The following is a 57,671-nucleotide window of genomic DNA, read 5'->3' as shown; positions in this document are numbered from 1 at the left end:
ATGCTCGCGTGGAGCCCGCAGAACTCGACGGGGAACCAGTTCTCCACGCCGGCGCCCGGTGGCTACCGCTACGACGCCACGAAGATCCGCGGCTTCAGCCTGACCCACCTCAACGGCGTGGGCTGCTCCGGCGCGAACGGCGACATCCCGATCATGCCGTACGTCGGCGACGTCGACTCCTCGCCGAGCGCGGACACCAAGGACGCCACCTACGCGAGCACCTTCAGCCACGCGAACGAGACCGCGTCGCCCGGCTACTACAAGGTCGGCCTGGACAGCGGCGCGAGCGCCGAGCTGACCAGCACCGCCCGTACCGGCACGGGGGAGTTCGGCTTCCCGGCGGACAAGCCCGCGAGCATGCTGCTGCGCACCTCCAACTCCGAGAGCGGCAGCAGCGCGGCCGACGTCCACGTGGACGCCGCGACCCGGATCGTCACCGGCTCGGTGAGCGCGGGCAACTTCTGCGGCCCGCAGAGCGCGAACAACCGGCACGACCTCTACACCCTGTACTTCACCGCGCACTTCGACCAGCCGTTCGCGAAGGTCGGCACCTGGACCGACGACACGCTGAAGCCCGGCTCCACCTCGGCCTCCGGCGGCACCGGCTACAACTCCAGCGGCAACGCGACCGCGGGCAAGGGCTCCGGCGCCTACGTCACCTTCGCCCAGGGCACCAAGAACGTGCAGGCCAAGGTCGCGATCTCGTACGTCAGCGCCGCGAACGCCGAGGCGAACCTGCGCGCGGAGAACCCGCCGGGCAAGTCCTTCGCCGCGGTCCACGCCCAGGCGGTCGCCGCGTGGAACACCGCACTGCGCAAGGTCCAGGTCTCCGGCGGCAGTTCCGACCAGACCAGCACCTTCTACACCGCGCTCTACCACTCGATGCTGGAGCCGACGCTCACCAACGACGCCAACGGGCAGTACCTCGGCGGCGACCGCAAGGTCCACCGGCTCTCCCGCGGCCAGCACGCGCAGTACGGCACCTTCTCCGGCTGGGACCAGTACCGTGCCCAGGTGCAGCTGCTGACGCTGCTCCAGCCCAAGGTCGGCAGCGACTACGCCCAGTCGCTGTTCAACTACGCGAACCAGCGCGGCGGTGAATGGGACCGCTGGCTGCTGGAGAACGGCAAGACCAGCGTCATGTCCGGCGACCCCTCCGACGCGGCGCTCGCCGGGATCTACGCCTTCGGCGGCACCGACTTCGACGCCAAGGGCGCCCTCGCCTCGCTCGTCAAGGCCGCCACCGTGCCGACCGCGAACGACTCCGACAGCTCCGGCTGCAACGTCGAGTGTGTCGGCCAACGCCCCGCGCTGGACCAGTACAAGGCGCTCGGCTACGTGCCCGCCGACAACTGCCACTGCTGGGGCGGCGCCGCCGAGACGTTGGAGGACGCCGCGGCCGACTTCGGCATCTCGCAGCTGGCCGGCCAGCTCGGCGACCGCTCCGACGCGCAGAAGTTCGCGCAGCGCAGCGGCAGTTGGAGCAACGTCTTCGACCCGAACGCCACCACGCAGGGCGGTTGGATGCGCAACCGCAACTCCGACGGCTCCTGGGCCGGCACCAACTTCAGCCCCGCCACCGGCGACGGCTTCGTGGAGGGCACCAGCTCGCAGTACAGCTGGATGGTCTACTCCGACATCGCCGGCCTCGCCCAGGCGATGGGCGGGAACAAGGCGGCCATCGAGCGCCTCGACGCCTTCTTCCACGACGCCGACGGCAGCTTCGACTTCACCGCCGACGACCCGACGAAGAACGACCCGACCAACGAGCCCGACATCAACGCGGCCTACCTGTACGACTACTTCGGCGCGCCCTACAAGACGCAGGAGACCACCCGCGCCGAGACCGACACGCTGTGGACGAACACCCCCGGCGGCATCCCCGGCAACGACGACGCGGGCACCATGTCGTCCTGGTACGTCTTCTCCGCGCTCGGCCTGTACCCGCAGGTGCCCAGCCGCGCCGACCTGGTGCTCACCGCGCCGGTCTTCCCGCACGCGGTGATCCACACCGGCCTGGGCCGGACCATCACGGTCAACGCGCCGCAGACCTCGGCGAAGAACGTCTACATCCAGAGCCTGCGCACCAACGGCAGGAGCTCCGACCAGCCCTGGGTCCCCGCCTCCTTCGTCACCCACGGCGGCACCCTCGACTACACCCTGGGCAGCACCCCGAACACCAAGTGGGGCAGTGCCGCCAAGGACGCGCCGCCGTCCTACCGCGACGGTGAGGCGCCGTTCTTCGCCAGCACCGCGCCCGGCGCGGTCAAGGCCGAGCCCGGCACGTCGGCGGACAGCACGCTGAGCGTCTCGACGATCCGCGACAGCCGCCAGGACGTGCGCTGGTCGGCGGCCGCGCCCGACGGGATCACGCTGAGCCCGGCCGGCGGCCGGATCAGCCTGCCCGCCAACGGCACCGCCACCGCGAAGCTGTCGGTCTCGGTCGCCGCGGGCACCAAGTCGGGCGTCTACGCCGTCCCGATCACCCTGACCTCCTCGGCCGCCGGCTCCGGCAGCACCCCCGCCCCCAAGGCGTGGCTGTCGGTGACGGTCGGGGTCAAGGGCAGCATCAGCTGGTACGTCAACAACCGCGGCATATCGGCCGATGACGACAACCCGGCCGCCAACTTCGACGGCGGCGGCTGGAGTTACTCGGCGAAGGCGCTGGCCGCGGCCGGCGTCACCCCGGGCAGCACCGTCTCGGCGGGCGGCTTCGACTTCACCTGGCCGCAGGTGACGCCGGGCGCCCCCGACAACATCCAGGTCGGCGGCGGTGACCAGGTGCTCGACGTCTCCAAGACCGCGGCGGGCGCCACCCGGCTCAGCCTGCTGGGCAGCGCCGACGACGGCCCCACCAGCGGCACGGCCACCCTCACCTACACCGACGGCACCACCCAGCAGGCCGACATCGGCTTCAGCGACTGGACCCTCGGCGGCGGCGGTGACCAGCCCTCCTTCGGCAACGTCACGGCGGTGCACACCACGTACCGCGACGTCATGGGCAGCAGCACCGACCCGGTGGGCACCGATGTCTTCGCGACCGCGGCCATCACCCTCCAGGCGGGCAAGCAGCTCGCCTCGGTGACGCTGCCGGCCACCACCACGGGAGGCGACATGCACGTCTTCGCGGTGGCGACGGCGTGACCGACGGCGCGGGCGGCCGTCCCCGGACCGAGCACGCGGGTCCGGGGGCGGCCGCCCGCGCCCGCTCAGCCGGCCGGGCGGACGGACACCGTGCGGGTCCCGGCGGTCAGCCCGTCGAGCAGCACGCAGCCGTCCTGGGCCCGGGCGGCGTACGCCTTGGCCTTCTTTCCGTTCCACGCGAGCTTGCCGTCGACGTGCACCGTGACGTGGTGTCCGTCGGTGGGCAGGGCGACGCTGCCCCGGGTGCCGCGCGGCACCCGGACGGTCAGGGCGAACGTGCCCCGGCCGGGATGGTGCCAGTCCACCCCGAGCGGGCCGCGCGGGGTGGGCACCTGGCCGCGCGCCCAGGCGACCGAGCCGGGGCGGGGGCGCACCGACCAGGTGGTGAAGCCCGGCGCGGTCGGCCGGACGCCGAGCAACTCGTTGGTGAGCGCCGGTACCACGCCGGTCGACCAGCCGTGCGCCATGCTGGTGTACGAGCCTTCGTACAGCGAGCCGTCGGGGCCGATCCCCTCCCAGCTGGTGATGCCCGGGTCGTGGGTGTCCATCCAGCCGTAGGTGCGGCGGATCTGGTCCAGCGCGGAGTCCTCCCGGCCGCTGCGGAAGCGGGCGACCAGCTCCGGGTAGGAGGTGAAGGCGTAGACCCGCTGCGAGGCGCCGTCGAAGATGGTGTCGTTGTCCATGAAGGCGTTGCCGTACGGCAGTACCGTCGTGGCGTCCAGGTGGGCGAGGGCGGACGCGGCCCGGGTGGCGTCGGCCACGCCGGCGGTGATCGCGATCGCGTTGCCGTCCTGGGCGTGCCGGGCCGGGCCGCTGGAGGAGTCCAGGTAGGCGCCGGCGGCCGCGTCCCACAGGTGGGCGTTGACGGCGGCGGCGACGGTGGTCGCCCGGTCCGTCCAGCGGCCGGCGTCGGCGGAGTTGCCCAGGTACGTCGCGATCGAGGCGGCGTCGGTGAGGGCCTGCACGTAGTTGGCGTTGTAGTAGGTGATCTGGCCGGTGCGGCCGAGGAAGGCGTAGTCGCCGTACCCCGACGTGCCGTTGAGCCCCTTGCTGAGCAGGCCGTCCCCGTCGGTCACCGACGGGTACCAGGAGTCGAGCACCTTCGTCAGGTGCGGGTAGTAGCCGGTGGCGTAGGCGCGGTCGCCGGTGTGCAGGACGTAGTCCCAGCTGCAGGTCACCCACCACAGCGGATAGTCGAAGAGCGGCAGGGTGTAGCCGTTGATCGACGCCGGCGGTATCCAGCCGTCGGAGCGCTGGTGGTCGGCGAGGTCGGCGAGCACGTTGCGGGCGGCCGCGGCCGCGTCGTCGTGGGTGAGGTACAGGGTGCGGGCGGACACCGCCAGATCGCCGACGTACGGGTCCCGGTCGCGCTTGGCGCCGTCCTGGAGGACCAGCTTGCCGTCCAGGGAGGGGCTGTCGGCGCCGCGGGGGTCGATGTCGTCGGACCGGAAGGTGTCGGTGACCAGCTCGTTGGTGTACGCGGCGCCGTACCAGTAGCGGTTGAGGTCGTCGTCGGCGCTGAGGAACCAGCCGGTGTAGGAGTCCGGGGTGCCGAGGTAGGCGGTGAACTCCAGCCATACCGCGTCGATCGACACCTCGCCCCAGGGCTGGGCGGCCGGCGCGTCGGAGGCGAGCGCGTCCAGGCTGATCTGCAGGTAGCGGAAGCCGTGCAGGCCGTCGGCGTAGACCTGGGTGCCGCTCTGGTAGCCCTTGGTGTCCTTCCAGTCGGCGCCGCCGGCCGGCACCGCGAACTGGTCGGTGCCCTGGGAGGGCACCCCGGACTGGTCGGCCCGGGTGAAGTCGCTGCGGTCGGTGAGGAACTGGACGGTCTCGGAGAACGCCAGCCGCACGCCGGGGGAGTTGCCCGAGGCGGAGGTGAAGGTGACGTGCGGGTAGCCCACCACGACCTTGCCGAAGTCGACCACCACCCGAGGGATGTCGTCGTCGGCCAGCAGCCCCGGGTACACCTCGTTGATCCGGGTGAACTCGCCCTGGGGCGTGCTCTGGTCGGCGGTGACGTTGATCCGCACCTGCGTGGTGGAGACCGTCGCGGCGAAGGGCACGGCCCGCCGCACGGACGTGTTGCCGGTGACGGTGGCGGCGGTCCGCCAGGCCGCGCCGTCCCAGGTCTCGACGGTGAAGTCGGCCGGCACGCCGTCGGAGTTGGACAGCAGCGTGATGCCCGGCAGGGACAGCGGCGCGGCCGTGGTGACGGTCAGGGTGTCCGGGTAGGCCGCGATCGTGTCGTCGTTCCAGAAGGTGCCGGGGTCGCCGTCGATCGCGTTGCCGGCGTCGTAGGTGCGCGGCTGCCCGTCGTCGCCGCCGTTGGGCGCGTGCGAGGACGAGGCGGTCGCCGTGGTGCCGTCCGGCCAGCGCGGCGGCTGCGCCGGCTGCGGGCGGCTCAGCACGGTGACGCCGCCGCCCGGTGCCAGCAGCGCCTGCGGGTCGGTGACCGCGCCGCTGCTGCGCAGCACGCTCACCGGCCGTACGGTCCGGCTGGACGGGCCCTGGACGTACTTCTGCCAGTCGCCGGTGTCGTGCGGGGCCGGGGCACCGGCCCCGCCGCGGTGGGCGCTGTCCGCGGCGGCGGTGCCGGCGGAGCCGAAGGTGAGCCCGGCGGCGGCCAGCGCGGCGCCGCCGAGCCCGGCCTTCATGACGGTGCGGCGCTGCGGTCCGGGCGGGCGGGGACCTTCTCCCGCAGGGGTGTTGGGCATGGGGGCGGCTCCAGACGGGACGACGGTGTGAAACGTTTCAATGGTGGAGTGCGGCTTGAGGCTACAAGCACATCCGAGCTCCGTCCAGGTGTCGCGCCGGGCGAGCCTTCGCGGCCCGCCGGGGGTGCGCCGAGGCTTGAATCGATACGGACGCGGCGGCGCCGGACGGCTTCTGATCATCCGTCAGGCGCCGAACGCTTGACGCCGGGGCCCTTCGTCGTCAGGATTCCTGTCATTCTTGGCATGTCCCACGCCCCGGATTCCACCAGGCCCGGCCTGCATGGAGAGCTGACAACGTTGTCAACGAAGTGGAGTACACGATGACCCGACGGACGCGGCTGCGAAGAGCGGCCACCGCGGCAGTGGTCGCGCTCGCCGCGGCCTGCGCGGCGGCACTGCCGGCGCAGACCGCCTCGGCCGGCACGGCGAGCGCGGGCGGGGACCTGACCCACCTGGTGAACCCGTTCATCGGGACCCAGGACGACGGCAACACCTACCCCGGCGCCGCCGTGCCCTTCGGCATGGTCCAACTCTCCCCGGACACCGGCCACAACACCGGCTACGACTACAACCAGGACCACATCCTCGGCTTCAGCTCGGTGCACCTGTCCGGCGTCGGCTGCGGCCTCGGCGGCGACCTGCCGGTGCTGCCCACCACCGGCGACATCACCAGCACCGACGACGCGCAGTACGCGGCGCCGTACAGCCACGACGACGAGAGCGCGTCGCCCGGGTCGTACCAGGTGAAGCTCGGCACCGGCATCACCGCCGAGCTGACCGCGACCGCGCGCACCGGCTGGCAGCGCTACACCTTCCCCGCGACCGACAAGGCCAACGTCCTGCTCGACAGCGGCCAGGCGCTGCACAAGGTGACCAGCAGCACCGTGACCGTCGTGGACGACCGCACCGTGCTCACCGCGATCACCGGCAGCGGCTTCTGCCAGGACACCAAGCCGTACACGCTCTACACCGAGACCCGCTTCGACCGGCCGTTCGCCTCCTACGGCACCTGGAACGGCGGCACCGTCACCGCGGGCAGCGCCACGTCCACCTCCACCGGACGCGGCGGCGCCTACGTGCGGTTCGACACCACCAAGGACCGCGCCGTCACCGCCGTGACCTCGCTGTCGTGGACCGGCCCGGCCGGCGCCGCGAAGAACCTCGCCGCGGAGGGGCGCGGCAGCTTCGACCGGACCCGCGCCGCCGCCAAGCAGGCGTGGCAGGACCGGCTCGCGCAGATACGGGTGACCGGCGGCACCGACGAGCAGCAGCGCACCTTCTACTCGTCGCTGTACCGGTCCTTCCTCGCCCCGAACGTCGGCGACGACGTGGACGGCCGGTACACCGGCTGGGACGGCAAGGTGCACCCCGCGGACGGCATCACGTACTACCAGAACTGGTCGCTGTGGGACACCTACCGCACCCAGCAGCAACTGCTGTCGCTGCTGGCGCCGCGCGAGTCCCGGGACATGGCGCTGTCGCTGCTGCGGGTGGCCGACGAGAGCGGGCAACTGCCGCGCTGGGGCTACGGCACCGTCGAGACCAACATCATGACCGGCGACCCGGTGACCCCGTTCCTGGTCGACGCCTACCGGCAGGGCCTGCTGAAGGGCCACGAGGAGGAGGCGTACCGGGTGCTGAAGCAGCACGTCGACCACGCGGCGCCCGCCTCCTCGCCGTCCGCCGACCGCCAGGCCGACCCGGAGTACCTGGCCAACGGCTACGTGCCCTACGACCCGACCCGGCCGCAGACCAAGCCCGGTGACGACGACTACCAGCACGGGCCGTCCGCGACGCTGGAGTACGCGCTGGCCGACGCGGCGCTGGGCGGGATGGCGCGCGACCTGGGCCACAAGGCCGACGCCGCCACGTACCTGACCCGCGGCCAGAACTACCGCAGCATCCTCAACCCGGCCACCGGCTTCTTCCAGGCCCGCGACACCGACGGCGCGTTCGTCGGCCCGACCGACCCCGCCTCCAGCGTCGGCTTCCACGAGGGCACGTCCTGGCAGTACATGTGGCTGGTGCCGCAGGACCTGCCCGGCCTGCTCGACCAGATCGGCGGCACCTCCGCCGGGAACGATCGGCTGGACTCCTTCTTCGCCTACGACCAGTTGCTCAAGGACCCGGCCGGCACCGCCCGCAATGTGTGGGTCAACGGCCCCTACTCGTACTACAACCAGGACAAGTACAACCCGCAGAACGAGCCCGACCTCAGCGCCCCGTACACGTACCTGTCCACCGGGCAGCCGTGGAAGACCACCGACGTGGTGCACGCCGCGCTGACGCTGTTCACCGACGCGCCCAACGGGGTCACCGGCAACGACGACCTCGGCACGATGTCGGCCTGGCAGGTGCTGTCCGCGATCGGGATCTACCCGATGGCGCCCGGCACCGACGAATGGGGCGTGTCCACGCCGCTGTTCAGCCGGGTCGACCTCAGCCTGGACCGGAAGTACTACCCGAGCGGCCGGCTGACCGTCACCGCGCCGGGCAGCAGCGACAGCGACCGCTACATCCAGTCCGCGCGCCTGGGCGGCAAGGCGCTCACCGACACCTACTTCACCACCGCCGACATCAAGGCGGGCAAGAACCTCGCGCTGACCCTCGGCACCTCGCCCTCGACCTGGGGCACCGCCAAGTCGGCCGCGCCGCCCGCCCTCGACCACGTGCCCGACAACCGTCGGCACACCGCCGCGGCCGCGAGCCCGGCCGCGCCCGGCATCCTCGCCGGGGCCAAGGCCACCGAGGTGGACGTGTCCGCGGTGCTCTCCGGGCCCGGCACGGTGTCCGGTTCGGTGGCGGTCTCCTCCGCCGGACCGCTGAGCGTCGACCCGGCGCGGACCTCCTTCACCGTCGAGTCCAAGTCCCTGCCCGCCACCCACGTGGTGCCGCTGCACGTCTCCGCCCCGGCGGGCACGCCCGACGGCACCTACCCGGTGACCGTCACGGTGAAGCAGGCCGGCGGGCCGACCGCGACCAGGACCGTACCGGTGTCGGTGACGACCGCGGGCTGCCAGGGCAGCAGCGGCTACTGCCCGCAGGACCTGTCCGGTCAGTACGACGTGGACGGGGTGAGCGCGGCGGGCGGCCCCGGCGCGGACTTCGACGGCACCGGCACCAGTTACCCCGCCGAGCAGATGCCGACGCCCGGCACCGGGGTGCTGGCCGGCCGCGCCTACGACTTCCCGGACACCGCGGGCACCGCGAAGAACTTCGTCACCGCCCACGGCCAGACCGTCTCCCTGGTGCCGCGCGCCTACTCGGGGCTCGACGTGCTGCTCTCCGCGCACGGCGGGGACGTCACCTCGACCGCGACGGTGCACTACGCCGACGGCAGCAGCGCGCAGGTCGCGCTGAACGCCACGGACTGGGCGGCCGGTTCCCCGCGGCTCGGCGAGGACATCGCCGTGCACGCCGACAGCCGCTACAACAGCAGCGGCGCGCCGGACGGCGTCGCGGTCAACCTCTGGCACCTCTCCGTCCCGCTGGACAGCGGCAAGACCGCGCAGTCCGTCACCCTTCCCGACAACACGAACCTGGCGCTGTACGCGATCAGCGGGCACAACGCCTGACCGCGGCCGATCGTCCCTGACCGCCGCCTGACCGCCCGTCCGACCGCCGCATACCTGCCGGTGCCCCGCCCGCCCGCGACCCCCGTGCAAGCGGGCGGGGCACCGGTCAGTACCTGGAGCCGTAACCAGAAAGGCAGCACCTCCATGAGAAGTGGCCGATCCCGCCGCACCCTCGCCAGATCACTACTGGCAGCCGCGGTGTCCATGGCCCTGACCGTGCCCGCCGCCGGCCTCGCGCACGCCGCGGGCAGCGGCTCGCACGGTGCGGGCGACACCCCCGCGCCGGCCTTCACCACGTCCTTCGAGTCCGGGCAGCCGCAGCCGACCTGGACCAGCACCTCGGAGACCGACGCCAAGGGCAAGGCGTGGGTCTCCGGCGTGACCGCCGGCAACGTGCCGGTGCTGGCCGGCAGCATCAAGGACAAGATCGCCAAGGTCACGGCGAGTTCGGACAACCCGCCCGACGAGACGGCCGGCAAGGCCGCCGACGAGGACCCCAACACCAAGTGGCTGACCTTCGCCACCACCGGCTGGCTGCAGTACGAGCTGTCCGGCGACGTGACCGTCAAGAAGTACGCGCTCACCTCGGCCAACGACAGCCCGGACCGCGACCCGAAGGACTTCGAGCTGCAGGGCTCGGCCGACGGCTCCACCTGGACCACCGTGGACACCGAGAGCGGCCAGAAGTTCGCCAACCGCTTCTCGTCGGACATCTTCGACGTGGCCCACCCCGGCGCCTACCGCTACTACCGGCTCAACGTCACGGCCAACAGCGGCAACACCGGCTCCACCCAGCTCGCCGACCTCATCCTCTCCGACGGCTCCGCCGCCCCGACCCCGGTGGCCGGCATGACCACCGACGTGGGCAGCGGCCCGTCCTCGGGTCCCGACGTCAAGCCCAACGTCGGCTTCACCGGCGCCAAGGCGCTGGAGTACGCCGGCACCCACACCGCGTCCGGCGCGGTGCACGCCTGGAACAAGCTCTACGACGTGCACATCCCGGTCGCGCGTGACACCCAGCTGTCGTACGACATCTTCCCGGAGCTGACCGGCGGGGACCTGAAGTACCCCAGCACGTACGCCTCGATCGACCTGCACTTCACCGACGGCACGTACCTGAGCCAGCTGCGCAGCAGCGCGCAGGACGTGAACGGCGTCGCGCTCACCCCGCGGGCGCAGGGCGACTCGAAGATCCTCTACGCCTCGCAGTGGAACGCGGTCGCCGCGTCCGTCGGCAAGGTCGCCGCGGGCAAGACGATCGACCGCATCCTGCTCGGCTACGACGACCCGGCCGGCAGCGCGGCACAGGGCGCCGCCACCCAGTTCAAGGGCTGGATCGACGACCTGACGATCGGCGCGGCCCCGGCGGCGAACACCTCCAGGAGCTACGTCGACCACGTGGACACCCGGCGCGGCACCAACTCCTCCGGGTCCTTCTCCCGCGGCAACAACCTGCCGCTGACCGCGGTGCCGAACGGCTTCAACTTCTACACCCCGGTCACCGACGCGGGTTCGGACAGCTGGGAGTACAGCTACGCGGCGCAGAACAACGCCGACAACCTGCCCGAGCTCCAGGCGCTCGGCATCAGCCACGAGCCCAGCCCGTGGATGGGTGACCGCGACCTGTTCCAGGTGATGCCCTCCACGGCCACCGGTACCCCGGACCTGGACCGCACCAAGCGGGCGCTGCCCTTCAAGCACTCCGACGAGGTGGCGCAGCCCGACTACTACGGCGTGACGTTCACCAACGGCCTGAAGGCCGAGATCGCGCCCGCCGACCACTCGGCGATCATGCGCTTCACCTTCCCCGGCAACACCGGTGACCTGCTCTTCGACAACATCGACAACAACGGCGGTCTGACCTTCGACGCCGCCAAGGGCACCCTCGACGGCTACGCCGACCACAAGAGCGGGCTGTCCACCGGCGCCAGCCGGATGTACGTGCACGCCGAGTTCGACCGGACGCCCGGCACGGCCACCAAGACCACCGGAGCGGGCCGCGACAACGTCACCGGCTACGCGCAGTTCGACACCTCCGGCAACAAGGTGGTGACCATGCGCATCGCCACCTCGTTCATCAGCGCCGACCAGGCGAAGAAGAACCTGGACCAGGAGATCCCGCAGGGCACCTCCTTCACCTCCGTGAAGGACCGCGCCGCGCAGGCGTGGAACGCCAAGCTCGGCAAGGTCGAGGTGCAGGGCGCCAGCGACGACCAGCTGACCACGCTCTACTCCGACCTGTACCGGATGAACCTCTACCCGAACTCCGCCTCGGAGAACACCGGGACGAACGCGCACCCGGTGTGGAGCTACGCCAGCTCGTTCTCGCCGCAGGGCCCCAGCTCCCCGACGCAGACCGGCGCCAAGGTCGTCCCCGGCCAGGTCTACGTCAACAACGGCTTCTGGGACACCTACCGCACCGAGTGGCCGGCCTACTCGCTGCTGGAGTCCGACACCGCGGGCAAGCTCGCCAACGGCTTCGTGCAGCAGTACAAGGACGGCGGCTGGACCGCCCGCTGGTCCTCGCCCGGCTACGCCGACCTGATGACCGGCACCAGCTCCGACGTCGCCTTCGCCGACGCCTACGCCAAGGGCGTGACCGGCTTCGACGCCAAGGCCGCGTACGAAGCGGCGGTGAAGAACGCCACCACCGTCTCGCCGAACTCCGGCACCGGCCGCAAGGGCATCGACACCTCCGAGTTCACCGGCTACACCAACACCTCGGTGGACGGCAGCGTCTCCTGGTCGCTGGACGGCTACGTCAACGACTACGGCATCGGCACCATGGCGGCGAAGCTCGCCAAGGCCCCCGGCACCTCCAAGGCCGACCGCGAGCGCTACCAGGAGGAGTCCGCGTACTTCCTGGCCCGCGCGCAGAACTACACCACGATCTTCAACAAGAACGTGGGCTTCTTCGAGGGCCGCAAGGCCGACGGTTCCTGGCGGGTGGCGGACTCGGACTACGACCCCAAGACCTGGGGCTACGAGTACACCGAGTCCAACGGCTGGAACTACGCCTTCACCGTGCCGCAGGACCCGGCCGGCCTGACCTCGCTGTACGGCGGCCAGAAGAGCATGGAGAAGAAGCTCGACACGTTCTTCGGCACGCAGGAGACCGCCCAGGGCGACACCGGGTCGTACGGCGGCACCATCCACGAGATGATCGAGGCCCGCGACGTCCGCATGGGCGAGCTGGGCATGAGCAACCAGCCCTCCTACGGCATCCCGTACATGTACGACTACGCGGGCGCGCCGGCCAAGACCCAGGCGGCGGTCCGGGAGATCGAGCAGCGGCTGTTCACCGGCAGCTCGATCGGCCAGGGCTACCCCGGTGACGAGGACAACGGCGCCACCTCCACCTGGCAGATCTTCAGCGCGCTGGGCTTCTACCCGCTGCAGACCGGCAGCGGCAACTACGAGATCGGCTCGCCGCTGTTCACCAAGGCGACGATCCACCTCGACAACGGCAAGACCATCACCGTCAACGCGCCGAAGAACAGCCGCAGCAACGTCTACGTGCAGTCGCTGAAGGTCAACGGCAAGCCGTACAACAAGGTCTACCTGACCCAGGACCAGCTCTCCAAGGGCGCCGTGCTGGACTTCACCATGGGCGCCAAGCCGTCCACGTGGGGCACCGGCAGCTCCGCCGTCCAGACCTCGCTGACCCCGGCCGGCGGCACCCCGAAGCCGCTCGCGGACACCACCGGGGCGGGCCTGGGCACCGGTTCGGCGGCCGACGGCACCGACGTGTCCGGCCTGTTCGACAACACCTCCAAGACCGCGGTGACCTTCCCGTCCGCGACGCCGCAGATCACCTACGCCTACCAGGGCAGCGGCAAGTCGGCCGAGCAGAAGGCCACCTTCTACACCCTCACCTCCGGCAGCACCGCCGCCCAGGACCCGAAGAGCTGGCAGCTCCAGGGCTCCGACGACGGCGGGAAGCACTGGAAGACCGTCGACACCCGCAGCGGCCAGACCTTCGACGACCGCCTGCAGACCCGTCCCTTCGAGATCGCCCACCCCGGCGCCTACTCGTCCTACCGCCTGGTGGTGACCGCGAACAACGGCGGCACGTCCACCACGCTGTCCGAGGTGGAACTGCTCGCCACATCCGGCGCGAGCACCCACCACTGATCCGCACCCGCCCGAGGCGACGCCCCCGTCACACCCGTGCCGGGGGCGTCGCCGCGTTCCGCTGTCCGGGCGAGCCGCCCGTGCGCCTGAGCGAGGCGGCCGCGCCGCCGGGGTTGACTGGTGTGCACGGCCGGACCAGGGCGTACGACACGGGTGCAGACAGGGAGGCCGGGTGGTCGCGGTGGCTGGCGGCGAGGGCGCCGAGCTGGACTACGCGGCGCTGTTCGCGGCGATGCCGGCGGCCTGCATCGTGCTCGACCGGCAGCTGACGATCGTCGCGGTCAACGAGGCGTACGTCGCGGCCACCGGCAGGGCGGCGGAGGAACTGCTCGGCTCCGGCTTCTTCGACGCCTACCCGCCCGACCCCGGCGACCCGGCCTCGCACGGCGCCGAGGTCCAGCGCAGGTCGCTGGAGGTCGCGCTCACCTCGGGCCGCACCAACATGCTGCTGATGCACCGCTTCACAGTGGCGCGGCCGGACCGGGCCGGCCGGTTCGACCCCCGCTGGTGGAACGTGGTGAACCGGCCGGTGAAGGGCACCGACGGCCAGGTGGAGCTGATCATCCACCAGGTCGACGACGTCACCGAGTACGTCCGCTCCGAGCGGGGGGACGAGGGCGCGGTGGACGACGGCGGGGCGGACGACACCGCCGACGTCGAGGCGCCGCGCGCGGAACTGTTCACCAGGGCAAAGGAGTTGCGGCAGGCCAACGCCCGCCTCCAGGAGTCCGCGCTGCGCACCCGCGATGTCGCGCTGGCCCTGCAGCGGGCCATGCTCGCCACCCCCGACCTTGCCGCGCACCCCGAGATCGCGGTGCGCTACCTGCCGGCGCTGAAGGGCATGAACGCCTGCGGGGACTGGTACGACGTCGTGGACCTGCCCGACGGGCGGCTGGCGCTGTCCGTCGGCGACGTGGTGGGCCACGGCGTGGACGCCGCCAGCGTCATGGGGATGCTGCGCAGCGCGCTGAGCGCCGCGATCCGCGTCGCCGACGGCCCCAACGGCGCCCTGGAGACGCTGGGCCTGTACGCGCGCTCCCACGAAGGCGCGATGGCCACCACCACGTTCACCTGCCAGCTCTTCCCGCACAGCCGGCTGGTGATGTACAGCAACGCCGGCCACCCGCCGCCGGTGCTCATGCACGCCGACGGCAGCCACGACCTACTGGACCAGGCCACCGACCCGCCGCTGGGGGCGCGCCTGGAGCACGTGCCGCGGCCGCAGGCCACCGCGGAGTACCGGGCGGGCGACACCCTGGTGCTCTACACCGACGGCCTGATCGAGCGGCGCGGCGAGGACATCTACACGGGTGTGGGCCGCCTGATCGACGCCATCCGCGAGCTGCGCGCGCTCTCCCCGGACGACCTGGCCGACGGCCTGCTCCCGGCCATGACCGACCCCTCCGGCCAGCAGGACGACATCTCCCTGCTCGTCATCCGGCTTTGACGGGTCCTGTTCGCCCGGTGAGGTTTTTACCCGGGCGGTGGCACCGGGGATGTTTGATTGTGTTTCTTTGTTCGCGCTGTTGACCGAATATTCAACAGGTAGGGACACTTGGCGCCATCCTCCTCTAGTGAAGGGCGTCAGCCATGCCCCGAGTGATGACTCGTGTGTGGAGACTTACCCCGCTGTGGGTGCTGGCCTTGCTGGCCGCGCTGCTGGCCGCGAGCACGGCGCCGGCCCACGCGGACCCCGACACGTCGATCAGCGTGGACGGCGGCCAGAGCGGCCGGACGTTCGACGGGATCGGCGCGATCAGCGGTGGCGGTGGCAACTCCCGCCTGCTGACGGACTATCCGGCCGCCCAGCAGAAGCAGATCCTCGACTACATGTTCAAGCCGGGCTACGGCGCGAACCTCCAGTTGCTGAAGTTGGAGATCGGTGGCGACGCCAACTCCACGGACGGCTCGGAGCCGTCGATCGAGCACACCAAGGGCGCGGTCAACTGCGACGCGGGCTACGAGTTCTGGCTCGCCGAGCAGGCGGTCAAGCGCAACCCGGACATCGGCCTGTACGGCCTGGCGTGGGCCGCGCCCGGGTGGATCAACGGCGGCTTCTGGTCGACCGACACCATCAACTACCTGATCTCGTGGCTGGGTTGCGCCAAGAGCCACGGCCTGGACATCAAGTACCTCGGCGGCTGGAACGAGCGCGGCCACGACGCGGACTGGTACGTCCAGCTCCGCAAGGCCCTTGACGACGCCGGCTACTCCAAGGTGCAGATCGTGGCCGACGACAGCGGCTGGGACGTCGCCGACGACATGGCCAAGGACCCCGACTTCAACAACGCGGTCTCTATCATCGGTGCCCACTATCCCTGCCAGGGGGACGGCGGACCCGCCGACACCTGCTCCAGCACGAAGACCGCACAGGACAACGGCAAGCCGCTGTGGGCCAGCGAGAACGGCTCGCAGGACATGAACACCGGCGCGCCCGCGCTGATCCGCTCCATCACCCGCGGCTACGTCGACGCGAAGATGACCAGCTACTTCAACTGGCCGCTGATCGCCGCGATCTACCCCAACCTGCCGTACTCCACGGTGGGCCTGGCCACCGCCGGCTCGCCCTGGTCGGGCAACTACGGCATCGGCGAGAACACCTGGGCCACCGCGCAGGTCACCCAGTTCGCCCAGCCCGGCTGGAAGTTCGTCGACGCGGGGTCGGGCTACCTCGGCGGCTCGGAGTCGAACGGCAGCTACGTGACGCTCAAGTCGCCGAACGGCAAGGACTATTCGACGGTGCTGGAGACCACCACCGCCACCGCCGCGCAGACCGCGCACTTCACCGTCAAGGGCGGCCTGTCCACGGGCACCGCGCACGTGTGGGCCACCGACGTCGACCAGCCCAGCGCGGCGACGGACTTCGTGCACACGCAGGACATCACCCCGTCGGCCGACGGCACGTACGCGCTGACGATGAAGCCCGGCTACATCTACACGGTCACCACGACCACGGGGCAGGGCAAGGGCACCGCCACCGCCCCGGCCGCGCACGCGCTGAAGCTGCCTTACTCCGACAGCTTTGACAACGATGTCGCGGGCACCGAGGCGAAGTACGTCTCCGACATGCAGGGTTCGTTCGAGGTGCAGAAGTGCGCCGCCGGCCGGCGGGGGATGTGCCTGCAGCAGATGGCGCCGGTCAAGCCGATCGAATGGCAGGACGACTCGGACGCGTTCACCCTGGTCGGCGACCCGACCTGGACGGACTACTCGCTCCAGTCCGACGTCGAACTGGCCAAGCCCGGCACGGTCGAGCTGATCGGGCGCGCGGGCACCCAGAGCCGCCCGCAGTCCCACCAGCAGGGCTACTACTTCCAGATCAGCGACACCGGTGCCTGGACGATCCTGAAGAGCGACGCGGACGGCAACCGCACGGTGCTGAGCAGGTCCGCGACGACCCCGCTCGGCACCGGCAAGTGGCACCGGCTCGGGCTCTCCTTCAGCGGCTCGGCGATCACCGCGTCCGTGGACGGCAAGCAGGTCGGTGTGGCCCACGACAGCAGCTACACCGCGGGCCAGGGCGGGCTCGGCCTCACGTCGTACGACACCGACCAGTTCGACAACCTGTCCTTCCAGAAGACCGGTGGCGACAAGGCCACCGCGGCGCTGGCGGTCACGCCTTCGGCCAAGAGCGTGCAACGCGGCAAGACCCTGACGGTGTCCGCCACCGTGTCGGTGCCGGCCCGCGCGAAGACCGCGGAGGGCGTCAACGTCTCCCTCTCCGCGCCCGGGTTCACCTTCGACGCCCAGCCGGAGGTGTTCGGGGCGATCCGGCCCGGGCAGAGCGCCACCGCCGTCTGGCAGTTGACGGCGCCGACGGACAAGGCGTCGACCGCGACCGTCAGCGCCACCGCGACCTTCGCGCAGGGCGAGGTCGCGCAGTGGCTGCGGCAGGACGCGCAGGTGGCGGTCACCAACCCGCCGCCGCCGACCGGGGTGAACGACGTGAGCGACCTCGACTTCGTCTCGTCCACGAACGGTTGGGGCCCGGTGGAGCGCGACGAGTCGGTGGGCGGCACCAACGCCGGTGACGGCACCCCGATCACGCTCGGCGGCACGGTGTACCCGAAGGGCCTGGGCACCAACTCGATCAGCGACGTGACGATCTATCTCGGCGGCAACTGCTCGAAGTTCACCGCCACGGTCGGCAACGACGACGATGCGGGGACGTCCGGCAGCGACACGTTCAGCGTGCTCGGCGACGGCAAGACGCTGACGGCCACGGGCACCATCAAGGGCGGTGACCCGGCGCAGAAGATCAGCGCCGATCTGACCGGCGTGCAGACCCTCGACCTCGTGGTGGGCGACGCCGGCGACGGCAATGCCTACGACCACGGGGACTGGGCGGCGCCCGTCGTCACCTGCTCCGGCTGAGCGCCCGCGCGCAAGGCGATGCCGGGTGACCCCGGCAACCCGGTCCGGCCGTGCCCACGCGCGGCCGGACCGTCGCGCGTGGCGTGGATGGGCGGTTGCGTTCGGTGCGGCCGAACGGTTGCGTGTGGCGTGGATGGGTGGTTGGGCTCGGTGCGGCCGAACGGTTGCGTTCGGCGCCGCGGGCCATTCGCCCGCCCCCTGGCTCTTTCGCCCGGCGCGAAGCCCTTCGCCCGCCATGTTGCCGCCGCCCGGTGACGCCTTCAACTGCCGCGCTGCCGCCGTACCGTGCGGCATCCACCCGCCGTGCCGGCGCCACTCCTTCACCCGCTGCCACAGCCGCCCCAGCCGGGTGTCACTGCCGCCGCAGCGGCCTCTCCCTCGCGCCTCCCAGCCGGTCGAGTTATGACCGTCCGCTTTATTGACGCTGCATAAGCGCGATGATTCACTTCGTCCCTGAGAGCGCTCTCACGCGGTTCAGGGCCAGCCGCAGTTCTCCTCCCCATCCACCACTTCAGGGAGAGCCGTGTCCGTCATTCCCACGCGCCGTGCCATGCTCCGCGGAGCGGCCGTCGCCGCCGCGGTGCCGCTGGTCGGCGGCATCGCCACCGGTTCAGCCTTCGCCTCGCAGCCCGGCCACGCGAACCCCGGTCACCCGCAGCCCGGTCACGGGGGCGGCGCCGACCTGGGACCGAACGTCCTGGTCTTCGAGCCGTCCATGGGCGACGCGGCGATCCAGGCGAAGCTCGACGCCGTGTTCGCCACCCAGCAGTCCAACCAGTTCGGCACCGAGCGGTACGCCCTGGCCTTCATGCCCGGCAGCTACAACGTCGACGTCAACGTGGGCTTCTACACCCACGTGCTCGGCCTGGGCGACAGCCCGGACGACGTGGTGATCAACGGCCATGTCACCGTCGACGCGCAGTGGTTGGACGGCAACGGCACGCAGAACTTCTGGCGGGCCGCGGAGAACCTGAGCATCGCCCCGCCGGACGGCCTGGAGCGCTGGGCGGTCGCCCAGGCGGGCCCGATGCGCCGCGTCCACGTGAAGGGCGACATGACCCTGTGGCCGAGCCCGCCCGGCAACCAGTGGTCCAGCGGGGGATTCCTCGCCGACAGCGTGGTGGACGGCCAGGTGGACTCCGGCTCGCAGCAGCAGTGGCTGTCGCGCAACGACACCTTCGGCAGCTGGACCGGCTCCAACTGGAACATGGTCTTCGTCGGCACCCAGGGCGCCCCCGCGCAGTCCTTCCCCACGCCGCCCTACACCACCGTCGACCGGACCCCGACCGTACGGGAGAAGCCCTTCCTGACCGCGGACCGGCACGGCGGCTACCAGGTCTTCGTGCCCGCGCTGCGCCGCGACAGCGCCGGCACCACCTGGGCCCACGGCCGGGCCAAGGGCCGCAGCATCCCGCTGTCGGACTTCCACGTGGCCAAGCCCGGCGACTCCGCCGCGGACCTCAACCGGGCCCTTGCGCAGGGCCGGCACCTGCTGCTGACCCCCGGCGTCTACCAGGTGTCCGCGCCGCTGCGGGTGAACCGCCCCGGCACCGTCGTCCTGGGCCTCGGCCTGGCCACGCTCCAGGCCACCCACGGCAACTCCCTGGTGGAGGTCGCCGACGTCGGCGGTGTCACCGTCGCCGGGGTGCTCCTGGAGGCGGCCTCGGCGCACTCCCCGGTGCTGCTGCGGGTCGGCCACGGCCGCAGCCGGATCAGGCACTCCGCGGACCCCACCGCGCTCTTCGACGTCTACGCCCGGATCGGCGGCTCCCTGCCCGGCGGCGCGGGGGTCAGCGTCCAGCTCGACAGCAACGACGTGATCTGCGACAACCTCTGGCTCTGGCGCGCCGACCACGGCCTGGACGGCACGGTCGGCTGGTCGGTCAACCCGGCCGACACCGGCTTCCTCGTCAACGGCGAGCACGTCACCGCCTACGCCCTGGCGGTGGAGCACTACCAGAAGTACGAAGTGGTCTGGAACGGCAACCACGGCCGTACGTACTTCTTCCAGAACGAGCACCCGTACGACGTGCCCACCCAGTCGGCCTGGGTGCACGGCGGTACCAACGGGTACGCCGCCTACAAGGTCGCTGACTCCGTCACCGACCACCTCGCCTGGGGACTGGGGAGCTACTGCTTCTTCAACCTGGAGGCGAACATCTACACCGACCGCGCCTACGAGGTCCCCGACACGCCCGGCGTGGTCTTCACCGACCTGATGACCGTCTGCCTCAACGACGCGGCCGGCGGCGGCATCCTGCACTGCATCAACGGCAGCGGTGACCCGGTCGAGAACGGCTTCGGCACGTACAACATGAAGCGGTACGCGAACGGCGTCGCGACCGTCTGACCGTCGCGACCGCCCCGCGTGGCAGGCCGCCGGTGCGGACCGGGCAGACCCGGTCCGCACCGGCGGCCGTCGGCGTGGGGGAGCGGTCAGCCGGCCGCCGGCCGCGCCCACTCCTCGATGGTGGCGCCGGCCCGGAAGCGCAGTGCGGGGTCGGCGTAGCGGGCGGCCGGCACCGCGTAGAGCGCGTCCACGTCGGCGCGGCGCCGCGGGTACTGCGCGGTGAGGAGGGCGAGTTCGCCCGCGTCGGCGGGCAACGAGGCGGCGGCGAGCAGGAGTCGGGTGGTCGTCTCGTCGGCGCCGGCGTCCTGCGGACCGGTCTGCTGCGAGCCGGGAACGTCCGAACCGGCGTGCGGTGTCGCGCTGTTGGGCGATGCGTCGTTCATGGCGGGGGTCCTTCCGAGGGTGCGGCGCGGGCGCGCCGGGTGCGGGTCGGGGCTGGGCGGTGCGGGCGGTGCGGGCGGTGCCGTGCGGTCAGGCCGGGTACGGTGCCGCGCCGGCCGGCACCCGCAGGTGCCAGTCGGTGGACTGCTGGAAGGCGTCGGCGGCCCGCAGCAGCACCGCCTCGCCGAAGGCGGGTCCGGCGAGTTGCAGGGACAGCGGCAGCCCGGCGGCGGTGAAGCCCATCGGCAGCGCGATGACGGGGTTGCCGACGCTGTCCCAGTACGGCGTGTGGATGAAGCGGAAGAGCGCCTCCACGTCGAGCCGGCCCTCGGCGTCGACCGCCGACTCGTAGGCGGGCGCGCCGACCGAGATGGTCGGGCAGGCGACGACGTCGACCTCGCGGAAGAGCCGGGCCAGCGCGTCCTGGGCGACCCGGCGCACCCGCTGGGCCTGGACGTAGTCGGCACCGGAGACCAGCGCGCCCAGCGCGATGGTGGCGCGGGTGGAGCGGAAGTAGTCGCCCCAGCGGTCGGACAGGTCGGTGCGGTGGTAGGCGAGCGCCTCGCAGGACATGGTGACCATGTCGGCGGTGATCATCTCCGACCAGTACGGCAGCACCGTCTCGACGACGGTCGCGCCGCGCTCGGCCAGCACCGCGGCCGCCGCCTCGAAGGCGGGTTCCACCGCCGGGTCGCTGCCTTCGGGGAAGTGGTGCTCGCGCACCAGGCCGATCCGCAGGCCGGTGAGGTCGCCGGTCAGGGCGGGAGCGGTGAACGGCGCGTCCACGCAGTCCGGGTCGCTGGCGTCCGGGCCGGCCAGCACTTCGAGCACCGCCGCGCAGTCGCGGGCGCTGCGGGCCAGCGGGCCGATGTGGTCGAGGCTGTAACCCAGCGGCACGCAGCCGGACTTGGGCACCCGGCCGAAGGTCGGCATCAGCCCGGTCACCCCGCAGAAGGCGGCCGGGATGCGGATGCTGCCGGCCGTGTCGGTGCCGAGCCCGGCCAGGAACAGCCCGCCGGCCACCCCGGTGCCGGTGCCGGAGCTGGACCCGCCCGGCCAGGTCGCGGTGTCCCACGGGTTGCGCGGCACCGGGAACGGCTTGTCGGTGTCGGGCATGCCGCAGGCGAACTCCATGGTGGAGGTCTTGCCGGTGATCACCGCGCCGGCCGCCTTCAGCCGGGCGACCACGGGCGCGTCCTTGTCCGCACCCCACCGGCGGTCCAGGATCAGGCTCTGCGCGGTGGTCGGGCCCTCCGCCATCGCCAGGATGTCCTTCACGCCGAACGGGATGCCGTGCAGCGGGCCGCGGTCCAGGCCGTCGGCCAGCTCCCGGTCGGCGCGCTCGGCGGTGGCCAGCGCGTAGGCGTCGAGCCGGTGCAGGTACGTTCCGGTCGCCGCGTCCAGCCGGTCGGCGGCGGCCAGCGCGGCCCGGGTGAGGGCGGTCGAGGTCACGGTGCCCTCGCGCAGCGCCCTTGCCGCGTCGGTGAGCGTCACCGGCAGGGCGGTGGCGGCGGTGGTCGTGGCTGTTGTGGTGGTCGTGGTGGTCATGGTGGCAGCTCCAAAGTGCTTGGCGGGAAGGGGAGTTGGCGGCGGCGCGACCGGGCGCGGCCGCGTGTTGGGGCGGCTGCGTGGTGGGGCGGTGAGGTGCTGGAACGGCGGGGTGCCGGAACGGCGCGGCGCGGTGCGGTGCGGCGCTCAGGCGCCGGCCGGCGGCGGGATGTCCACCACGGCCCTGGACATGAACCGCATCCGGTCGCTGCGGGTGTAGATGAACGCCACGTCGAACGGCCGCCCGTCCGGGTCGTAGATGACCTGTTCCATCGCGAGCAGTGGTGCTCCCGGGCGCAGGCCCAGCATGTCGGCGGTGAGCGGGTCGGCCAGTTCGGAGCCGATCACGAACTCCGACTGCCCGAAGGCCGCGCCGGCCGCCGCCATCAGGGCGTACCAGTCCGAGACGAACGGGCTGTCGCCCAGCCGCTCCGCCTCGGGGTAGAGGGCGTAGTTGGTGGCGACGAGCAGCGGTTCCTCGTCGAGCAGGCCGACGTACTCCAGGCGCAGGCAGGGCGTGCCGAGCGGGACGCCGAGGCGTTCGGCGACCGTGCCGGGCACCGGAATCCGGCTGCGGTCCAGCACCCGCGGGCGCATCCGCCGGTCGAAGAGGCCGTTGGCGGTGGGCCGTACCGCGCCGTGCGCCTCGGCCAGGCCGGTGGTCACGGTGGCGGTCACCACGTGGGTGCCGACGCCCTGGGTGCGCTCGATCAGACCGTCGGCGCGCAGCATGGCCAGCGCCTCCCGGACGGTGGCCCGGGACATCCCGTGGCCGGCCATCAGCTCGGACTCGTGCGGGAGCAGGCCGCCGGGGTAGCCGTCGCGCTGGATGGTGGTCCTGATCATGTCCCGCAGCCGGCGCACCTCGTGGACGCGCGCGGTCTCGCGGCGGCCGGGGGAAGGCGGTACGGGTCTCATCCGGTGCCATGCTGGCCGCATCCGGTTGCCGCCGGGTTTCCGGTCCCGCACGAGCGCGTTGCGCTCGGCGGGCGCCGCGGCCGGCGGGTGCGGCGCGCGGTCCGGTTCCAGCGTCGGCTCCAGCGCCGGTTCCGCGTCCGGCTCCGTCTCCGTCTCCGTCATACGTTCCGCGGTCGCGGCCGATGCCCTCACGCCTGGGCCTCCTCGACGGCAGCCTGGCCACCGGCGTGCGCGCCCACCGCGGCCGGATCGTCGCCACCGCGGGCGACCAGGACGGGCATCGCCGGCATGCCGAGCATCGTGGCACCGGCCGGCGGCCGCCAGGCGTTCGGCTTGCAGCGGTCGTGGCAGGCGCCTTCGGTCGAGCAGCACAGCGAGCAGATCGTGCCGCGGTGGAAGGGGCAGGTCGCCAGGTCGGACACGTCGTAGTCGCCGCCGCACACCGCGCACGGCAACTCCTCCGCGCCCGCGGGGAGTTCGCTGAGCCGGGCGATGTACCAGCGGCCCCGGGTCGCGGCGGCGATCAGCGGCGGCAGCACCAGCGCCAGACCGACGGACAGGAACGGCGCCAGCGCCGCCGCGGTCGGGCCGAACACCTTGTAGGAGGCGGTCATCGACACCGCCGCGGCGATCAGCATCGAGCCGAAGCCCACCGGGTTGACGTTGTACAGGTGCGCCCGGTGGAAGACGAGCTGCGGCGGACTCAGCCGCAGCCAGCGCTTGTTGATCACCAGGTCGCTGAACATCGCGGTGATCCAGGCGACGCCGATGTTGGCGTACCAGGTCAGCACCGTGACGATGTGGTGGAAGATGTCCAGCTCCATCAGCACCAGCGCCAGGCCGACCTGGAGGAAGACCCAGGCGGCGCGGCCGGGGTGGCGGTGCAGCAGCCGGGAGAAGAAGTTCGACCAGGACAGCGAACCCGAGTAGGTGTTCATGATGTTGATCTTGAGCTGGGAGAGCAGCACCAGGCTGCCGGCCAGCACCAGCGCCGAGGTGTGGCCGCCGGTCACCCGCTCGAAGACCACCGTGAACAGGTCCACCGGCACCGCGACCACGCTCGCGTCGGCCTTGGTGCCGGCGTAGCCGACCAGCAGCGTGGAGGCGAAGAAGATGGCCACCGCGAACAGCGACATGCCCGGTCCGCCGAAGATCACCGCGAGCCGCCAGCCGCGCTCCCGGCCCGGCTCCGGGTCCTTCATCAGCCGCAGGTAGTCGCCCTGTTCACCGATCTGGGTGGCCAGTGACAGCTGAGCGGCCGCGATGGTGAAGACCGCCAGCACGCCGATCCCGGCCGCCCCCGACGCCGACACGGTGGCCGGCGAGGTCATGTGGTGCCCGGCGTCCGGCGAGGTGATCGCCGCCCCCACCGCCAGGCCGATCAGCGCGACCCACAACGGCCAGGTCCACGCCTGGAACCTGGAGCTGAACGTCATCCCGTACAGCGTCAGCGGGATCATCACCGCGGCCACGAGCACGTACGACAGGTGGATGTCGAGGTGGGTCAGCGCGGTGACCGCCTGCGCCATGATGGCGCCCTCGTAGGCGAGGAAGATCAGCGTGTACGTCGCGTACACCAGCGAGGTGAGGGTCGAGCCGAGGTAGCCGAAGCCCGAACCGCGGGTCAGCAGGTCGATGTCCACGTGCTTGCGGGCGATGGCGAAGGCGAGCACCAAGGTCAGCGGCACCGTCACCGCCGCGGCCACCAGGAAGCCGACCAGCGCGTTGCCGAAGCCGTACGCGTCGACGAAGGCCGCGTCCAGGGCGTACCCCGCCATGGCCGAGATGCCCACCAGGCAGGACAGGAACACCATCCACGGCGACCACTTGCGGAAGGCCGCGGGGGTGAAACGTAGCGAGTAGTCTTCCATCTCCGGGTTGTCGGCCAGGCCCATACCCACCATCTCCTTCGTAGCGGAGCCGTCGCAGGCGGCTTGGCCGGGAAGCTATGAATGGTGTGTTTCGTGCGGATGCCGCGCCGCTTTACGCCTCGCTACGCCGCCCGCCGGGCCGCGCCCACCCCGCTTACCTGCGCTGATCGGCCGGACCCGGGGCCGGAACGCCGGTCCCGGCCGCCATGCGCCGCTCGCCGGCCGGCCGCGGCGGCTGTTTCGGGCCAGGCCGCTCCGGCGGGAGCAGGGTCTCCAGCCGGCGTGCGGAGCAGCGGCGTTGGGCCAGCGACACGCCGGCCACCGCGGTCCCCAGCACCAGCCAGCCGGCCGGACCGGCGACCATCACCGCGCCGGTGAGCACCACCGGGCCGGCCGACCGCGCCACGCCCTGCGAGACCCCGGCGACCCCGAGGTAGGCCGCCTGCGACCGGGCCGGCGCCATGGAGACCGACAGCTCCCACGAACTCACCGCCCGCATCATCTCCGCGGCGGTCACCGCCACCGCCGCGGCCAGCAGCAGCACCGAGGCGGTGACCGGGCCCCCGCCGGCCGACAGCGCCACCAGGACGCAGCAGGCGAGCAGGGCGCCGCCGTACGCCGCCACCGCCCCCAGCGCGCGGCGCGGGCCGTCGATCCGGGCGGACACCGGCATCTGGCAGCCGACGACCAGGATGTTGTTGACGATCATGAACGCGGGCACCACGGTGTGCGGCGCGCTGGTGTGGTTCACCAGCCACAGCGGCAGGCCGACGTTGAGGATCGCGTCATCGATGTTCAGGGGTGTGTCGAGCAGGACGAACAGCAGGTAGCCGGGGTCGCGCCAGGGGCTCGTGCCGGGTGTCGGCCCACCGGCGCCGCCGTGCTCCCGCGCCGGTGCCTCGTACGACCGGCGCGACTCGCGGGTGCGCGCGACCAGCGCGCCGGCGAGCAGGAAGGACAGCGCGTTGCCGAGCACGAGGGCGGTGTACGCGCCGCGGGTGCCCACCGCGAGTCCGAGGGCGGCGACGCCCGCGCCCACGCCGTAGCCGGCGTTCATCATGACGCGCGACAGGGCCCGGTACCGGGTGCGCTCCGGCCCCGCGGCGCGGGTGGCGAAGAGCGTCTCCCACGTCTTCGCCGCGCGGTCGGCGACGCAGATGACGGCGACCACGGGCAGCAGCGTGCCGAAGTCGCCGCAGACCAGCAGCAGGACGACGGCCGCCATCCGCAGCAGGTGGGACCCGAGCAGCAGGGGGCGGAGCGGGAACCGACCGGCGAGCCGGCCGGCCAGCGGGGACCCGGCGATGCCGGTCGCGCCGGCCACGCCCAGCAGCAGCCCGACCTGCCGGGCGTCGAGCCCGGTCACGAAGGTGAAGTAGAGCACCGAGACCGCGGACCACATGCCGGAGCCGGTGCGGTCCAGCAGCAGGGCGAAGAGCATCGTCCGCGCGTCTCGGCCACCCGGCGGGTTCCGTATCTGGGCGATCAGGCTGCCGTGCCGCTGTTCCCGGTTCGGTCGGCCGGTTCCCCCGCCGCGCATGTGCCCGCCCCCTTCGTCGCGAATGTCTCTCGATATCGAGAGACCACGTGAGTCTGCCCCGGGATATTGCTTGACGTCAAGATACTTGACGTCGACACATATACGGGGTGGGGTGGGTGGGGCGAGTGCGGCGGATGGCGCGGGTGTCCCGGACGGTGCGGCCGAGGGCTACGGCAGGTCCTGCGCGTCGGCCGCGCCGCCGCCGCCCGGGTCGCCGCTGGCGGAGGGGGAGGGGGACGCCGACGGGGCGGACGGGGAGGGCCGGACGGACCCGCCCGTGCCAGCGCCGCCCGTACCCGTGCCGCCGCTGGTCCCCGTGCCGCCGCCCGTGTTCGCGCCGCCGCCCGTTCCGGTTCCGGTGCTCGGCGTCCGGGAGGGGGTGGGGGAGGTGGGCGCGGTGCCGCCGGTGCTCGGACGGGTGCCGGACGGTGTGGGGTCGCCCCCGTTCCGCGTGCCGGTGGAGGGGTCGCCGGAGGGGCTCTCCGTGGTCCCGGGGGACGGGGTCTTCCTGGAGTGCGACGAGTTGCCGCCGGTGAAGGCGTTGCCGATGGTCGTGCCGCTGCCGTGGCCGCTGATGTTCTGGCCCGAGGCGAGTTCGCACACCGTGATGCCGCCCATGGTCAGGCCGAACGCGAGCGCCACCGCCGCCGCCGGCCGCTTCCAGCGCAGCCCGCGGGCGCGGTGCACGGTGCCCTCGGAGTAGCCGGTGCTCTCGGGATCGATCTGTGCGGTGGGCGTGGTGTACGAGGTGTACGCGGTGCACGCGGTGGGGGCCGCGAAGGTGCCGGTGGCGTCCAGGGGGAACGAGCTCGTCGCGTCGGCCGCCGGCTCCGCCTCCGGTTCCACCGTCGTGTCCATCACGGGACCGATCGCCGTGGGAGCGGCGGGCGCGGGGGGTTCCACGGCGGTGAACGTACGCGCGGCGGCCGTGCCCGTATCGGCGGCCGTACACGAGGTGGCCGGGCGCGTCGCCGCGGCCGCCGTCTCGGTCGCCGAGCGGAGGAGCTTCGGTTTGACCTGTGTCGCTGCCCCGTGGACGTGCCCGGCCACCTCGTGGACGTGCCGGCCGGTGCGGTGGAAGACGTGCTGGAGGAGCGAGCCGCCGCAGGTGCCCAGCACGCTGACCACTCCGGCGCCCATGATCGTCCCGTACACGCCGAGGTTGGACGCGAGCTTGGCGGCCACGACCGCGGCGACGGCGCTCCCCGCCACCTGCGGCACGCTCAGGTCGAGGCGCCGGCCCTCCCCCGGGCTCCGGTCCGCCTCCGCGCTTCGCTCCGCCTCCGCGTGCGGGCCCTTCCCCGGGTGCTTGCCCAGGTCGGGGCGCTCGGCCTGTTCCACCTGCTCGCCCTGCTCCGGGGGCCCGTCGCCGACCCGTCCCGCTCCCATGTCAGACACTGCCCACCTCTCACGGTCAACCGCAAGAACAGACGGACAGCTGATGGCATAAAGTTCCTTTTGCGCTCTTTTCGTGAACTACGCCACTCCGTGCCGCCCGTACCCCCGCCGACGCGCCTGACCTGGGCGGACAGCAAAGCGCAAGCGGGGTACTACGCTTGGCCGATGGCGCGATACCTCGACGTACATCCTGAGAATCCCCAGCCGCGCATCATCAGCGGAGTGGCCGACAGCATCCGGTCCGGCGCGCTCGTCGCCTACCCGACGGACTCCTGCTACGCCCTCGGCTGCCGGCTGGGCAACCGCGACGGGATCGACCGCATCCGGTCCATCCGCAACCTCGACGATCGGCACCACTTCACCCTGATGTGCCAGAACTTCGCGCAGCTCGGCCAGCTCGTGCAGATCGACAACGACGTGTTCCGGGCGATCAAGGCGGCGACCCCGGGCAGCTACACCTTCATCCTCCCGGCCACCCGCGAAGTGCCCCGGCAGCTGCTGCACGCCAAGAAGAAGACCGTCGGCGTCCGCATCCCCGACCACGTCGTCACCCAGGCGCTCCTCGCCGAACTCGGCGAACCCCTCGTCTCCAGCACCCTCCTGCTGCCCGACGAGGGCGAGCCGATGACCCAGGGCTGGGAGATCAAGGAGCGGCTCGACCACGTCGTCGACTCCGTGGTCGACTCCGGCGACTGCGGCACCGAGCCCACCACCGTCGTGGACTTCTCCAGCGGCGCGAGCGAAATCCTCCGCCACGGCGCCGGCGACCCCACCCGCTTCGAGTAGGAGCCCGCCCGGCCCGCATACGTCTGCCGGGGCACCGGCGCCCGTGCGTGCCGGGAGTCCATGGCCCGGCACTGTCGGAATAGGGCACCCTGGTGGTCGGGTGCCGGGGGGAGGCGGCGTGGTGCGTCTTGCGAACGTGGGCCGGTCGCTGTTGATGGCTGCCGTGACGGTTGCCGCGGATGACCGGGCGGAGGGCATGCACGGGCGCGGCCTCGCGTACGCCGGGGTGTCCTCGTTCCTGGGCGGTCTGCTGGTGTTCCAGGGCGGCGACTGGTGGAGCGAGCGCCGGAAGCGCGACCGCTCGGACCCGGTGCCACCGATCCCTCACGGCGGCGGGACGTCCGGGGATCACGGCGCCGGCGACCCCACGCGCTTCGAGTAGGAGCCCGGCTGGGGGCGGGGTTTTGTCCACCCCGTTCGGGGTTTCGGCCGCAGGGTGCGGGTGTGCGGGGCACGGCAGGGTTGAACTCGTCGAAGGAACGCGGGGAACCCACTGTTCCGGGCCGCAACCGTAGCTGTGGGGGAGACCCTCATGGCCGCACGATTCCCGTCGTCAACGAAGCGCCGGCGTACGGCGATCGCCGTGGGGGTGACCGCGGAACTGACCGGGGTGCTCGCCGGGTGCGGGCACTCCGGGACGGGATGGGTGCCGGCGACGCGGTGCCCGGCCCGCGGAAGGTGCGGAGCGCGGTCTCGGACCTGGAGGCCGGGCTCATCGATCTGGGGGCCACCCATGGCGTGATCCTGGTGGCGCGTTCGGAGGCGGCGGAGATCGCCACGTATGCCACCCGGCGGCACCCGGGGCAGTGCGCGGGGGCCGTGCTGGTGGACGCGAGCGTGCCGCGGTTCTCCGCGGACGCCGAGGTGGCCCGGGTCGCGGCGGCCACCCAGGCGCAGGTCGACGTGTTGAAGGGCAAGCCCGTGACGAAGGGGGACCGTCAACTGCCAGCGGTCGCCGCCGATTACGTGGCGGACCAGCACGCGTACCACCGGACAGCGTGGCCGGTGAGCGTGCCCGCCACCGTGATCGGCTCCGAGCAGACGCCGTTCCCGACCTCGCCGCCCGACGCGCGGGCGTGGCGTGCCGCGCGCAGGCCGCGTTCGCGAAGGAGGCGCCCAACCGGCGTCTGGTCACGGCCGCGCACAGCTCGCACGGCATCCCCGTCGACCGTCCCGACATCGTCGAGGCGCAGAACGAAGCCATGGTGACGGCCACCCGCTGACCGGACCGGCCGCCGGATCGGGCCGGCCGTGACCCGCCGGCCGTGGCCCGCCTGTCGTGACTGCTCGCCGTGGCGGCCGGTCGTCACCGACGGTCGTCGGTCCGCTGCTTCGTCACCTGGAGCACGGCGGCGAGCAGTTCCTCGGCGGCCGGGCGGGCGGAGGGGCACGGCAGGACGAACGACGTGGGTTCCAGGATCGGCCGGTTCGGCTCGACGAACGCCACGGCGGCCGAGTCCGCGTGCGCGGTGTGCGCGGGCAGCACCGTCCAGCACTGTCCTGCCGCGACCGGGCCGAGCAGGATGTCCTGCGCCGTGACGAGTGTGGGACCGGGCCTGGGCGTGAAGCCGGCTGCCTTGCACGCGTCGGTGATCAGGTCGAACGTGTCGGGGTTCTCCTCGCGGGTCGTCCTCGACAGCGGCAGGTCGGCGAGGCCGATCAGGCCGGCGGCGGCCTGATCGCGGCCGGCGGGTACCGCGAGGAGCAGCGGCTCGTCCCACAGGTGACGCACCCTCAGGCGCGGGTTCCTCGGCACCGCCGCGACGAACGCGGCGTCGAGGTCGCCGCCCAGCACCGCGTCGACCTTCTCCGGGGCCGACCGGGTCGTCGTCAGGTGCACCGTGACGGCCGGGCGCCGCTCGCGGAACTCGGTGAGGATGTCCTCCAGCCGGCGGCCGAGACCGGGGTTGCCGCCCAGGCGCAGCGTTCCCGTCGAGCCCGCCGCGAGGTCCGCCGCCGCGGTCGCGGCCCGGTCGACGGCGCGCAGCACCCGGCGTGCGTGCGGCAGGAAGGCTTCGCCGTCGGAGGTGAGCCTCGCCTGCCGGCGGGAGCGGTCGAACAGGTCGAGTCCGAGTTCGCGTTCCAGGCCGGCGATCTGCTTGCTCACCGCGGGCTGCACGATATGCAGGTGCGCCGCGGCCCGGCCGAAGTGGCCGAACTCCGCGACAGCGACGAAATAACGCAGTTGCCGGAGCTCCATCATTGATCTCCATTGATTCCGTTCGGTGATGAGTCTACGGGCGCATTGGTCATTGACCACCCCTCGCCGAGCCCAGTGGACTGGTGCCCGGACGAACGGGAAACCAGGGAGTGCGAGTGGTCGAATCAATCGCCGAACCCGATCCGGGGCGCGGCACGGACCCGCGGCGCTGGTCGGCGTTCGCGGTGTGCCTGATCGCCGGGTTCATGACGTTGCTCGACGTGAGCATCGTCAACGTGGCGATGCCGTCGATGCAGGCCGGGCTCGGCGTCTCCTCCGGCGAGTTGTCGTGGACGGTGGCCGGCTACACGCTGGCCTTCGGACTGGTGCTCGTGCCCGCCGGCCGGCTCGGCGACGTGTTCGGACGCCGTACGCTCCTGCTGTCCGGCCTGGTGCTGTTCACCGTGACCAGCCTGGCCTGCGGGTCGGCCCTGTCCGGAGAGTGGCTGGTGTCCGCCCGGCTGGCCCAGGGGGTCGCGGGCGGGATGCTCACGCCGCAGGTGGTCGGCGTGATGCAGCAGTTGTTCGTCGGGCGGGAACGCGGTGTCGCCTACGGCTGGTACGCCGCCATGATCGCGGCGGCGACCGCCGTCGGGCCGGTGGCCGGCGGGCTGATCGTCCAGGGAGCCGGGAACGCGAACGGCTGGCGGTGGGTGTTCCTGGTGAACGTGCCGATCGGCGTCCTCGCGTACGCCCTCGGGGCGCGTCGCATCCCTCACGACCGCCGGCGGCTCGACCGGACAGGCGGCCGTACCGTCCGGTTCGACCCTGTCGGCGTGCTGCTGCTCGGCGCCGGCATCACCTCGGTCACCTTGCCGTTGACCTCCTTCGGCGGCGCCAAGCGGTGGCCGGCCGTCGGCCTCGGCGTGGTGGTCCTGGTCGGCTTCGCGGGGTGGGAGCGACGGTGCGGCCGGCGCGGCGGGCAGCCGCTGGTCAATCCGGCGCTGCTGCGGCAGCGGTCGTACGTCTTCGCCGCGCTCATCGGGGTGCCGTACTTCGCCGGGTACAGCGCCATTCCCTTCATCACCTCGCTCTACCTCCAACAGGGGCTCGGCTACACGGCACTTGCCTCGGGTGCGGCCGGGGTGCCGTTCGCGGTCGGCGCCGCGGCCGGCGCCGCGTTGAGCGGACGGTTCGTCATCCGGCTCGGCCGGCTCCTGGTCCTGCTCGGCGCGGTCACCGTGGTGATCGGGCTCGCCGCCACGGTCGTCCTGATCCGCACCGTGCACGGCACCCCGATCTGGCTGGTCCTGCTGGGGCCGTTCCTGCTCGCCGGCGCCGGCAGCGGGGTGGTCGTCGGGCCGAACCTGACGCTGGCGCTGCACGAGGTGCCCCCGTCCGAAGGCGGTACCGCCGCTGCGGCGCTCCAGACCGCTCAACGCATCGGAGCGGCGGTCGGCCTCGCCGTCACCGGCTCGGCGTTCTTCGGCGCGCTGGGCGCGTCGCACCGACGCTTCCCCGCCGCGGCGGCCAAGGGGCTGCTGTACTGCATCGGTTTCATCGCGCTTGCCCTGGTCGTGGCCGCGGCCGACGTCGCCTTCGCCGCGCGCTCCACGTCCGAGCCGCCCGCGGCATCCCCCGAACCGGCAACGCTCAGCCGCTGACGCCGGCCGCTCGGGGCGCTCCCGCTCCCGCCGCGGATCACTGGTCGCACTGCTCCGCGAGCGGCGCCCCCGGCCACGGAACGAAGCCGCACGACTGGTCGAGCCGGAACGGTGCACCGGGGCGCGCGGGCGCCCAGCCGACAACCAGGGCCCGCTGCCCGGGGCGGGACCAATCGGTCGTGACGGTCCTTCAGCCGGCCCGCGCCGCCAGGGGCACCGGAAGCCGGAGCTGTCCGCGGCGCGGGGGCCTAGGATTCCGGCTGGGCGAAGCCGTAGCGCAGCGGTCGACGCGCGCGGTCTCCAAAACCGCGAGGACGCCGGTTCGAATCCGGCCGGCTTCGTCCACCTCGCCCGGCCGGTCGCCTCCTCCGACACGTTTCCGCTCGCGGAGGGGGCCGGGATCTCTGGCAGCGGCGGGGCTTTCGGGCACTGTGGAGCCGGCTGAGCCGAGCCGGCGAGGTCACTGCGGGGCGCCGCTGACGGCGGCCTGCGGGCGGTAGGAGAGCACGGGGTCCGCCCACCCCCCGAGGCGGCGGCTGAGCCCGAACCGCCGCGGCAGCCACCAGCGCCTGCGCACGCACCCCGCCGCGGCGTGCGACCACTCCGGACCGGACAGATCCTCCACGCCCCACCAGGTCTTGACCGCCTTCTCCCCGTGGAGTTTCAGCAGCGGCCATCGCGGCAGGTGCAAGCCGACGTGGAACATCGACACGTCGTCGCCGCACTTGGTGGTGTAGAAGAACCGGTGGACGTCCGTACAGCTCGCGCCCAAGCCGCAGTCGAGACCTTGCGTGCTCCCCAGCCACGCCAGGGCCAGCCTGCCGCCTGCCGGAATCGACGGCACCAGGACCGGGTTGAACCACGTCTCGTGGGCCAGGCCGCGGCCGAGACCCGTGCGGAGCGACTGCGCGACGACGACGTTCGTGGCGGGGCCGGCGCCGACGTTGACCAGCCACCACTTCGGCTCGCCGGTCGTTCCCTGGCCGCTCTCCCACATGAACTGGAGCACCGGCATCTCGGAGCGCCGGTCCGACGCGTACGCGAGGAAGAGCGATCCCAGCGACACGAGTACGGCCAGCACCGAGATCGACAGCGTCAGCATCGTCCCCCCATACGGCGAGCGGCAGTTGGAACCACAGCCAGTGTGCCCGCCGACGGGGCCGGTGGGGGCGGGGTCGCGGGGGGACTCCCGCGCGCGGTGCGGCAGCCGGCCGGTGTCCGGGGCAACCCGGCCGTCCACCGGCTGCCGCAGCGGGCGATTGGGTCAGCGCCGGGTGGTGAGGGCGTAGAGGTTGCCGTCGTAGGCGGTGACGAGGAGGAGGTGGTCGGCGACGGCGGGGGTGCCGTCGACGGGGGCGCCGATGTCGACGGCGGCGCGCTTGGCGCCGGTGGCCTTGTCGAAGGCGTAGAGGAAGCCGTCCATGGAGCCGATCCACACCAGGTCGCCGGCGACGGTCGGGGAGGAGACGATCGCGGCGCCGGTCATCACGCTCCACTTCTGGCCGCCGGTGGCCTTGTCGACGGCGGTGACCCGGCCGTCGGTGAACCCGACGTAGACCGTGCTGCCGTCGACCGCCGGGGAGGAGCCCATCTGCGCGGCCTCGTGCACGGAGGGGCCGGTGGAGGTGAAGCGCCACTTCTCGGCGGCGGTGGTGGCGTCCCGGGCGACCAGGATGTTGCCGAACGCGCCCGCGTACGCGGTGTCGCCGTCGACGGCGGGCGTGGAGTGGGTCAGGGCGCCGAGCTGGCTGGAGGCCGCGAGGCGGGTACCGGTGGCCCGGTCCAGGATGACGAGTTCGGAGGGGTTGGAGTTGATGTAGACCTTGTCGCCGACCACGGTGGGGGCGGTGCTGTTCCACCAGCCGCCGTCCAGGGGCGCCGACCACAGGACGCGGCCGCTGAGGGCGTCGATGGCGCTGCACTGGGGGGTCGCCCCGTAGCCGATGGCGTACACGGTGGTGTCCACGACGGTGGGGGAGGTGTACGCCCAGCCGCCGAGGGTGGCGTTGACGCCGGGCAGCATCAGGCTCCAACGCTGCTTTCCGGTACGGGCGTCGACCGCGTGCAGCAGGCCGTACACCTCGGTGGCGTAGACGGTGTCGGCGCTGACCGCGGGGGTGCCCTGGATCTGGGAGCGGGTGGGGAAGCGCCACAACTGCCCGCCGGTGGCGGTGTCGACGGCGATCAGGCCGTTGCCGGCTTCGGCGTCGTTGTCCCAAGTGCCCCAGTAGGCCACGCCGGAGGCGATGACCGGGGAGCTCATGACGGTGGCGGCGCCGGAGCGGTGGCTCCACAGGAGGTCCAGCTCGGGGCCGACCCGGCCGGCGGCGATGCCGGTGTGGGCGGGGCCGCCGTGGAACTGCTGCAACTCGGGCCGGTTGGCGACGGCGGGGACCGCGGCGGGCGCGGCGGTGACGGTGAACGTGGTCTCCGCGCTCCAGGCGGTGTTGCCGCGGGCGTGGACGCGCAGTCGCGCGGTGTGCCGCCCGAGGCCGAGCTGCCTGGTGTTCCAGGGGGCGGACCAGGTGAACAGGCCGGTGCGCTTCAGGTCGTTCCAGCCGCCGCGGTCGTCGACGCGGAAGCGGACCCACTCGATCTCGGCCGAGGTGTCGAACACGTTGACCTGGAAGTCGGTGCGCGTGCGGGCGACGGTCTGCCCGGGCAGGGGGTTGAGGAACGCGGTGCGGCGCTCGTAGTCGTAGGGCCGGAAGGTGCTCCTGACCCCCTTGCTGCTGACCGCGAACTCGCGGTAGCCCATCGGGCTCTGGTCGTCGTTGTAGTTCGACGAACTGGTGTTGTACTGAACCGTGTTGGGCGCGATGCGCTCGGAGACGTAGTTCGCGTGGCTGTGGCCGTTGAGCAGCGTGCGCGGTCCGTAGGGGGCCAGCGCGTCAAGGTACGCCTGGAGTTGGACGGCGGAGCCGCCGGCCGCGGGGGTGTCCCAGGGCTCGTGGGTGGCCACGATCAGCTTCTTCATCCGGCCCTTGGCGTCCCGCGCGTGCAGCTTCAGATCCTGCTGGAGCCAGGCGAGTTGCTCGGCGACGCCGAAGCCGCCGTTGTTCTCCAGCACGACGAAGTGGCAGCCGCGGTAGTCGAAGGAGTACCACTCCGGGCCCAGGTAGGAGCGGTAGCGGTCGGTGCCCAACGAGCCGCCGCCACCGTGGTCGTGGTTGCCGACGACCGGCCACACCGGCAGCGGCGAGTTCTTCAACGCGGCCAGCAGCCCCTGGAACATCCCGTCCGCGCCGTCGAAGGACAGGTCGCCGGTGTTCAGGATGAACGCGGGAGCGGCCGTCAACGCGCCGATCTGCTCCAGGTAGCGGCTGATCCGGCCGATCGCGGCACCCTTGTCGTCGCTCGGCGGCTCGGGGATGTCGATGGTGTTCACATGGGTGTCGGAGATCTGGGTGAAGGTGAACGCGCTGCCGCCGGCGGCGTGGTCGCGGTCGAGGCCGAAGTCGGCGGTCGCCTGGGAACCGGCGCTCAGGGCGCCGACCCGGCGGTAGAAGCGGGGAACGCGGTACTGGTCGAGCGGCGCGGTGTAGCCGTCGGGCACGCAGACGAAGACGATGGTCTGCGCGCGGCGGCCCGGGTCCACACTCAGGTGGTACGCCCCGTCGCGGTCGGTCAGGACGGTCTGCACCCCGTCGCTGACGGCGACCCCCGCGATGCCGGGGTTGCCGTGGCCCGCCGTCCCGTTCTTCCTGCGGTCCAGGTACACCACCCCCGAAACCGTCGCGGTGGCGCCGGAGTCGGCGGCTGCCGACCCGCTCAGCGCCGGGGAGATGTCCAAGGTGAGCGCGGCGGCCGCGGCGGCGCCCGCGCCCATCAACGTACGTCGGCTCATGTCGTGGTTGCACATGGCCCCCACCCTCGGCCGCACCGGCGTAGGCCCCGCGAGGAGCGGCGAACCGGCACGTGAACAACCTCTGAAATCTGGACTAGACCCGTTATCTTTTGGTTATGCAATGGGTGGGCGCGGGGGTGCGGTGGACGAAGCAAGGCGCCCTGTGCGCAAGGTCTTTGGTCGTGCGGGGGTGCGGTGGGGCGGCGCGAGGTCACACCGTCACACCCAGCCGCGGCGGGCGGCGGCCAGGGCGGCCTGGAAGCGGGTGGTCGCGCCGAGGGCGGTCATCAGGGCCTGGATGCGCCGCTGCGTGGTGCGCGGGCTCCACCCCTGGGTTCTGGCGATCGCGGCGTCGGTCAGCCCGGAGGTGAGGAGCATGAGCAGGGTCCTGGTCTCCTCGCTCGGCGCAGCCGACGACCCGGCGGACCCGGCGGACCCGGCCCCCGCGGCCCCCGGCGCCCCCGCGGCCCCCTGCGACAGCCCCGGCCCGCCCGTGCCGAGCGGCACCGCCCGGTCCCACTCCGCCTCGAACAGCGCCTCCAGCGCCGCCAGGATCGGGGACGGGTGGACCAGGTACGCCGCGGAGTGACCGCCGGCCGACAGGCTGAACGGGATGAGCGCCGCCACGTCGTCGCGTATGACGAGCTTCAACGGCAACTCGCCGCGCACCCGCGCCTGTTCACCGGCCTGCACGCTCGGCAGGATGTCGTCGAGCAGCCGGCCCGGCCACGCCACCGCGTCACGCGAGTAGATCACCCGGTGCGCCACCCCGATGCGCTGCCGCCGCAACTGGTGCTGGAGGTTGCTGCCCGGCCGGTCGATGTACGGCGGCAGGTCGAACGCCCGCACCTCGCGCTCCGCCTCGTTGATCAGCCGTCCGGCGGCCGCGCTGATGTCGTCACGGTGGGTGAGCAACTCCACCGCGATGTCAGGGTCGTTGATGCGCAGCGCCTCGCGGTGCGTCTCCGCGAGGCGCTGCACCAGCGTGCGCGCCGCGTCGAGCCGGCGCTGGCGTTCCTGGATCAGCGCGGTGACCGCGACGTCCGGCGGGGCGGCGGTGAAGCGCGGCGGCCTGCCGCCCGCCCGGATCGCGAGGCCCTTGGCGACCAGCGCCGCGAGCACCTTCGCGACGGCGGCGGTGCTGCCGCCGGACGCCTCGGCCAGCTCCGAGGCGCTGGACCGGGGAAGGCCGACCAGCGCCGTGTAGACGCGCTCTGTTTCCGCACCGAGCCCCAGGACGTCAAGTTTCATGGTTTCTCCGTACTCGTGTGGCGGCCCGCAGCCACCTGGCACAACCAGGCCAACGTGAACATCTTGCGCATGATCCACCGCAGTTGGCATCTTCCACCGCACAGGGTGTCGTTCCCGTGTCGACGCAGCCCCGGAAGCGCCGCCCGTTCCTTCCCTGTGCGCCCGCACTCGCACTCCCTCCGTCGGAAGGTGTTCCATGCACCGCTCCAACCTGCCGGGCAGCGCGCCCGGCCGCGCACGTGCCGCCGTGGTGGCGGTCGTCGCGGCCGTCGCCACCGCCGTGGCCGCTCCGACAACGGTGTCAGCGGCGACCCCGCACCCTCAGGCGTTCTCCGCGCCGGCCGCGCCGGACGCATCCGGCTCGACCACTTCGACCGCCTCGACCACCTCGACCGCCTCCTCGGCGACCCCCTCCACCGACCTGCCCGCCCCGGCCCTGTCCCCGCTCGGCAAGGCCGCCGCACCGACCCCGCCCCCGCCCCAGCGCCAAGGCGTCGTGCCGGGACAGGTGTTGGTGACCCTGGACGCCGCGACCTCGGTGACCGGGAGCGGCGTGCCCGGCACCCGGATCGCCGCGCGCCGGCCCGACACCAGCAACTCCGCGCTCGACACGCGGCTGAAGTCGGTCGGCGCGCAGTCACTGAGCCCGCTGCTGCCCGGCGTGTCCGAGTCCGCCGCCGAGACGCTGACCGGTGCCGCCCGCAGCCGGCTGGGCACCGCCGCACCCGACCTCGGCCGGACCTATGTGCTGCGCACCTCCGGGAAGGACGCGGCAGCCGTGGCACGGGAGTTGGCGAAGAGCCCCGGCGTGGTCGCGGCCGAACCCGACCGCTACGTCAACACCATGAACAGCGGCGCGCAGCAGCTCCCGAAGGGGGCGACCGCGCCCGGCACGGCGGCGCACACCCCCGCCGCGAAGGCCACCCCCGGCAAGCCCGGCACGCCCGGCATGCCCGGCACCTCCGGCACCGCCTCCCTCCCCGCCAACGACACCCTCGCCGACTCCGCGCAGGCGTTCCTCGACGCCGGCGGCGTCGACGCGGTCGGCGCCTACTCCCTGCTGGGCGGCGAGTTCGGCCAGCAGCCCGGCGCCGGCGAGACCATCACCAACGTGTCGATCGGCGACCTCACCGACCAGTCGATGGCCGACGCCGGCGACACGTACGTCCAGGGCAACGGCCCGACCACCGTCCTCCAGCACGGGCAGCGCTACCTCGACCTGCCGTCGATGCCTCTGATCCCGGCGTACGTCGCCAAGGACTCCGGCGGCCTGGACGGCGCCGCCTCCACCGAGCAGCAGGACCCCTCCCTCGACGAGGTCATGCTCGACTTCGGGGTGATGGCGCCGCTGCCGCACGACCAGCAGCGCGACGGCGCGACCGGCAGCGGCTACACCGACCTGCTCGGCATCGCACCGGGCGCGAACTACCGGCTGGTGGTGCCCGAGCAGCCGACCACCGACCGTATCGCCGGGGCGCTGCTGGCCGCGGCCGACCAGTCGCCCAAGCCGGACGTGATCACCGCGAGCCTCGGCTTCGGCACCGACTCCCAGGGACTGCCCGGCCGTTACCTGGAGGACGACCCGGTGATCCGCTCGGTCGTCGCGTCGATCGTGCAGCGCGACCACATCGTGGTGTCGATCTCCTCCAACGACGGCACCCGGCTCTACACCCCGGCCGCGGTCGGCCCGGACGGCGGCAGCACCCCGACCGACACCGCGCCGGGCCACTCGCCGGCGACCACCATCGACGACGACGCGCTGTCGACCACGCCCACCCGGGTGCCCGACACCGGCGCCATAGCCGCCGGCGGCAGCACGCTCGACGACACGCTCGCGCAGGGCACCAGCGGCCCGGCCACCACCGCCGAGACCCGGCTCAGCGGCTTCGGCAGCTTCTCCTCAGGCTTCGGCAGCCGGGTCGACCTGTCGGCGCCCAGCGACAACATCCTCGCCTTCTCGCACGCCGCGGGCGGCTCCGCGCAGGACGTGAACGTCTCGCTCAACGGCGGCACTTCGGCCTCCGCCCCGGAGATCGCCGCGGCGGCCGCCGTGGTGCTTCAGGCCGGCCGGCTCGACGGCCGCGAGCTGAGCCCGCAGCAGGTCCGCGACCTGCTGGAGCAGACCGGCCGCGCGGTGCCGACGCCGCCGCAGATCGACCGCACGCTGCACGTCGGCCCGCAGATCGACGTGACCGCCGCCGCCGAGCGGGCGCTGGGCCGCAAGGCGCCGGCCCGCCCGGCACTGGTGCGGCTGTCGGTCGCGCACCGGGTCACCCAAGGCGGCCTGGGCGGCACCTTCCTGGAGGGCACCGACCAGGACCGGATCGACCTGGGCGACATGGCCTCGGGCGGCGACGGCGAGGGCCTGGTCGGCCCGATCACCTTCGCCGGCGACGTGACCGGCCTGACCGGCGGCCGGACGTCGTACACCCTCACCGTCGGCCACACCGTCCTGCGCTCCGACTCGCCCGCGATCCGGGTGACGCCGAGCCGGCTGCTGGCCGCCGCGGGGTTGCCGGTGGTCTCCGGAACGGATCGGCAGGTCACCGTCACCTACGCGGTGGTCAGCGGCGGCCGCACCGTCGCGAGCCGGCAGCGTACGCTCACCGTCGGCCCGAGCGACGGGCGTTACGCCGAGGCGGCCGCTCCCACCGCGCCCGCCGTGGTCGCCGCCGGGCACGCGGTGACCGTCTCCTACGACCTGACCGGGGTGGCGAAGACCTCCAGCCCGCAGCTGGTCGTCTCCACCGCGGGCCACTGGAACCCGCAGCTCGCCCCGCTGTTCACCGCCGCGTGGCACCAGGAGCTGACCGCGGACAAGGGCACCGTCACCATCCCGGCGTCCGCGTTCGACGACGGCGGCGGCATCTACGGGATCGGCATCGCGCAGTTCGGCTACGGCGGCAACCCGCAGCTCACCGGGTACGGCGAGTTCGCCCCGATCCGGGTCGCGGGCGCCACCGCGGCCCAGCGCCCCGACGCCCCGCTGCTGTCCGCGGCCGGCGGCGCGGCCGGCCACACGGCCGAACCCACCCGCGCCGCACCGCGGTTCGACGTGCGCTACGACGTGCGTACGGTGCCGGGCGCGCACAGCGCGGAGCTGGAGTTCTCCGCGCCGGCGCCCACCGCGTTCGGCTCGGTGAACACGTTCACCAACGCCAACGGCACCGGGCTCGACGACGACGGCGTGGACACCCCCTCGGCCGCGCACCGGGTGCTGCCCGGTACGTCCGGGACGGTCCGGCTGGACGCGTCCGCGCTCGGCCTGGGCAGCTCCGACGGCTACGGGGTGCGGGTCCTCGCGCTGGACCGCGCCGGACACGTGGTCGGCCAGGCGTCCCCGCTGTCCTCGCTCGCCTTCGACGACGGACTCGCCCCCGACGGCTCGTCGGTGAGCGGCTTCGCGGCCGACGGCGACCACTCGGTGGTGGCCCTCACCACCGCGTCCGGCGGCACCGAGGTGCGGCACTACGCGACGGCGACCGGCCGCTACGGGGCCGTCATCACCGCCGACACCGCGGCCGGTTCCACCTACCAGGTGGTGGGCGCCACGACCGACCGCGTGCTGCTCGTGCACCGCTCCGCACCGGGCGGCGACCTGCGGGTCGAGACGTGGGACACCGCGTCCGGCACGCTCGTGGGCTCCACCGTGCTGCCCGCCGCCGAGGACACCTACGTCACCGGCCGGGTGGACGCCGCGCACGGCCGCGGCGCCCTGCTGCTGCACGGCGCCGACAGCGCCGACCTGGTGCTGCCGGTCGACCTGTCCACCGGGACGGCGGCGGCGCCCATCCCCGCCGACCTGCCCGGCGTGCTCGTCGGGTCGTACGGGCTGCTGACCGTCGACACCTCCACCGGGGCGGTGTTCCTGGCCCGCCCGGCCGGGCCGTTCAACTGCCTGGGCAGCGCCACCGTCGCCCGTGTCGACCTGGCCGCCCGCACGGTGACCGCGGCCGGCAGCACCTCGGCGTGCAGCCACGGCATCGCCTCCGACGGAAACGGCACGCTCTACAACCTGTTCGCCACCGCGATCAGCGTGAACATCGTGCCCACCGGCGTCATCTCCGGCACCGACGAGACCACCGGAGCCACCGCCGGCGAATCGGTGACGGTGCGACTGGGCAAGCCGGCCGCGCTCGCGGTCGACGGCACCCACAAGATCGCCGTCGTCTCCTACTCCTCGCCCGCCGGCACCGCGTACTTCGGGGCGGGCATGTGGGTCCCGGACAACAACGCGAGTGGCCGGCTGGTCGTGGTGGACCTGACCACGGGCAAGGTGCTGCGTACGCTCACCGGCTTCACGCTCGGCGGACACGCCTCGCCCGCCGACGCCATCCAGCTCGACCCGTCGACGCGGACGGGGTGGACCTTCGGGGCGTACGACCAGCAGATCCAGCAGTTCAGCTACTGATCGCGGCCGATCGCAGCTGACGGCGGCCGATCGCAGCTGACGGCGGCCGATCACGGCCGACGGCGGCCGATCGCGGCCGACGGCGGCCGATCGCGGCGGAACCGGCCGGCCCGGCCCACCAGGCCGATCCGGCCGGTCACTCAGGCCGGTGCCCAGGGCAGACCCCCGGGCACCGGCCTTCCGCGTGCGCCGGCGACGCAAAGCGTGAAACTGCCGGCCGCTCGTGCCGTGACCGGAAAGGTGCACCGGTTCGCGGCGCCCGGCACGGCACCTCGCCGCGTTGTCGCAGTCGTCCGAGTACGCCCGGTACGAGGACGATCCTCCGCCCTGCGACGCATCGCACCGGACTCCGCGAACCGGGCAAACCTTTCCGGCCACGGCACTAACCTGACGTCGGTGAGTTGACGTCATATCGGGGGAGGGTCGGCCGGATGCCGCTGCGCTACTGCCTTCACGTCGGCGACGCGGGGGCCGCCCCGCCGCCGTCGCCACCCGGCCTCGCCGGCTGAGGCCGCCGTGGCACGCGGACCCGCCCGTATCTGGGCGCCCGGCGACACCGTCCTCGGGCTGTACGAGGTCCTCGACGTGGTGCGCGACGGCGGGATGGGCCTGGTGCACCGGGTCCGGCACCGCGACTGGCAGGTGGACCTCGCCGTGAAGACCCCGCGCCCCGACCGGGTGCGGACGCCGGACGACCGGCGGCGGTTCGAGAACGAGGCGGGCACCTGGGTCGGACTCGGGCTCCATCCGCACACCGTCAACTGCGTGTACGTGCGCACCATCGACGGGCTGCCCCGGGTGTTCGCCGAGTGGGTCGACGGCGGCAGCCTGGCGCAGGCCGTACGCGGCGGCGGGCTGTACGAGGGCGGCCACCGGGCCGCGCTCGGCCGCGTCCTGGACATCGCCGTGCAGATGGCCTGGGGGCTGGCGCACGCACACGACAGCGGGCTGGTCCATCAGGACGTCAAACCGGCGAACGTGATGCTCCAGGCGGACGGCACGGCGAAGGTCACCGACTTCGGCCTGGCCGGGGGACCGGCGGCGAACCGGCCGGAGGCGGCGGAGCCCCCGGCCGGCGACCCGCTGACCGCGACGTACGCCGGGATGACACCCGCCTACTGCTCCCCGGAACAGGCGGCGGCGGGCGCGGGGCGCGGCGCGGCCCGGCTGACCGCGGCGACCGACGTGTGGTCCTGGGCGGTGAGCGTCCTGGAGATGTTCGCCGGACGCCGCCTCACCGCCCGTGGACAGGTCGCCGGGGAAGCGCTGGCGACGTTCCTGCGGGGCGGCGGCGCCGAGGACGCCCGGGTGCCTCAGATGCCCGCCGGGGTCGGCGAGTTGCTGAGCCGGTGCTTCGCCGAGGACCCGGCGGCCCGGCCGTCCGGCTTCGACGAGATCGCGGCGACGCTCGGCGAGGTGTACCGCGCGGCTCTCGGCACCGCCCATCCGCGGCCCGCGCCCAGGCCGGTGCGCCTGCTGTCGGACGGCCTGTCCAACCAGGCGCTCTCGCTGCTGGACCTGGGCAGGGCCGAGGAGGCCGAGGCACTGTGGCGACAGGCGTCGGGCGCCGACCCGAACCATCTCCCGACGCTGTACAACTTCGGCCTGCACCGCTGGCGTTCGGGCCACGCCACCGGCGAGCAGGCGGCCTCCGACCTGGCGGCGGCCCGCGTCGCCGGCGCCCCGGCCGGCCTCGGCGCCCTCCTGCTCGGCTGCCTGGAGCTGGAGCGCCACGAGGACGAGCGGGCCGGGGAGTTGCTGCGCGAGGCGGCCGCCGCGGACCCGGACTCGGCGGACGCCGCGGCGGCGCTGGCCGAGCTGGCGCGCCGGCCGCCGCCGGTCCGCACCGACCTCGACGGCCACACCGAGGAGGTGTCGGCGGTCGCCGTCACCGCCGACGGCCGCCTCGTGCTGTCCGGTGACCGCGCGGGCCGGCTGGTGGTGTCGGTGCCCGGCGAGCGGCACCGAAGGCGCGCGCGGCGCACCCTGGCCCGGAACGGGCCGGCCGTCGTGCACCTCGCCGTGGACACGGCGGGCACCCGGGCAGCGGTGGCCCGCGCGGACGGTGCCGTCGAGATCTGGGACCTGGCCCGGGGCCGCCGGCGCATCCTGTTGCAGGACGAGCACTCCGCCGTCCGCGCGCTGGCGGTCAGCGGCGAAGGCCGCCACGTGGCCGTGGGACACCAGGACGGCACCATCTGGCTCTGGGGACCGGATCGGATGAGTGCCGGAGCCACCATCGTGCGGGCGCACGACGGCCCGGTCACCTCGCTCGCGCTGAGCCGTACCGGCAGCCGCGCCGTGTCCGCGTCCTTCGACGACTCCGGCCGGGACGGCACCGTCCGCACCTGGAACATGGCCGGGCCGCGGCTGCTGGCCACCCTGGTCGGTCCGGTCCGGGGGACTTTGCACGGCAGGGACGTGCGGGCCCACGGGTTGGACGTGGTGGGCATCTCCCCGGACGCCCGCTGTGCCGTGGTCGCCTGGTGGGACGGGCCGCTCACGGTGTGGGACGCCCGCCGTGGCGAGGTGGTGAGCGAAGTGCCGCACCGGTTGCGGCACATCAGGTCCATGGCGGTCGCCTCGGCCGGCCCCACCCTCCTGACCGCCGGCGACGCCGGGGTGCCGATCCAGGCATGGGCCCCGACCACCGGCCGCTGCCTGCGCACCCTCGACCGGGAGGTGCCGTCCGCCGCGCGCTCGGTGAACTGCGCGGCGCTGGTGGCGAACGGGCGGATGGCCGTGCTCGGCGGCCGCTCCACGGTCGTACTGCGCTCGCTGCCCGGCACCGGCTACCGTGCGCCGTGGTGCTACGCCCGCCCGAGGCCGGCCGGTGAACTCACCACCGCGGAAGAGACGTTCCGCGAGCTGATCGCACGTGCCCGCGACCTCGCGGACGCGGCCCGCTACGCGCCCGCCGCCGAGACGCTGCGCGCCGCACAGCAGGTGCCCGGCTTCGCCCGCCATCCCGAGGTGCGCCAGCAGTGGGCCAGGGTGGGCGCGCACGGCCGCAGGGCAGGTCTGGTCGGCGCCTGGGGGCTGTACGCGTACAACGGGCACCGGCAGTTCACCCAGCCCGCCACCACCGCGCTCGACCATGACGGAATCCTGCTGGCCACCGGGCGGTGGAGCGGCGAGGTGGATGTCTGGGACGTCGGGGCCGGGGAGCGGCTGCACACCTTCGACCACGGTGAGGGCGGCCACGCCAAGGACATCCGGTTCGCCCTCGACGGGCGAGTACTGGCGGTCCTGACCAACACGGGCACCATCCGGCTGCTGAGCCTGGAGGACGGCGGCAAGTACCTGCTCACCGACGAGTTCGGCCGGATCAGCACGTTCGCGCTGAACCCCGCGGGCGACCGGATACTCATCGGCGACGCGGGCGGCACGGTGCGCCTGCGCGACCTGCCCGGCTGCACCGTCCTGCGCGAGTTCCAGGCGCACGGCGGGAGGGTGGGCGCGGTGGCGCTCAGCCCCGACGGCAGGTTCGCCGCCACGCACGGCCTGACCCGGCCGGCCGCGGACACCTCGTTCGGGCCCTCGGACGAGCACGAGGTCCATCTGTGGCCGCTGGACGCGGACCGCCCCGCCTGGACCCTGCCGTCCCGATCGAGCAACGAGGAGTTGGACTTCAGCCCGGACGGGCGGACCCTGTTCCTCTCCGCCGGCCTGATGACCACGGCGATCGACGTGGCGAGCGGGTCGCTGCGGTACTCGGTCCGGGGCGGCGGCGCGTTCGCGACCGGCCAGACGGCCGGCGCCTTCAGCGCCGACGGCAGGCTGGCCGCCTCCCCGGGCCGCGGCGCGGTACAGGTGTGGGAGACCGCGACCGGCCGGGTGCTCCACTCGCTGCCCTGCGGTATGCCCTACTCCTTCACCCTCAGCGCCGACGGCGCGTTCGCGATCACCGGCGGCTGGGACGGGCTGGTCCAGGTGTACGACCTGCGTTCGGGACGCTGCCTGCGGACGCTGGAGGGCCACGAGGCCGCCGTCGACGGGATCGAGCTGAGCCGGGACGGCGCCCTGCTCGCCACCACGGACCTGGGGTCGAACCTGCGGGTGTGGGAGCTGGCCTGGGACTTCACCCTCGCACCCGCGGACGGGGAGTGACCGTGCCGTGGACCGCGGTGCTCGTCGTCACCACCGGGCGGACCGGCGACGGGGCCGAACTCACCGACGAGCACGTGTTCACCGAGCGCGCCGACTGCCTGCTCGGGCGCGGCCGGGACGCGCGTATCCGGATCGCCGCCGAGCAGCACAAGGTGTCCCGCCGGCACTGCCTGGTCGAGGTCCGGCCGCCACACGCCTTCGTGCGCGACCTGGGCAGCCGCAACGGCACCCACGTCAACGGCGAGCGGATCGACGAGGCCGCCGGCGCACGGGAGTTGGCGGACGGGGACGAGCTGCGCGCGGGCGGCACGACCGTGCGGGTGGTGCTGCGCCCCGACGTCCGCACCGACCTGCCGCCCGGACTGCGCGTCCTGCGGGAGCTGGGAAGAGGCGGGCAGGGCGTGGTCGAACTGGCCCGGCACGCACGCTCCCGCAGGCTCGTCGCCGTGAAGTCGCTGATCCCGCAGGGCCACGTCGACCCGGCCGCGCGCGAGGCGTTCCGCCGGGAACTCGACTGCACGAAGGCGCTGCGCCATCCGCACATCGTCCGCTTCCACGACAGCGCCGCGCGCGACGGCGTGTTCTGGCTGCTGTGCGAGTACTGCGCCGGCGGCAGCGTCGCCGACCTGGTGCGGCGCAGCGGTGGCCGGCTCCCCGTCGAGACGGCCGTCCCCCTGGCGCTCCAGGCCCTGGAGGGGCTCGCGTACGCCCACGAGGCCGAGGTCACGGTACGCCGCGCCGACGGCGGGGCGGCGGTCGCGCGCGGAGTGGTGCATCGTGACATCAAGCCGCAGAACCTGCTGCTGGACGGTCCCGGCCGGCAACCGGTGCTGAAGGTCGCGGACTTCGGCCTGGCGAAGGCGTTCGACTACGCCGGCCTGTCCGGGCGCACCCACACCGGTGCGGTCGGCGGCAGCATCGCCTTCATGCCGCGCCGCCAGCTGCTCGACTACAAGTACTCCCGGCCCGACGTCGACCTGTGGGCGACCGCGGCCTGCCTGTACTGGATGCTGACCGGCCACACGCCACGCGACTTCCCCCCGGACGTGGACCCCGCCGAGATCGTGCTGTGGGAGCCGCCGGTGCCGGTGCGCACCCGCGTGCCGTCGCTGCCACGCGGGCTCGCCGAGCTGATCGACACCACCCTCGACGAGTCCGGCGGCACGGCACCGTCCTCGGCGTCCGAGCTGGCCTCGGCGTTGCGACGGACGCTGTGAGCGGGCCCGCCGTCTGCCGTCTGCCGTCTGCCGTAACGGCGGTCAGCCGGCCGGCGGGACGAGGACCGTGCGGTCGAACGGTCCCGGGTGCGCCGCGGCGTACGCGACGGCGTCGTTGACCGCGTCGAGCCCGAAGGACCGGACGCGTTCGGGGGCGAGGTCGAGCGCGCCCGACGCGAGCAGCCGGACGATGCCCACGTTCGCGGAGCGCGGATACATCCACTGCCCGCGCACGGTGATCGAGTTGCGCATGATCCACCGGTACGGGAGCGCGAGGTCCTCGCCGCCGAGCATGCCGACGCCGCCCATCAGGACGACGCGGCCGTTCTCCCGTACGGTCATGGCGGCGGTGCGCGTCACGGAGCCGGGCGCGCGCGGCGGCAGCAGGTCGATCACCATGTCGACCGGGCCGCCGGCTGCCGCGGACATCGCCGCACGGTCGGCGGCCTCGTCCCCGGTCAACCGGACCGGTCGCACGCGCGGGCCGAACCGGTCGGCGAGCAGGTCGAGTGCGGCCTGGTTCCGGCCCGGTGCCACCACCCGGCCCGCCCCCATCGCCAGGGCGACCGCGACCGCGCTGCTGCCGAGGTTCCCGGTGGCCCCGCTGACGAGCAGCGTCTCACCGGCTTCGAGCCCGCCGGCCAGCAGCCCGCCGTAGGGGATGGCGTGCACGGTGAGCGCGGCCCAGCGGGCCGGATCGGACCGCGCCGCCGCCGGCAGCGGGAAGACGTTCTCGGTCGGCACCCGCATCGACTCGGCGAACGAACCGTCGTGCAGGTGCTCGGCGAGCCGCGCGCCGCCGTCGCCACGGGAACTCCAGCCCTGCAACGTGATGTCGGGGGCCAGGGCGTCGTCCCGGGAGCGCACGGTCGAGTCGCACCACACCAGGTCGCCGGCCCGCAGCCGGGTGGCGTCCGGCCCGACGTGGACCACCCGGCCCACACCGCCGACACCGGGCACGACGGGAGGGACCAGCGGGTAGTTGCGCTCGCCGCTGAAGACCTCGGCGGTGTACGGAGGCACGCAGGCGGCCAGCACGTCGACCACCACCTCACCGCCGCCCGCCTCGGGGGCGGGCACCTCCCGCACCGTGAGCGGCGCGCCGAACTCCGTGAGAACCGCTGCTCGCACGTGATGACCTCGTCTTTCGTCCGTGATTCCGGGTCTTTCCTCCGCGTTTCCGGTATCGACGCTACGACCGGGGCGGTCATGCGGGAAGCGACGATCGAGCATGCGTGGTATGCCTGGTGCGCATGGACATCTCCAGTGCGGGCCTGCGGGTCCTGCGGCAGATCGCGGAGTCCGGCAGCTTCACCGCCGCCGCGGCCCACCTCGGCTACACGCAGTCGGCCGTCTCGCGCCAGGCGGCCGCCCTCGAACGGAACGCGAACGCCGCCTTGTTCGAGCGCCACGCGGACGGGGTGCGGCTGACTCCCGCAGGACTCGTCCTGCTGCGCCACGCCCGGACCATCCTGGACTCCGTCGCGGACGCCGAGCGCGAACTCGCCGGCGCCGGCTCGCGGACCGAGGTGGTGCGGCTGGGCACGTTCCCCAGCGCGGGCTGGGCCGTCCTGCCCGACGTGCTCGACCGGCTCTCGGCCCACCCGCGGATCACCGTGACGACGAGCGAGGGCAGCACGCCCGCCCTGATCCGGGCGCTGCGCGCCGGCTCGACGGACCTGGCCCTGCTGACCTCCCGCCCGCCGCACAGGCCGTCGGACGGCGAGTCGCCGCGCCTGCGCCTGGAGACCGTCGAGGACACCGAACTGGCCGTCGCGGCGGCGTCGGACGGGAAGTTCGCCGGCCGCACCGCGGTGCACGTCGACGAACTCGTGGACGCCGCCTGGATCGCCACCCCCTCCTCGTCCGCGCAGCCGCTGCTCGGGGTCTGGCCGGGCCTGCCCGGGCGGGCCCGCGTAGCCCACCACGCGGCCGACTGGCTGACCAAACTCCGGCTCGTCGCACGGGGGTTCGGCGTGACGACGGTGCCCTCCCGGTCCTCGGCGGCGCTGCCCCCGGGTGTGATCCTGCTGCGTGTCGAGGGCGCGCCGCCCGAGATCCGCCGGGTGCTGCTGGCCCGCCTTCCCGGCCGCCCCACCCCCGCGGTCGAGGCTGTCACCCGCGCGGTCATGGCGGCTTCGACCGGCGGGTGACGGACCTCCGACCGGCGGGTGACGGCCCTTCGACCCGGCGGCGCACGGCGCACCGGTGGCGCCGCCTTCCGGTGGGGCGCCCGGCCGCCCGCGCGGTCAGGGCCTCGCCGTCAGGGCCCGCGCCCCGCTGTCAGGACCGCGACGCGGGGGCCGGGCCGGTCGAGCCGCGGACGACGAGTTCGGGCCGGTGCAGCACCGAGTGGCCGGCGGTGGCCGTCTCGGCCTCGGTCTGCTCGCGCAGCTTCGCGAAGGCGCCCGTGGCCATCTCGGCGATCGGCTGGCGGACCGTGGTCAGCCCGGGCATGGCCATCTGCGCCAGCATGATGTCGTCGTACCCCACGACCGAGACGTCCCGGCCGACTTCGAGGCCGGCGTCGCGCACCCCCGCGCAGACGCCCAGCGCGCAGACGTCGTTGATGGCGACGATCGCGGTGGGCGGATGCTCCCCGTCCAGGAGTTCGCGGGCCGCGGTACGGCCCATCTCCGCGGAGTCGCGGTCGTCGAAGTTCGCGGTGGCGGCGGCCGAGGAGACGGTGATGGCGTCCTCCGGCAGCCCGGCCGCCTCCAGTGCCTGCCGGAAGCCGCGGTACCGCTCGGAGCGGTTGACGCTGCCGATGGAGCCGGAGACGAACCCGAAGCGGCGGTGGCCGAGTTCGATCAGATGGCTGCCGGACATCTGCGCGCCGAGCACGTTGTCGGTGCCGACGTTCACCACGGTCGACGGGTCGCCCGGCTGCGCGGTGCGGTCGAACGCGACCAGCGCCAGGCCGCGTTCGACGACCGGGCGCAGGTGGTCGAGCGAAGGCAGCGAGGAGCAGAGCACCACCCCGCCGATGCCGTCGTCCCACAACTCCTCGACGTAGCCGCGCTCGCGGACCGGATCGCGCTCGCTGTTGCAGAGCAGCACGTAGAACCCGTCGGCGAGCGCCGCCGCCTCGAAGTGCCGGGCGAAGGTCCCCCAGAAGGGGTTGGCCACCGACGGCACGATCAGGCCGACCGTCTGCACCCGCCCGGTGCGCAGTTGCCGCGCGGCCCGGTTCGGGCGGTAGCCGAGCTTCCGTATCGCGGACTCCACCCGCTCCCGGGTCTCCGGCTGCATCTTGGCGTGCCGCCCGTTGAGGAGGTTCGAGACGGTGCTCGGCGAGACGCCCGCTTCCGCCGCCACCTGGTAGATCGTCACACCACTCAAGGCCCCACCCTCACTCGCGCTGATAACCAATGTGTTTCACACATGTTGACACTCTCTGGTGACATTTCTAGTCTGCTCTGCAACGCAGCCAAGTAAATCGATGCACTGGCGTCAGCGCAAGACCAAGCGAGTCTTCTACCACGGCGAACCTGCTCGCCGACGGGAGTTCAGTCATGCCTCCAACACGCTCAGCAGCACTGTCCCGCAGACACTTCCTCGGCCTCGGTACGGCAGCGGCGGCCGGCGCCGCGCTCGCCGCGTGCGGCGGTCCGGCGCCGAACTCGTCGGGCGGCGGCGGAGGAGGCGGCACGCTCCGGATGATCACCCCGATCTTCGACCGCTCCGACGGCCAGAAGCTGCTGGAGTCGCTGATCGCCGACTTCCGGAAGACCAACCCGGGGGTCACGGTCCAACCGGACTACACCAGTTACAGCAAGCTCAACGAGAAGCTCACCACCTCGATCGTCGGCGGCATGCCGTACGACGTGATGCTGATCGGGGTCGGCTGGATACCGCCCTTCGCCAAGAAGGGGGTGCTCGCCGACCTGGAGACCAGCGCGGCCGAACTGGGCAAGGTCTACAACTCCCGGGTGGTCGAGGCGGGCGTCTACGACGGCAGGACCTACGCGCGGCCGGTCGTCCTCGACACCCGGCTCGGCATCTACCGCAAGGACATCCTGGCGGCGGCCGGCATCACCGCGCCGCCGAAGGATCTCACCGAACTCAAGGACATGGCAAAGGAGTTGACGGTCCGTAAGGGCGGCACCCTGCAACGGGCCGGGGTGGACATCCTCAGCAACGACATCCGGCAGACCTTCCTGCCGCTGATGTGGGCCTTCGGCGCCGACCTGTTCAAGGACGGCAAGCCCGCCTTCGACTCCCCGGAGGCGATCGACGCGCTCCAGTGGATGGTGGACGTCGTCCGCAACGACAGGATCGAGGACTACGGCTTCTCCAGCACCAGCGCGGTCGCCGCCCCGCTCACCCAGGGCCGGGCCGCGATGGCGGTCGGCCACAACGACCTGTGGCGGCAGATGGAGGCGGCCGCGCCCGACCTGATCAAGGAGGACAAGGTCGCCGGGTTCACCCTCAACCAGGCCCGCCCGGCGATGTTCCAGGGCGGCACCCTGGCCACCGTCGCGGCACGCTCCAGCCACCGCGAGGAGGCGAAGAAGCTGGTCGAGTTCCTCTCCAGCGCGCAGGTCTCCCCGCAGGCCGCGCAGCAGCGCGGCAACCTCCCCGCCGTCAACAGCGCCGCCGACTCCACGTACGTCAAGGACGACAAGCTCGTCGGCTTCGCCATGCGGAACCTCGACCACGCCTTCTCCGAGGGCGGCGTGCCGTCCTGGCTGGAGATCCGCGACGAGTTCAAGCCCGCGCTGGAGAGCGCGCTGCTCGGCCGGACCACCCCGGCCAAGGCGCTCCAGGGGCTGGCCGAGAAGGCCCGGGCGATCATGGCCAAGGACGCCTGATGGCCGCGCCCACCGCGCAGGCCCCGCACCCCCGCGGCGGCCCACCCCCGCCGCGCGGCTTCCCGCTCCCGTCGACACGGCGGCACGGCGGCGGCCGGCGGCCGAAGTTCGGGCGGGACCGCCGCCGGGTCGCGCTGCTCATGCTCACCCCGGCCACCATCCACCTCGTGTGGTGGATCGGCGTACCCGTGGCCGCCACGTTCGTGCTCGCGTTCATGAACTACGACATCCTCGCCGGCACCGCCACGTTCACCGGCCTGGACAACTTCCGGGCGATCTTCTCCGACAGCACCTGGAACGCCTCGATCTGGCACACCGTGGTCTTCACCTTCTTCACCGTGCCGGTGGCGATGGCCATCGCGGTCGTGCTCGCGGTCCTGCTCAACAACAAGATCCGCGGGCGCGCCTGGTACCGGGCGGCGATCTTCATGCCGCACATCACCGCCACGGTGGCGATCGCGCTGGTGTGGATGTGGATGTTCGAGCCGCGGATCGGCATCTTCAACACGGCGCTGGGCTGGTTCGGCGTGAAGGGCCCGGTGTGGCTCGGCGACCCGAGCTGGGCGCTGTTCGCCGTGATCATGGTGTCGATCTGGAAGGGCGTCGGCATCAAGATGCTCATCTACCTGGCCGCGCTCCAGGCGATGCCGCAGGACGTGTACGAGGCGGCCGCGCTCGACGGTGCCTCCAAGGCCCGCACCTTCTGGTCGATCACGCTGCCGCTGCTCAAACCCGCGACCTTCTTCGTGCTGGTGGTGTCGATCATCGACTCCTTCCAGGCGTTCGACCAGCTCTACGTGCTGACGCCGGACGGCGGGCCGGCCAACTCCACGACCGTGATGACGTACGAGATCTACACCAAGGCGTTCAAGGAGTTCCAGATGGGCCAGGCGTGCGCGATGAGCGTGGTGCTCTTCGCCTTCCTGCTGGTGCTCATGCTGATCAGCCGGCGAGTGACGGGGAGGGAGGACGATGTCCGCTGAGCCGATCCGGGGCCGGATACGGTCCCTCGACCCGCTGCTCGCACGGCGGCTGCGCAGGGCGGCACTGCACCTGGTGCTGCTGCTGGTCTCCCTGGCGATGATCGCCCCGTTCGTGTGGATGGTCCTCACCTCGGTGAAGACCGAGGCGGACCTCGCGTCCTATCCGCCGCACCTGCTCCCGCAGCACTGGCGGTGGTCGAACTACTCGACGGCACTGAGCTACGCGCCGTTCGGCACGTACTCCCTGAACAGCCTGGTGATCGCGGTCAGCCACACGGGGCTGAACCTGCTGCTCGCCTCGATGGCCGGGTATGCCCTCGCCCGGGTGCCGTTCCGCGGCCGGACACCGCTGTTCATGGCGATCCTCGCCATGATGATGATCCCCACCTACACCAAGGTCGTGCCGCAGTACCTGATCGCGAAGGGCATGCCCTTCTTCGGCGGCAACGACTACCTCGGCCGCGGCGGGCACGGCTGGCTCGACTCGTGGTGGGGGCTGATCGTCCCCGGCGCGCTCACCCCGTTCGCCATCTTCCTGTTCCGGCAGTTCTACCTGTCGCTGCCGCGCGAACTGGAGGAGGCGGCCCGGATCGATGGGCTCGGCGAGTTCGGCATCTACGCCAGGGTGATGACGCCGCAGGTGAAGCCGGCCATCGCGACGGTGGCGCTGCTGACCTTCGAGTCGAGCTGGAACAACTTCCTGTGGCCGCTGATCGTCACCAGCAGCCCCGACAAGCGGGTGTTGCAGGTGGGGCTGTCCAGCTTCCAGCAGTCCGACCAGAACGCGTGGGCCTACCTGATGGCCGGCACCACGATGGCCACCGTACCGATGGTCGTCCTCTTCCTCTTCACCCAGCGCTACTTCGTGCAGGGCTTCGCCAACTCCGGCATCAAGTGACCGCGCCGCGAGGCCCGTTCACCACCCTTCCTCCCTTTCCTCGCACCCACCCCTCGCAGTTCACCCACCGCACACCAGGAGGCACCCCCATGCCGTTCGATCTCACCGGGCGCCGCGCCCTCGTCACCGGTGCCGGCCACGGGATCGGCGCCGCCGTCGCCCGCGGCCTGGCCGCCGCCGGCGCGGACGTCGCCGTCCACTACGGCCGCAGTGCCGAAGGCGCCGAACAGGTCGCGGCCGAGATCGCCGGACTCGGCCGCAAGGCCACGGCGCTGCACGCCGACGTCACCGACGGCGCCGAGGTCACCGCGCTCGTCGACGCGGCGGCCGGCTTCCTCGGCGGCCTCGACATCGTGGTGACCAACGCCGGCCACCTCGTGGCGCGGGTGCCGGTCGCCGAGATGACCGAAGACCACTTCCACGCCGTCATCGACGTCAACCTGACGGCCACCTACCGGACCGTGCGCGCCGCCGTGCCGTATCTGCGGGAAGCCGGCCGCCGCGGCCGGATCATCACGATGGCCTCCCAGGCCGCGCACGACGGCGGCGGACCGGGCGCGGCGGCCTACGCCGCGGCGAAAGCCGGCGTCGTCGGGTTCACCAAGGGCCTGGCCAAGGAGTTCGGCCAGGACGGCATCACCGCGAACTCCCTCGCCCCCGGCTTCATCGGCGACACCGCCTTCCACGGCACCTTCACGGCCCCGCAGGTCCAGGAGAAGATCGTCGGCGGCCTGCCGATCGGCCGCGGCGGCGTCCCGGACGACGTCGCCGGCGCGGCCGTCTACCTCGCCTCGGACGAGGCGGGTTACCTCACCGGGGCGACCTTCGACATCGGCGGCGGCGCGTGGCCGCGATGAGCGCGTCCGCGCGGGGCGCGGCCGGTGCGGTCGGTGGCACTGGTCGCGCCGGCACGCCCGGTGCGGCCGGCGGGGTGGAGGGTTCGGGCGGAGCCGACGGGACTGGCGACACGGGCGGGGTGATCAGGGTCGGTGAGAGCAGCGCGAGCGGCGGGGCCGAGAGTGTGGGCGTACCGGGCCTGCTCGCCGAGGTCGGCGGTATCGGCGGGGCCGGTGAGAGCGGCACGACCGGCGGAGCCGAGGGGATGGGCGGAACCGGCAGGATCGGCGGCAGCGGTGGAACCGACACAGCGAGCACGGCCGGTGAGGCCAGTGCGAGAGACGGGGCTGAGGGCATGGGCGCGACCGACATGACCGGCGGCACCGGGGGCATCGACGGAGAGGCCGAACGCCTGGCGGCCCCGGTGGGGGAGCGCGGAAGTTCGGTCATCCCGGCGGGGAAGGGCGGACACCTGCTGACCCCGGCGGGGGAGCACAGCCATCCGGTCACCCCGGCAGGGGAAAGCGGAAACCCGGTCAGCCCGGCGGGAGAGCACGGACACCCGGTCGTCCCGGCAGGGCAGGGCGGACACCTGGTGACCCCGGCGGGGGAGACGGGTAACCCGGTCATCCCGGCGGACCCGGTGAACCCGGCGGGGGAGGGCGGGCACGTGGTCGTTCCGCCGGGGGAGCGGGGTGGGTGGTGGCATGCCTACGTGTGTCCCGTGCACGGTACGGAGCTCGGGCACGGGGATCTGCTCGGTGGGAGGTTTCCCGCGGGTGGAGCGGTGTGTCCGCATGGCTGCCGGGTGGACACCGCTGAGGTGCGCGGGGCCTGGACGGTGCTCGCCCATCAGGCGTGCGCGCTGCGGCTGCGGCACCTGGCCGCGTCCGAGGATGCCGCGGATCGGGTGAGCGCGGCCCGGGGACTGGAGCGGTACGCGGCCCTGTACGCGGAGTTGACCAGGCCGGGGGAGCACAGCGGTGCGCCCGACTGGATGCTGCGCGGCCGGCTCTTCCAGCAGGCGCTGACCGAGGCGATCTGGGCGGTGAACATCGGGCACGCGGCCTGGAGCCTCGGCGAGCGCGGCACCGGCACCGGCACCGGTACCAGCACCGGCGGCGCGGCCGTCGCACGCCTGCTCGCCGCGCTCGCGCACTCCGCGGAGGCGGCCCGCGAGCGGCTGGTGGCCCGTGGCGACGAGCGCTCCAACTACACCGCGTGGCTGAACGCCGCCGCCGCGGTCTGCCGCGGCCGCCGCGACGGCGACCTGCGCGGCCACCCGGGACTGGCCACCCACCCCGACGGATGGGAGTGGGAAGGCAGCACCTACTACCACCTGTTCGTGCTGCGGGCCTACCTGCTGTCGCTGCGCGGCTGCGACCCGGCCCGGATCGCGCCGGACGACCGGGAGCGGCTCGCGGCGATGGCCGCCGCGCTGGCCGGGATCGCCGCGCCCGACGGCGACCTGCCGGAGCTGCACGACGGGCCCTACCGGCGAGCCGAGGCCCTGGCCGAGCTGCACGAAGTGTGCCTGCTGGTGCACCAGTTGTTCACCGGCGAACCGCTGGCCGAGGTCCTGGACCGGGTCCGGTCCCGGTCCGCGGCGCCCGCGCCGGACGTCGAGGGCTGGTTCGACGGCTCCGCGCTGCCGTGGCCGTACTCCCGGCCGCGCCGGACCTTCCCCGACGCCGGATTCGCGGTGGTCAGGGGCGGCGGCGTGCACGCCGTCCTGGACGCCGGCCCGCACGGCGGCGGCCACGGCCACCAGGACAAGCTCGCGCTGTACCTGTACGGCCCGGACGGCGTGGCGTGGCAGCCCGACCCCGGCCAGGTGCCGTACGCGCACCGCGCTTTCCGGGCGTACTACGCTTCGACCGCCGCGCACCCGGCCTTCAGCGTGGACGGCGCGGACCAGCGGCAGGTGGACGCCCGGCTGGACCGGGCGGACGAGCGCGCCGCGCACGGCGTGTGCGCGCAGGCGTACGACGGGGTGACCGCCACCCGCACGGTCACCGCGGCCGCGGGCTACCTGCTCGACGTGCTGACCGTCGAGGCCGACCGCGAGCGCACGCTCACCGCGCACCTGCGCCCGGCGGTGGAGTTCGACGCGGTGCGCGGCCCGGACGGCGTGGTCCGCACCGTCTGGGGCGACGAGGCGGGCCCGGTCCTCACCGGCAGCCATGTCGCCTCGGTGCAGGCGGAGTTCGCGATCCGGCCGCACCCGGGACCGGCCGACGACCCGGCGGCCGTCCGGCAGGGCGCCGACTGGTCCGCGCACAGCGGCCGCGTCGTCTTCGCCTCGGCCTACTGCCGCGGGCTGTCCCCGGTCCGCGCCATGCGGCTGGACGGTTCGCTGCTCGCCGTCGAACTCCTCGACGGCACCACCGACCACCACGACCTGGGAGAGTGAGCCGAAGTGCTACTACTCGACGGCGAGTTGGAGACGCTGCGGGCCGAACTGCGCACCGTGCGGGCCGCGCAGTGGCGCAGGCTGTACGAGCAGTGCGACTGGTACCGCGGCCAGACGCCGCCGGCCGAGCATCCCACCGCCAGCATCACGTACTTCGGCCCCGCGGCCGCGAACCTCGCGCTCGCCTACCGCCTCACCGGCCGGCGCGGCTACCTCGACGAGTGCCGGCGCTGGATCTCCGCGTGCGTGGCCTACCCGCACTGGGGTAAGGCCAGCATGCCCGACCACGACCTCGACGCCGGCTGGCTGCTGCACGGGCTGTCGCTGGCGTACTCCTGGCTGGGCGAGGACCT

Annotated in this window: 32 protein-coding genes, 1 tRNA gene and 1 pseudogene (2 of these 34 cut by a window edge); 21 read left to right on the top strand and 13 right to left on the bottom strand. The window is 72.9% G+C overall.

What is annotated here, in order from left to right:
• Positions 1-3,144, top strand: partial view of a GH92 family glycosyl hydrolase gene (locus OG896_RS03010; RefSeq protein WP_329373637.1) — the 3' portion only. Its footprint begins 162 nt before the window's first position; the window shows 3,144 of its 3,306 coding nt (coding positions 163-3,306); the start codon falls outside the window, past its left edge; it ends in the stop codon at positions 3,142-3,144.
• 65 nt (positions 3,145-3,209) lie between these two features.
• Here the strand turns inward: OG896_RS03010 and OG896_RS03005 are convergent, their stop codons facing one another.
• Positions 3,210-5,858 (bottom strand): alpha-L-rhamnosidase-related protein, encoded by a 2,649-nt coding sequence (locus OG896_RS03005; RefSeq protein WP_329362117.1) that lies wholly within the window; start codon positions 5,856-5,858, stop codon positions 3,210-3,212.
• Positions 5,859-6,178: 320 nt separating this feature from the next.
• On the opposite strand from OG896_RS03005, the pseudogene OG896_RS03000 reads away from it, so the two are divergent.
• The 5 genes and pseudogenes from OG896_RS03000 to OG896_RS02980 form a co-directional block, all read left to right on the top strand.
• Positions 6,179-8,521: pseudogene (locus OG896_RS03000) on the top strand (GH92 family glycosyl hydrolase); the annotation flags it as partial.
• A gap of 1,056 nt (positions 8,522-9,577) precedes the next feature.
• The gene (locus OG896_RS02995; protein WP_329362115.1) at positions 9,578-13,567 is read left to right on the top strand and encodes a GH92 family glycosyl hydrolase; all 3,990 of its coding nucleotides are present in this window, start codon (positions 9,578-9,580) and stop codon (positions 13,565-13,567) included.
• A 172-nt stretch (positions 13,568-13,739) separates the two neighbouring features.
• Positions 13,740-15,014: a PP2C family protein-serine/threonine phosphatase gene (locus tag OG896_RS02990; protein ID WP_329362113.1), complete on the top strand. Its 1,275-nt coding sequence runs from the start codon at positions 13,740-13,742 to the stop codon at positions 15,012-15,014.
• Positions 15,015-15,178: 164 nt separating this feature from the next.
• Positions 15,179-17,941 carry an NPCBM/NEW2 domain-containing protein gene (locus OG896_RS02985; RefSeq protein ID WP_329362111.1) on the top strand — a complete coding sequence of 921 codons (2,763 nt, stop codon included), beginning with the start codon at positions 15,179-15,181 and terminating at the stop codon, positions 17,939-17,941.
• Between the two features lie 550 nt (positions 17,942-18,491).
• Positions 18,492-20,291: an adenylyl cyclase gene (locus tag OG896_RS02980; RefSeq protein WP_329362109.1), complete on the top strand. Its 1,800-nt coding sequence runs from the start codon at positions 18,492-18,494 to the stop codon at positions 20,289-20,291.
• An 86-nt stretch (positions 20,292-20,377) separates the two neighbouring features.
• Here the strand turns inward: OG896_RS02980 and OG896_RS02975 are convergent, their stop codons facing one another.
• The 6 genes from OG896_RS02975 to OG896_RS02950 all read right to left on the bottom strand — a co-directional run bounded on the left by OG896_RS02975 (position 20,378) and on the right by OG896_RS02950 (position 27,938).
• Positions 20,378-20,674 carry a hypothetical protein gene (locus OG896_RS02975; RefSeq protein ID WP_329362107.1) on the bottom strand — a complete coding sequence of 99 codons (297 nt, stop codon included), beginning with the start codon at positions 20,672-20,674 and terminating at the stop codon, positions 20,378-20,380.
• A gap of 88 nt (positions 20,675-20,762) precedes the next feature.
• Positions 20,763-22,220 carry an amidase gene (locus OG896_RS02970; RefSeq protein ID WP_329362105.1) on the bottom strand — a complete coding sequence of 486 codons (1,458 nt, stop codon included), beginning with the start codon at positions 22,218-22,220 and terminating at the stop codon, positions 20,763-20,765.
• A gap of 147 nt (positions 22,221-22,367) precedes the next feature.
• A complete protein-coding gene (locus OG896_RS02965; protein WP_329362103.1) occupies positions 22,368-23,300 on the bottom strand; it encodes a GntR family transcriptional regulator in 933 nt (310 codons plus the stop codon).
• Positions 23,301-23,326: 26 nt separating this feature from the next.
• Positions 23,327-25,033 (bottom strand): purine-cytosine permease family protein, encoded by a 1,707-nt coding sequence (locus OG896_RS02960; protein WP_329362101.1) that lies wholly within the window; start codon positions 25,031-25,033, stop codon positions 23,327-23,329.
• Positions 25,034-25,163: 130 nt separating this feature from the next.
• A complete protein-coding gene (locus OG896_RS02955; RefSeq protein ID WP_329362099.1) occupies positions 25,164-26,549 on the bottom strand; it encodes an MFS transporter in 1,386 nt (461 codons plus the stop codon).
• 168 nt (positions 26,550-26,717) lie between these two features.
• Positions 26,718-27,938: a hypothetical protein gene (locus OG896_RS02950; RefSeq protein ID WP_443057223.1), complete on the bottom strand. Its 1,221-nt coding sequence runs from the start codon at positions 27,936-27,938 to the stop codon at positions 26,718-26,720.
• A 174-nt stretch (positions 27,939-28,112) separates the two neighbouring features.
• Here OG896_RS02950 and OG896_RS02945 point away from each other — a divergent pair, with 174 nt between their 5' ends.
• The 3 genes from OG896_RS02945 (at position 28,113) to OG896_RS02935 (ending at position 29,956) form a co-directional block, all read left to right on the top strand.
• Entirely contained in the window at positions 28,113-28,733 is a 621-nt protein-coding gene (locus OG896_RS02945; RefSeq protein ID WP_329362095.1) for an L-threonylcarbamoyladenylate synthase, read from the top strand.
• A 118-nt stretch (positions 28,734-28,851) separates the two neighbouring features.
• Positions 28,852-29,115, top strand: coding sequence for a hypothetical protein (locus OG896_RS02940; protein WP_329362093.1), 264 nt, complete (start codon positions 28,852-28,854; stop codon positions 29,113-29,115).
• Between the two features lie 616 nt (positions 29,116-29,731).
• A complete protein-coding gene (locus OG896_RS02935; RefSeq protein WP_329362091.1) occupies positions 29,732-29,956 on the top strand; it encodes a hypothetical protein in 225 nt (74 codons plus the stop codon).
• An 83-nt stretch (positions 29,957-30,039) separates the two neighbouring features.
• Here the strand turns inward: OG896_RS02935 and OG896_RS02930 are convergent, their stop codons facing one another.
• Complete coding sequence (locus OG896_RS02930) at positions 30,040-30,936, bottom strand: LysR family transcriptional regulator (RefSeq protein ID WP_329362089.1); 897 nt, start codon at positions 30,934-30,936, stop codon at positions 30,040-30,042.
• A 113-nt stretch (positions 30,937-31,049) separates the two neighbouring features.
• Here OG896_RS02930 and OG896_RS02925 point away from each other — a divergent pair, with 113 nt between their 5' ends.
• Positions 31,050-32,537, top strand: coding sequence for an MFS transporter (locus OG896_RS02925; protein WP_329362087.1), 1,488 nt, complete (start codon positions 31,050-31,052; stop codon positions 32,535-32,537).
• A gap of 266 nt (positions 32,538-32,803) precedes the next feature.
• Positions 32,804-32,878, top strand: a tRNA-Trp gene (locus tag OG896_RS02920).
• 119 nt (positions 32,879-32,997) lie between these two features.
• Here OG896_RS02920 and OG896_RS02915 read toward each other — a convergent pair.
• From OG896_RS02915 to OG896_RS02905, 3 genes are all read right to left on the bottom strand, one after another.
• The gene (locus OG896_RS02915; RefSeq protein WP_329362085.1) at positions 32,998-33,639 is read right to left on the bottom strand and encodes a hypothetical protein; all 642 of its coding nucleotides are present in this window, start codon (positions 33,637-33,639) and stop codon (positions 32,998-33,000) included.
• Between the two features lie 162 nt (positions 33,640-33,801).
• Positions 33,802-36,384: an outer membrane protein assembly factor BamB family protein gene (locus OG896_RS02910; RefSeq protein WP_329362083.1), complete on the bottom strand. Its 2,583-nt coding sequence runs from the start codon at positions 36,382-36,384 to the stop codon at positions 33,802-33,804.
• A gap of 219 nt (positions 36,385-36,603) precedes the next feature.
• Positions 36,604-37,635 carry a helix-turn-helix domain-containing protein gene (locus tag OG896_RS02905; protein WP_329362082.1) on the bottom strand — a complete coding sequence of 344 codons (1,032 nt, stop codon included), beginning with the start codon at positions 37,633-37,635 and terminating at the stop codon, positions 36,604-36,606.
• A gap of 196 nt (positions 37,636-37,831) precedes the next feature.
• On the opposite strand from OG896_RS02905, the gene OG896_RS02900 reads away from it, so the two are divergent.
• The 3 genes from OG896_RS02900 (at position 37,832) to OG896_RS02890 (ending at position 47,373) form a co-directional block, all read left to right on the top strand.
• The gene (locus OG896_RS02900) at positions 37,832-42,046 is read left to right on the top strand and encodes a hypothetical protein (protein WP_329362080.1); all 4,215 of its coding nucleotides are present in this window, start codon (positions 37,832-37,834) and stop codon (positions 42,044-42,046) included.
• Between the two features lie 516 nt (positions 42,047-42,562).
• Positions 42,563-46,156, top strand: a complete 3,594-nt coding sequence (locus OG896_RS02895; RefSeq protein ID WP_329362078.1) for a WD40 repeat domain-containing serine/threonine protein kinase — start codon at positions 42,563-42,565, stop codon at positions 46,154-46,156.
• Between the two features lie 2 nt (positions 46,157-46,158).
• Positions 46,159-47,373, top strand: a complete 1,215-nt coding sequence (locus OG896_RS02890) for an FHA domain-containing serine/threonine-protein kinase (RefSeq protein ID WP_329362076.1) — start codon at positions 46,159-46,161, stop codon at positions 47,371-47,373.
• Positions 47,374-47,415: 42 nt separating this feature from the next.
• Here the strand turns inward: OG896_RS02890 and OG896_RS02885 are convergent, their stop codons facing one another.
• On the bottom strand, positions 47,416-48,504 hold the full coding sequence (locus OG896_RS02885) for an alcohol dehydrogenase catalytic domain-containing protein (RefSeq protein ID WP_329362074.1): 1,089 nt from the start codon (positions 48,502-48,504) through the stop codon (positions 47,416-47,418).
• 122 nt (positions 48,505-48,626) lie between these two features.
• Here OG896_RS02885 and OG896_RS02880 point away from each other — a divergent pair, with 122 nt between their 5' ends.
• Positions 48,627-49,526, top strand: a complete 900-nt coding sequence (locus tag OG896_RS02880; RefSeq protein WP_329362072.1) for a LysR family transcriptional regulator — start codon at positions 48,627-48,629, stop codon at positions 49,524-49,526.
• A gap of 130 nt (positions 49,527-49,656) precedes the next feature.
• Here OG896_RS02880 and OG896_RS02875 read toward each other — a convergent pair whose 3' ends face one another.
• Entirely contained in the window at positions 49,657-50,706 is a 1,050-nt protein-coding gene (locus tag OG896_RS02875; RefSeq protein WP_329373635.1) for a LacI family DNA-binding transcriptional regulator, read from the bottom strand.
• A gap of 182 nt (positions 50,707-50,888) precedes the next feature.
• On the opposite strand from OG896_RS02875, the gene OG896_RS02870 reads away from it, so the two are divergent.
• From OG896_RS02870 to OG896_RS02845, 6 genes are all read left to right on the top strand, one after another.
• On the top strand, positions 50,889-52,187 hold the full coding sequence (locus OG896_RS02870; protein WP_329362070.1) for an ABC transporter substrate-binding protein: 1,299 nt from the start codon (positions 50,889-50,891) through the stop codon (positions 52,185-52,187).
• Entirely contained in the window at positions 52,187-53,170 is a 984-nt protein-coding gene (locus tag OG896_RS02865) for a carbohydrate ABC transporter permease (RefSeq protein WP_329362068.1), read from the top strand. Before OG896_RS02870 ends, OG896_RS02865 begins: the two co-directional genes overlap by 1 nt.
• Positions 53,160-54,068: a carbohydrate ABC transporter permease gene (locus tag OG896_RS02860; protein ID WP_329362066.1), complete on the top strand. Its 909-nt coding sequence runs from the start codon at positions 53,160-53,162 to the stop codon at positions 54,066-54,068. Before OG896_RS02865 ends, OG896_RS02860 begins: the two co-directional genes overlap by 11 nt.
• Before the next feature lie 89 nt (positions 54,069-54,157).
• Entirely contained in the window at positions 54,158-54,925 is a 768-nt protein-coding gene (locus OG896_RS02855) for an SDR family NAD(P)-dependent oxidoreductase (RefSeq protein WP_328472678.1), read from the top strand.
• Between the two features lie 788 nt (positions 54,926-55,713).
• A complete protein-coding gene (locus OG896_RS02850; RefSeq protein ID WP_329362063.1) occupies positions 55,714-57,318 on the top strand; it encodes a heparinase II/III domain-containing protein in 1,605 nt (534 codons plus the stop codon).
• 6 nt (positions 57,319-57,324) lie between these two features.
• Positions 57,325-57,671: the 5' end (the start) of a hypothetical protein gene (locus tag OG896_RS02845; RefSeq protein ID WP_329362061.1), read on the top strand. 1,684 nt of this gene lie beyond the right edge of the window; the window shows 347 of its 2,031 coding nt (coding positions 1-347); its start codon is at positions 57,325-57,327; its stop codon lies off the right edge, out of view.

The organism is Streptomyces sp. NBC_00669 (genome assembly GCF_036226785.1).
Lineage (GTDB): Bacteria > Actinomycetota > Actinomycetes > Streptomycetales > Streptomycetaceae > Actinacidiphila.
Note: the sequence above shows the minus strand (reverse complement) of the source record. Positions and strands in the feature narration are given on the sequence as shown.

Bases quoted from the DNA above. Each gene is read 5' to 3' on its own strand.
- OG896_RS02880 (WP_329362072.1), top strand. From the start codon at position 48,627: ATGGACATCTCCAGTGCGGGCCTGCGGGTCCTGCGGCAGATCGCGGAG.
- OG896_RS03005 (WP_329362117.1), bottom strand. From the start codon at position 5,858: ATGCCCAACACCCCTGCGGGAGAAGGTCCCCGCCCGCCCGGACCGCAG.
- OG896_RS02900 (WP_329362080.1), top strand. From the start codon at position 37,832: ATGCACCGCTCCAACCTGCCGGGCAGCGCGCCCGGCCGCGCACGTGCC.
- OG896_RS02945 (WP_329362095.1), top strand. From the start codon at position 28,113: ATGGCGCGATACCTCGACGTACATCCTGAGAATCCCCAGCCGCGCATC.
- OG896_RS02970 (WP_329362105.1), bottom strand. From the start codon at position 22,220: ATGACCACCACGACCACCACAACAGCCACGACCACCGCCGCCACCGCC.
- OG896_RS02965 (WP_329362103.1), bottom strand. From the start codon at position 23,300: ATGACGGAGACGGAGACGGAGCCGGACGCGGAACCGGCGCTGGAGCCG.
- OG896_RS02905 (WP_329362082.1), bottom strand. From the start codon at position 37,635: ATGAAACTTGACGTCCTGGGGCTCGGTGCGGAAACAGAGCGCGTCTAC.
- OG896_RS02960 (WP_329362101.1), bottom strand. From the start codon at position 25,033: ATGGGCCTGGCCGACAACCCGGAGATGGAAGACTACTCGCTACGTTTC.
- OG896_RS02980 (WP_329362109.1), top strand. From the start codon at position 18,492: ATGCTCCGCGGAGCGGCCGTCGCCGCCGCGGTGCCGCTGGTCGGCGGC.
- OG896_RS02855 (WP_328472678.1), top strand. From the start codon at position 54,158: ATGCCGTTCGATCTCACCGGGCGCCGCGCCCTCGTCACCGGTGCCGGC.
- OG896_RS02860 (WP_329362066.1), top strand. From the start codon at position 53,160: ATGTCCGCTGAGCCGATCCGGGGCCGGATACGGTCCCTCGACCCGCTG.
- OG896_RS02955 (WP_329362099.1), bottom strand. From the start codon at position 26,549: ATGCGCGGCGGGGGAACCGGCCGACCGAACCGGGAACAGCGGCACGGC.
- OG896_RS02995 (WP_329362115.1), top strand. From the start codon at position 9,578: ATGAGAAGTGGCCGATCCCGCCGCACCCTCGCCAGATCACTACTGGCA.
- OG896_RS02975 (WP_329362107.1), bottom strand. From the start codon at position 20,674: ATGAACGACGCATCGCCCAACAGCGCGACACCGCACGCCGGTTCGGAC.
- OG896_RS02915 (WP_329362085.1), bottom strand. From the start codon at position 33,639: ATGCTGACGCTGTCGATCTCGGTGCTGGCCGTACTCGTGTCGCTGGGA.
- OG896_RS02930 (WP_329362089.1), bottom strand. From the start codon at position 30,936: ATGATGGAGCTCCGGCAACTGCGTTATTTCGTCGCTGTCGCGGAGTTC.
- OG896_RS02910 (WP_329362083.1), bottom strand. From the start codon at position 36,384: ATGAGCCGACGTACGTTGATGGGCGCGGGCGCCGCCGCGGCCGCCGCG.
- OG896_RS02865 (WP_329362068.1), top strand. From the start codon at position 52,187: ATGGCCGCGCCCACCGCGCAGGCCCCGCACCCCCGCGGCGGCCCACCC.
- OG896_RS02950 (WP_443057223.1), bottom strand. From the start codon at position 27,938: ATGGGAGCGGGACGGGTCGGCGACGGGCCCCCGGAGCAGGGCGAGCAG.
- OG896_RS02870 (WP_329362070.1), top strand. From the start codon at position 50,889: ATGCCTCCAACACGCTCAGCAGCACTGTCCCGCAGACACTTCCTCGGC.